The sequence below is a fragment of the Dactylosporangium sp. NPDC049140 genome (assembly GCF_040648435.1).
Window position 1 is genome coordinate 586,740 of record NZ_JBEZDS010000001.1, and the last position, 57,106, is coordinate 643,845.

Here is a 57,106-nt window from a genome sequence, read left to right on the forward strand (position 1 = left end):
AGGTCGGTGTCAGTCACCGTTCGCGCACCCCCATCATCATTCGCGGCCCCCCACCGCGAGTGGACGGTGCCCAGATCTTCCCGCCGCCCCGGGTCACCATTGTCCACAGGTTTTCCACAACCTGTGTATCAACGAGTCATGTCCCGTGGACGGATCGTCCTGATTCCCCTTCGTCCCGTGCTGACTGTGCGGTGATCAGCGCGTACACAGAGGTCATACAGGTCGGGCGCGTGTCTGACCCCCTCGCAGAGCGCCCGCCGATATTCAGGAAAGTCCAGTTGTACCCCGTCGCCGGAAGTCGCGGTGTCTACCGGCAACCGGGCACGTTAACAGCGTTGTCCACAACCACTCAACCGTTGTCCACAACTAACCTGTGGATTACGGCTCCCACCAGGGCTTTTACTGTGCACATCGCGGCCCGCGGGGTGATCGTTGACGGTCAGTGAGGTGGCGCGTACCCTGTTTCGGTTGGAGCACCGTTCCCTGGTAAACTCCAACCACCTAGACATCCAGTGGGCGCGGCTCTCGTTGAGTCGGGTCCCCGCCAAGTCACGAAGACGGAGCCCCGACGTGAGCAAGCGCACCTTCCAGCCGAACAACCGCCGGCGCGCGAAGACCCACGGCTTCCGGCTGCGCATGCGCACCCGCGCCGGCCGCGCGATCCTCTCGGCGCGCCGCGCCAAGGGTCGCGCCGAACTCTCGGCCTGAGCCGTCACTTCGACCGGGCCCTCCGGGAGGCAGCGTGCTGGCGGCCGCTCAGCGACTGCGGCGGCGGGAAGACTTCGCCGCCACCATTCGCAACGGCCGCCGGGCCGGCCGGGGGGCCGTGGTTGTGCATTTCCTGAACCCCGGGTCGTTGCGACCCGGGGTTTCCGGTGTTCCGGATCCTTCCGACTTGTCGGCCTTGCCGGCTTCCGGTCGGCCGGCCTCGTCCACTGCCGGCTTGCCGACCATGCCTCCGTCTGATCTGCCCGCCTCGCCCGACTCCGGGGTCGGCTCCGCCCGCGCCGGCTTCGTGGTTTCCAAGGCCGTCGGCAACGCCGTGGTGCGCAATGCCGTGAAGCGGCGCCTGCGGCATCTGGTCCGTCCGCTCCTCGCCGGCCTGCCCGCCGGCTCCGTGCTCGTCGTCCGAGCGCTGCCCGAGGCGGCGGCCCGGCCGTACGCCACCCTGCAACAAGATCTTGACGCGGCGCTGGACGCCGTGCGCCGACCGAAGAACCGAGGTGTCCGTCGATGAACGCCGGATCCCGGATCGTGGCAGCTCCCATCGTCGCGTACCGTCGTTGGATAAGCCCGGCGTTGCCGGCGCGTTGTCGGTTCTACCCGTCGTGCAGCGCTTATGCCCTGGAGGCGGTCGGCACGCACGGCGCGGTCAAGGGAATCGGCCTCGCGATCTGGCGGCTGCTGCGGTGCCACCCATTCCACCCCGGTGGGTTCGACCCGGTGCCTCCGCGCCGGGGACACTCGCCCGAGCCCGAGTCGACGTGACTGGAGCAGTGTCGTGATTAGCAAGCTGATGGGCGGGATCTACTGGCTGATCTCGAAGGTGATGCTGTTCTGGCACACCGTCTGGGACTCGATCATGCCGGATCACCGGGTGCTGGGCTCCAACTGGCAATGGGTCCTCGCGATCGTCTTCCTGGTGATCACGGTCCGGGTCGTGCTGTTCCCGATCTTCGTCAAGCAGATCAAGTCGCAGCGCGCGATGCAGGCGATCCAGCCGAAGATGAAGGAGCTGCAGGAGAAGCACAAGGGTGACCGGGAGACCCTCCAGAAGGAGGTCATGAAGCTCTACCAGGAGGAGAAGGTCAACCCGCTCATGGGCTGCCTTCCGATGTTCCTGCAGATCCCGGTGTTCATCGGCCTCCTGCACGTGCTGCGCCACCTCAAGCCCGGCACTTCGGACCACCAGATGGAGCTCTACGGCTGGACCAAGTCGGAGTTCCTCAGCGCCGTCGACGCCCGCCTCTTCGACGCCCCGATCGTCGCCAAGTTCAGCAGCAGCACGGCCGACCTGCTGCAGATCGAGGCGAACTCGACCACGGTCAAGATCGTCGCCGCCATCCTGGTCGCGCTGATGATCACCACGACCTACCTGACGCAGCGCCAGATGATCAAGAAGACCGGCTGGAACACCGACCCGCAGCAGCGCATGATCCAGAAGTTCATGCTCTACGGCATCCCGTTCTTCACGCTGACCTCCGGCTGGTACTTCCCGATCGGCGTCATCATCTACTGGGTCACGAACAACGCCATCACGCTGGGCCAGCAGTACTGGGTGCTGCACAAGTACCCGCCGCCGGCGAGCGCGTCGTCCAGCAACGTGCCGTACAAGAGCGGCGGCGCCAAGAAGGCCACCGACGCCAAGCAGCCCAGCGGGTTCGGCGCGCTGTTCAGCAAGGCCCGCGAAGAGGCCGCCGCGCAGCAGCGGACCAACGGCAAGGCCGCGAAGGCGACCGGCGCCAAGGCCAACGGCACGGCCCCCGAGGCGGCCGGGCCGTCCCGGGCCCCGAAGCCCGGCGCCAAGCCGATCAACCCGAAGAAGGGTGGCGCCGCGAAGCGGCAGTCGGGTTGATGCGACCCCGCCGGGCCACCCCTCAATCGGCCCGGCGCGGGGCGCTCCCTGTAGCAACCCACCCCTCACCGACGACCTGTGACGGCGCTTCGGCGCCCCAAACAAGCGGAGATGAGTTTCGTGACCGACACCACCAGTGATCTCGGCGCCGAGGACCTGGATCAGCACCAGCCAGCCTCGCCGTCGTCGACCAAGCCCGCGGACGCGGAGCTGGAGGACGACGATGAGGACGTCGACGAGGAGGAGTCCTCGGAGTCCGAGTCCGCGGAGGCCGACGGGGCCGCGGCCAACGGCTCGGGTCGCTCGAGTACGGACCTGTTCCGCGAGAGCGAGATCGCGGCCGACTATGTCGAGGGCCTGCTCGACATCCTCGACTACGACGGCGACATCGACGAGCTCGTCGTGAGCGGCCGTCCGGTCGTCGAGGTCGTGGAGGGCGGGGACGGCTCGGGCAAGCGGCTGCAGGCTCTCGTCGGGCAGCGGGGGGCGACCCTCGAGGCGCTGCAGGAGCTGAGCCGGCTGGCCGTGTTCCGGCAGACGGGTTCGCCGAGTCGCCTGCTGCTCGACGTGGGGGGCTACCGGGCGCTGCGGCGCAAGGAGCTCGGCGCGATCGCGAAGAACGCGGCGGAGAAGGTGAAGGAGTACGGCGAGTCCGTGCGCCTGGAGCCCATGAGCGCGTTCGAGCGCAAGTGCGTGCACGACGTCATCAACGCCCTTCCCGGCGTTGAGAGCGAGTCGGAGGGCGTGGAGCCGGCGCGCCGGATCGTGGTCCGCCCGACCGCCTAGTTCTGCCTTGCGTTCCTGAACCGCCCCGGTCCCGCGACCGGGGCGGTTTGCTTTTGTCTGCTGGGGCATACTTGAGGGACGCGACTGGCGGCATCAAGGATGGGCAACCATCGGGAAGCCTCGTCGTGGGAGTCGACCGCCTGGGCTCTCACGCAGACGAGGAGCAGCGTATGCCCAACTCGCCTTCTTCCCTCTCGTCCGATTCGGCGACCGTGACTCCGCCGGGTGCCTCCGCCGGTTCGCCGGTGACCGCGGCCGACACCCCCGCGTCGAGTGCATCGGCTTCTCCCGCGTCGAGTGCATCGGCTCCTCCTGTGTCGAGTGCGTCCGCCGATCCCGCTTCGAGCGCGTCGGCCGCTTCTTCCTCCTCGGCTGCGCCGGTCGGCTCCGGTGCGGGTGCCTCGGCTTCGAGCGCGGCGGCCGGGTCTGCGGCGGCTCGACCCGTCGGCCCGGCCCGTCTGCTGCCGGGCGCCCCGGTGGCCGAGAGCATCCTCGCCGACGTCGCCACCCGGGTCGCCTCCCTCCGCGCGCGGGGCATCACCCCGTCGCTCGCCACGCTCCTGGTCGGCGACGACGACGCCAGCGCCGGGTACATCCGGATCAAGCAGCGCCAGGCCGCCGAGCTCGGCTTCGACTCCCCCCACGAGCACCTCCCGGCCGACGCGACCCAGGCCGACCTCCACGCCGCGATCGACCGCTTCAACGCCGACCCCGCCGTGCATGCGCTCCTGATCCAGTACCCGACGCCGAAGCATCTCGACTACGACGCCGCCCTCATGCGCGTCGACCCGGACAAGGACGTCGACGGCATGCACCCCCTGAACCTGGGGCGCCTCGCCGCCGGCATCCCCGGCCCGCTCCCCTGCACGCCCGCCGGCATCGAGGCGCTCCTCGCCCACTACGAGATTCCGGTGAGCGGCCGCGAGGTCGTCATCCTGGGCCGGGGCGCCACACTCGGCCGGCCCCTGGCGATGCTGCTGGCCCAGAAGCGACCGACCGCCAACGCGGCAGTCACCGTCGTGCACACCGGCGTGCCGGACTGGCCCCGGTACACCCTCCGCGCCGACATCCTCATTGCCGCCGCCGGCGTGCCGGGGATCATTCAGCCGGAGCACGTGAAGCCGGGGGCGGTCGTGGTTGGCGGCGGCGTGCGGTACGAGGGGCGCCGCCTCCTCCCCGACGTCGACGAGTCCTGCGGCGCGGTGGCGGGCGCCATCACTCCGCGAGTGGGCGGCGTCGGCCCAACAACGGTGGCCATGCTCTTCCGCAACGCGATCGAAGCCGCAGAGCGCCGTTTCACGTGAAACCTGGGCCGGAGGGGTGGCCGCTGAGCCGCCCCTCCCGGCCCGTGCTCGAGAGTGGACCACGCCGCTTGGACCTCGCCCCGCTCACTGCCGCCCATGACGTTCACCAAGGGCCCTTGTCGCCGCCGCCCGTGGCCGCAACAGCCAAGGGTCCATCTGACCGCTGGGGGCTGCCCCTTGGATCGCTTCCGGGGCCGTGCCGCCGCTCGCGATCCGGATTCCGCCGGGCCGTCGTTCCACGCTGTTTCACGTGAAACGGCCCGCGTCCCAAGCCCCCGCCCCGTACGTGGTTTGCTTGAGGCATGGCCGGTGCAGTACCCAGCGAGATCCTCTCCGCCGCCGAGAAAGTCTTCGGCGATCGCCTCCCCGCCGCGATTCGCTTCGCGGAGTTGCTCGTCACCGACGGAGTTGTGCGCGGGCTCATCGGGCCGCGTGAGGCGCCCCGCATCTGGGAACGGCACCTCCTGAACTGCGCCGTGGTCGCAGATCTCATTCCGACGGGTGCCTCCGTCGTCGACGTCGGGTCTGGGGCCGGTCTGCCCGGTATGGTGCTGGCAGTGGCTCGTCCCGACCTTTCCGTCACCCTGGTCGAGCCGCTCGCACGACGTACCGCATTCCTTTCCGAAGCGGTGACGGCCCTCGGCCTCGAGCGGACCACCGTGGTCCGCGCCCGCGCCGAGGAGTGTGTCGGCAAGCTCCCGCTCGCCGACGTCGTCACCGCCCGAGCCGTCGCTCCGCTCGACCGGCTCGCCGGCTGGTGTCTCCCCCTCACCGCCATCGGTGGCCATCTGCTCGCGATGAAGGGCGCATCCGCGGCGGCCGAGATCGCCGAGCATGCGGAGTCCCTCACGCGGCTCGGTGCGGGTACCGCGTCGGTGCGCACGTGCGGGGAAGCCGTCCTCGCCGAGCCCACCACCGTGGTCGACGTCGTGCGAGAGCGGGAAGGCGAGCGTCCGCGGAAGTCGAGCGGCGCTCGCGAACGGAATGCCGCCGACTCCGGGAAGTCCGGAGACGCGCGGCGGCGGCGTGAGACCGCGGGTCCCCGGGAGACCGGAGAAGCGCGGCGGCGCCAGGCCGCAGATCCCCGGGAAGCCGGAGACTCACGGCGCCGCGAAGCCGCGAGCGCTCGGGAAGCCGGGGACGCGCGGCGCCGCGACACCGCGGGTCCCCGGGAGACCGGAGACGCGCGGCCGCAAGAAGGCGCGCGCCCTCGGAAGTCCGGAGGGCGCCGCGGCCGATGACCCGGGGGCCGGAACCGCGACCCCGGGCAAGGGGGAACGGGGAAGACTCATGGGGGACGGCAGGGCGGTCGGCATCGGTTGGCCGATGTCGCCGCTACAACGACTCGGCGGCCCGCTCCGGCGAGTTGACGGATTTCTGGTCTTTTGGCGCCCGAGTTGGGGTGAGAAGACCAACGACGCGCCGGTCAGTCATAGCTCCTCCCGGCGAAGCGCCGTAGGCTGGCTCCGCGCCAATCTTCTGTCCGACGGAACGGCACCCGAGGAAGCCGGCCTGGACGAAACGGAGCCGGATCATTCCGGAGCCGGTACCGCCGGGACGACCCCCCAGGGCGACGGACCCCGGCCCACCATCCCCCGCGGAAGCGGCCCCCGGTGACTCCTCCACCCCCGCCAGCTCGGGGGCGCCGGGTTCCTGTTCCCGGAGTGCGGGTCGGCGGACGAGGCGGCCGCGGGTGCTCATCTCTCCGAGCGGGACGGGACTGACATGGTGCGCGACAGCGACGATAGTCCGGGCTACGGCGATGCAGACAATCACGTTTCACGTGAAACGGGGATAGAGGGCTGGGGTGTACGTCCCGCCGGCCGGTCGGTGCCGCAGCCCCGTACAGAGAACGGGGAGCCGCGGCCGGGCGACTCTCCCCGACCCGTCGAGCCGGTGCGGTTCGGGGCTCCCGGATCCAGTCCGGCGCCGAACGCGCCGCATACGGTACAGCCGCGAAATCCCGTGTCCGTTCCACCGCAATCCGAGTCGACACGCGGGGGCACGGTGGAGTTTCAGGCCACCGGGCCGACCGAGCGCAGCACAACCGGTACCCTTTACGGCCGGGGAGCATCGCCAGCAGTCGACGCTTCTCCGGCCGAGGTGAGGCCCGAACGACGGAACCCACCGTCCCCCCGACCCGACCCGACCGTCGTCACCGCGGATACCGAGGGCGCCATGACCGACGCTTATGTTTCACGTGAAACCGAAGATCCCCCGCTGGCACAGGAGGCAAAGCGCGCCGTGGAGATTCTCAACCCGAGCGGGGAGATCACTATGCCCCGCCCACCACGGCGCCGCACGATGTGTGTAGCCAACCAGAAGGGCGGCGTCGGGAAGACGACCACCGCGGTGAACATCGCCGTCGCCCTGGCGCTCCATGGCAACCGCGTACTGGTGATCGACCTCGACCCCCAGGGCAACGCCTCGACCGGGCTCAACGTGCCCCACCACTCGGGCGTGCCGGACGTGTACGACTGCCTCATCGACGGCGCCCCGCTCGACGCGGTGACCCAGCAGGTCGAGGGCATCCCGAACCTGTGGGCGGTACCGGCGACGATCGACCTCGCCGGCGCGGAGATCGAGCTCGTCTCGGTCGTCGCCCGTGAGTCGCGGCTCAAGCGCGCGATCGAGGCCGGGGGCGACAATTACGACTACATCTTCATCGACTGCCCGCCCTCGCTGGGGCTGCTCACGGTCAACGCCCTCGTCGCCGCCGAAGAGGTCCTGATCCCGATCCAGTGCGAGTATTACGCGCTGGAGGGCGTGCAGGCGCTCACGAACAACATCGAGCTTGTCCGGTCGCACCTGAACCCGAAGCTCGACATCTCGACCGTGCTCCTGACGATGTACGACCGGCGCACGCGCCTGGCCGACCTCGTGGAGCAGGACGTGCGGAACCACTTCGGCGAGAAGTGCCTGAACGCGGTGATCCCCCGCAACGTGCGGGTGTCGGAGGCGCCGAGCTACAGCCAGTCGGTCATGACGTACGACCCCGGTTCGCGGGGTGCGGTGAGCTATTTCGAGGCGGCGCAGGAGATCGCGCTGCGCGGCGCGCAAGGCGCGCAGGTGGGAGGGGTCGCATGAAGTCCAACCGACGTGGGGGTCTCGGGCGAGGGCTCGGTGCTCTCATCCCAACCGCCGCCGCGCCGGCCGAGGGCTCGACCGGCACGGCGACCGCGCTCGCCACTCCCCCGAACGTGACGAACGGTGCGCCCGCGGAGCCCGCGGCGGCGGTGGCGCCCGTGGCGCCGGCGGCCGACGCACTGGCCCCGGTGCCGGGCGCGCGCTTCGCGGAGATCCCGGTCGGCTCCATCACGGCGAACCCGAAGCAGCCGCGGCAGGTGTTCGACGACGAGGCGATCGAGGAGCTGAAGACCTCGATCCAGGAGGTCGGCTTCCTGCAGCCCATCGTCGTGCGCGAGCTGCGCGAGGCAAATGGCGAGAAGCAGTACGAGCTCGTCATGGGCGAGCGCCGCTGGCGGGCCGCCCAGGCGCTGGGCAAGGACGCCATCCCGGCGATCGTCCGCGAGACGCGCGACGACGCGATGTTGCGCGACGCGCTGCTGGAGAACATCCACCGGGCGAACCTGAACCCGCTGGAGGAGGCGGCCGCGTACCAGCAGCTGCTCGAGGAGTTCGGCGCGACGCACGAGGAGCTCGCCCGGCGCATCGGCCGGAGCCGCCCGCAAATCTCGAACACGATTCGACTGCTGAATCTCCCCGCGCCGGTGCAGCGCCGCGTCGCGGCCGGCGTGCTTTCGGCCGGGCACGCCCGCGCGCTGCTGGGCCTCGAGGACTCGGACGAGCAGGAGTCGCTGGCGACGCGCATCGTCGCGGAGGGCCTGTCGGTGCGCGCCACCGAGGAGCTCGTCCAGCTGTCCGTGTTGGAGAACGCGCCGAAGAAGTCGGCCCCGGCCCAGCGGCGCGCCAAGCCGCACGCGCCGGCGCTGTCGGATCTGGCCGACCGCCTCTCGGACCGCTTCGACACGCGGGTCAAGGTCGACATCGGCCGGCGCAAGGGGCGCATCACGATCGAGTTCGCGACGGTCGACGACCTGGAGCGGATCGTGGGCATCATCGGCGTGCCGGAGGAGCAGTCGGCGACGCAGCGCGATCAGTAGAAGCAACGACGAACGACGGCCCGAGGGCCGATCCCTGATCGGGATCGGCCTTCGGGCTTTTTGGGCTTTGGCTCGGGCCCGCGTCACTTGCGGACCGTCGCTCCCGCCAGACAAATGGGCGGTGCCGAAGGCCTTCGGCCGGAGGGGAACCGCCCAGCCAGGTCCGTGGGGCCAAGAACGAAGAGCCGGGCGCCAAAAGCGCCCTTTGGAAGCCGCCGGGCGGGAAGATTGCGCCGCAAACGAATCTTGAGAGAACGGCTCTGGGCGAATCTTATCCACAGGGGTTATCCACAGGCCCAGCCGTTTCACGTGAAACCACGTGCTAGAGCGCGAGCACCCCTGTGGATGAACGCAACCGCGCCCCGCCGACCTGGACTACACCATCCACAGCGATTTCCACCGCCCCTGTGGATAACTCGCCCGCTATCCACAGGGTACGGACACCGGGCCTCCTGGTCGGCTAGGGTCGGCTTCGTGCCCGAGTCGCCGCAGCAACCGCAACAGTCGCACCAGCTCCCTGCCTTCACCTACTGGCCGACATTCCCGTTCGAGGGCGACATCCGCGTCAAGCGCCTCCTCGAACCCGTGCCGATCGAGCCCCCGCGCCATGGCGACAACCCCGCCGAGTGCCGGGCGTGTGCGGCGCCGGACGAGGCGTACATCTGGGTGAGCGACCGTTGGCGCGTCCGTGCGCTCGACCGCCCGACGGGCCTGCCCGCGGTGCTGATCCTCGAGTCCCGCTCGCACCTCGACCTGGGCGACCTGCCGAACATGCTCGCGGCCGAGCTCGGCGTGATGACGGTCCGCCTGGAGCGCGCGATCCGCTCGCTCGACGGCGTGGCCCGGGTTCACGTGAATCGGTGGGGCGACGGCGCGGCGCACCTGCACGTGTGGTTCCTCGCCCGGCCGTACGGCCGGCTCCAACTCCAAGGCACCTTCCTCGCGCTGTGGGACGACATCCTCCCGCCGATCCCCGAGGACCGCTGGCGCGAGAACCTGGCCATGGTCGCCGCGTGGCTGGCCGAGTTCGGCGGTCGCCCCCTGGCCGAGCCGCCGCGCATCAACTGGACCGCCCCGACGAGCCTGGCCGAGCGCGAGGCCGAGGCTCAGCCCGACGACGCCCTGGAGCCGGCCGCGACCGCCGTGGACAACGACGACGTGGTCGTACCCGAGCCGGCTGAAGGCAACGGCGACGCACCCGACGACGAGCCGAGTGCCGCCGGGCAGAAGGAGACCGAGCCCCCGACGCGCGCCAACTGAGGGGGCCAGGCTCGCGGCACAGGTCCGAGGCAGCACCGACACGGGACAGAACGACGGGCACCCGTGGCGGGCGGCACGGTCCGCTCGGGGCTCCGGTGACCGCCCGGGCGGCCGCCGAACTCGGCCACCCGGACGGTCAGCACAGTTGACTACCCCGGACGTCGGGTCGTCGAACCCAGCCCGCCCGTGAACCTGAGGTCATCGAACCCCGGGGCCCGGGGTAACCACCCGACCGGGTGTAATGAGGTCCGGCGCAGCGGGCCGGGCGAGGAACTGTCCTCGGATGGGTCCCGCGGCGTGTCGCGAGTGCGTACCATCATGACGAGCTAATCCCGGGTGCGTGGAGATGGGCCAATGTCGCGACGTCTCGTCAGTTTGACGCTGGACACCCTCGAGGATCTTCCTCGATCGTGCCGTGACTGCGTGTTCTGGGAACTCGATCCCGTGGCCGCCGATCGGGCCTGCGCCAACGGCGATCCGGGGCTCGAGAAGGAAGCCTGGGTCTCGCAGACGCTGCTCGAGTGGGGCTCCTGCGGGAAGCTGGTGTACGTCGACGGGATGCCGGCCGGGTTCGTGATGTTCGCGCCGCCCGCGTATGTGCCCCGGAGCATGGCGTTCCCGACCTCGCCGGTGTCGGCCGACGCGGTGCTGCTCATGACCGCACACGTCGTACAGCCGTTCGCCGACGGCGGGCTCGGGCGCATGCTCGTCCAGGGCGTCGCGCGCGATCTGACCAAGCGCGGCGTCAAGGCGATCGAGGCGTTCGGCGACGCGAAGTTCGGCGAGGTGGACGAGGCCGGGCGCAACGAGCGCGGCTGCCTGGCGCCGGCGGACTTCTTCCTGTCGATCGGCTTCAAGACGGTACGACCGCATCCGCGCTATCCCCGTCTGCGTCTCGAGCTGCGAACCGCGCTGTCCTGGAAGTCGGACGTCGAGTACGCGCTGGAGAAGCTCCTCGGGTCGATGAGCCCGGAGTCGCTACTACGTCCGGTGCTCCCGGTCCGCCCGGCGACCCGGGAGATGACCTCCGGCTGAGAATCCGGCCATAAAGTAGCCGATCCGGACAAAGGCCTACGCGGTCGGAGCGCTCGTGCCCGTCAGCGCGCGCAGCAGGCTCACGTCGATCGAGCCCGTCGGGACATCGGACTCGACGGGCAGGTACATGCGCTGAACCGCGGCCATGATGGCCTCCACGACGCGGTCGCGGAACGCCGGGTCGATGAGCTGCCGGCGGTCCCCCGGCGACGTCAGGTAGCCCACGTCGACCCGGACGGCGGGCATCTTGGTGAGCCGGAGCAGCTCCCACGTCTTCGGGTGGGTGTGGCAGTCGCGCAGGCCGGTGCGGACCACGATCTCGCGCTGGACGAGGCCGGCCAGCCGCTCCCCCACGACGGAGGTGGGGCCGGAGACCGAGCCGTAGTGGTAGGTGGCCACGCCGTCGGCGAGGGGCGTCGCGTGCCCGTCGAGGTGGATCGAGATTAGGAGGTCGGCGCCGAGCTCGTTGGCGAGGTGTACCCGGTCACGATCGCTCAGGACGCCCGTCGGCTGCGGACCCCTGGTGAGATTCACCCGCATGCCCGCGGCCGCCAGACGGCCCTCCAGGCGGGCCGCAAGGTCATACACGAGGTCCGCCTCCACCCACCGCAGCGGCCCGTCGGGCACCACGTGCCCCGTGTCGGCGCCGCCGTGGCCGGGGTCGATCACGATGCGCTTGCCGAGCAGCGTCGGGCCGGACTCGCGGAACGCCTCGGCCTCGCGCAGGAGCTGGGGCCGGCCGCCGATGACCTTACGGCCGAGGCGGCGCAGGGAGCCGACCGTGGCCGGGCCGCACTCGCCGTCGGGACGCAGGCCGACCTCGCGCTGGAACTGGGCGACGGCGTGGGCGGTGAGCCCGCCGTAGATGCCGTCGGCGCGGCCCGGGTTGTACCCCATCTCGAGCAGCCGCTCCTGCAGCTGGCGTACGTCGTCGCCGACATACGGGTCGCCGACGGTGTGGAACAGTGCGCGCTGGCCGAGCCGCCAGCGGGCCGCGTCCAGGGCGCGCCAGGTCTCGTCGCCGACCTCGCCGTCGACGGTCAGGCCGCGGCTCTGCTGGAACGCGCGCACGGCGTGCTCGACGTCGGCGTCGTACTCGGGATCGTCCCGCGACGGATCCGACGGCAGCAGGTCCTCCAGCAGCTCCAGCACGACCAGAATGCCGCGGATCTCGGCGACCGCCGCGCCCCGCGCCCCGTGCCGGATAGCCCGCATATATTCCTCCTGAAGTGCCTGTACCCCGCGTCGGAATCGTACGTGCCCACCAGAGCGCGCCGTTATGGGGCGATTTACCCGCGCAGTGCCGCATCCGCGAGGCAGCGTACTACCACCGCCCCGGTGCCGCGCTCTACCCGGCGCTGCATCACGAAGAAAGCACCCGGCCCCTAAGCGTCGCGGGACGGTGCGGTGTTACAGAGAGGCCCCGCCTCCGTGAGCACGGAGACGGGGCATCGGGATGCCGGGAGAGCCCGATCAGGCCGGGTCGAGCGCCGACTCGATCAGCCGGACCAGCGCACTCTTCGGGTTCGCGCCCACGACCGACCGGAACGGCTCGCCGTCCTTGAACACGGTCAGCGTCGGCACCGAGAGGACCTGATAGGCCCGCGCGGTCTCGGGGTTGCTGTCGATGTCGACCTTCACGATCTTGACCTTGTCGGCGAGCTCGCCCACGGCGATCTCGTTCAGCATGGTCTCGATCTTGCGGCACGGCTGGCACCATTCCGCCCAGAAGTCCACCAGAACCGGAATATCCGATTTGAGGACGTCGACCTCGAAGGTCTTGTCGCTGACGGGCTGGATGGCTCCCATGCGCTCTCCTTGTCTCAAAGCTCTTCTGGCTCTACAGGGCCGCGATGTACCGCTCGGCGTCGAGGGCCGCGGCGCAGCCGGTGCCGGAGGCGGTGATGGCCTGCCGGTAGGTGTGGTCGACGACGTCGCCGGCGGCGAACACGCCCTCGATGTTGGTGCGGGTGCTCGGCGCGGCCACCTTCACGTAGCCCTCGTCGTCGAGCTCGACCTGGCCGCGGAACAGGTCGCTGCGCGGGTCATGGCCGATCGCGACGAACACGCCGGCCACCGGCAGGTCCTGCGCCTCGCCGCTGGAGGTGTTCTTGATGCGCACGGCGCCGACGCGGCCGCCGCCGTCCAGGACCTCGGTCACGACGCTGTTCCAGAGGACCTCGATCTTCTCGTTGGCCAGGGCCCGCTCCGCCATGATCTTGCTGGCACGGAACGAGTCGCGGCGGTGGATGATCGTGACCTTGGTGGCGAAGCGGGTGAGGAAGGTCGCCTCCTCCATCGCGGAGTCACCGCCGCCCACGACGACGATGTTCTCGTTACGGAAGAAGAACCCGTCACAGGTGGCACAGGACGACACGCCGCGGCCGAGCAGCTCCTGCTCGCCCGGGACGTTCAGCGGGCGCCAGGCGGAGCCGGTGGCCAGGATGATCGCCTTGGCCTGGTACTCCGTCTCACCGACCCACACGCTCTTCACCGGGCCGTCCAGGGCCACCCGGGTGGCGTCGTCGGTGATGAACTCGGCCCCGAAGTGCTCGGCCTGCTTGCGCATGTTGTCCATGAGCTCGGGCCCGTTGATGCCGTCCGGGAAGCCCGGGAAGTTCTCCACCTCGGTGGTGGTCACCAGCGCGCCGCCGGACGTGACCCCCTCGATCACCAGCGGCTTGAGGTTGGCCCGGGCCGCATAGACGGCAGCCGTGTACCCGGCGGGACCGGACCCCACGATGATCAGGTTGCGGACCTCATCCACGGTCGACTCCTCGAATTCAGCCTGTGCCAGCAAAACGCCATCCTACGAACCGGCCATTCCCGGTGGAGGGTGACTCGTGTGCCACATCACCGCTACGGGGCGGTGGCACGGTACCGTTCGTCGGCGATCGCGCCGCCGATGCCGCAGGTGGGCCCGACGACGATCACGAGCCGCTTGCCCACCGCGGTCCGCGAACCCTCGACCACCACGACCAGCGCCGGCTGTCCCTCGAACGCGGCGTAGTCGACCAGCGCCACCTGACCACCGTATTCCCTCGTGATGGCGGCGAGGCACGCGGCCCGGGCGGCCGGCTCGGCGAGCCGCGCGAGGGGTCCGGGCACGCTCGCGGGGGCCTTGGCGCCGTTGTCGGCCGTGCTCGCCCCGCCGTCGCCCTGCAGGGCGTTGCGGGACTGCGTCTTGGTCACGGTGCCGGTGAGGTCGCCCAGCGTCCCCGGGGCGTAGTCGCGGCCGCTGGAGATGATCGGCGAGTCGCCGGACGCACCGGCGGCCGAGTCACCGGCGGCGGTGGCGGTGCTGCGCTCGGGGCCGCCCGCGGCGACGTTGGGCACGGCGGACGAGGAGCGGTCCTCCCGGTCGGCGCTGTTCTGCCGGAGGACCTGCGCGCCCACGCCGGCGCACACGATCATGGCGGCGGCCGCGGCGAGCCCGGCGGTCCAGCGCATCCGGCGCCGCTTGCGCGCCTCGCGCGCGCGGGCCAGGTCGACCACGGAGGCGTCCGCCGGGGGTGCGGCCACGGCCGACGCCAGTGCGGCATCCAGGCGTTGCTGCACATTCAGCGGTACCGGCAGAGCCTCCGCCCCCAGCGCATGCAGCTCGTCACGCATGGCGGCGTCGGCCGACACGAGCATCGTGTAGGCCTCGGCCCAGCTCGTCTCCGTCGTGACCAGGTGGCGCACGTCGTCCGCCTCCGGGGTGCCGTCCAGCGCCCCGCCGACGAAGTCGGCGAGCCGGTCGAGATCGGCTTCGGAGAAGGCCGTCACGCGCCACTCTCCTTTCCGGACGCGGATGGGACGTCTGATGCCACCTCAGATGGGACGCGGCCACCGTCGACGGGGTTCCGCAGGTGGCCGAGGAGCAGCGCGAGCCGGGCCCGGCCGCGCGCGCACCTGCTCTTGATGGTGCCCTCCGCGACGCCGAGGATCACGGCGGCCTCGGCGACGGGGTAGCCCTGCACGTCCACGAGCACGAGCGCGGCCCGCTGGTCGGCGGGCAGCTGCTGCAGCGCCTGGCGCACGTCCATGGCGGTGTCGCGGTCGCTGGCCGGGGCCGGTGTGACGTCCGTCTCGGGCAGCGGCACCGTCGGGCGGGCCTGGCGGCGGCGGACCCGGTCGAGGCAGGCGTTCACCACGATCCGGTGCAGCCAGGTGGTGACGGCCGAGTCGCCGCGGAAGTTGCCGGCCGCGCGGAACGCCGAGAGCAGCGCGTCCTGGAGCGCGTCGGCGGCCTCCTCGCGGTCGCCCAGGGTGCGCAGCGCGACCGCCCAGAGACGGTCGCGGTGGCGCCGGACGAGCTCGCTGAACGCATTGGGGTCGCCATCGGAGTGGGCGCGCAGCAGCGACGCATCGTCGCGCATCTCGCGCGCGCCCGGCTCCGCAGCGTCCACGGGTGGCACCCTATCGACCGCGGACGGTTCGTGGGGTCACTGCACCCGGACGGTTATCTCTCCGATAGCCACGCGGTACCCACTGTTGCTCTCCTTGGGCAGCTTCGTGATCCACACCATCAGGTAGCGGGTCTTCTGCTCGGGCCCGTTGAAGATCGTCGTGCTGCCCATGTTCTGGCGGGGCGTGCCGGCCACGGTGGCGTACTGCTGCATCGTCGCCTGGTCCTGCGCCTGGCCGCTGCCGAGGTCCTGGCTGCCGGCCCGCAGCTCGCCGTCGGCGCCGGGGGTCTGGAACACGACCTGCACGGAGGAGACCTGCTTCTCCTCGCCGAGGTCGATCCACACGCCCATGCCGGGCTTCTTGCCGCCGAACTCGGCCTTGTTGTACCGCTCGGTCTTCCACACCGTGTTGGGGTCGCCGTCGACGGTCTTGTCGGCGTCCTTGACCTCGGAGCGGGTGCCCGCCGGGTCGATGATGCGGACCTTCGAGGGGTCGATTTTGAACACGACCGGCTGCCCGGCCGGCTTGGCCTGCTGCGACGCGCTCGTGCCGGGCGGCGCGCTGCCGGGCGTGGCGTCGGGCGTGGCCGGGTCGCCGAGCACGCGGGCCGCGGCCAGCGTGCCGGCCAGGGCCAGCACCAGCAGACCGACGACGCCGACGGCGAGCTTGCGCCCGGCGGGCCGCGGCGGGGCGGTGGACTGTGCGGCGGAGTCGAACGCGGCGAAGTCGACGCGCCCGCCGTCCTCGGCCGCCAGGTCCTCCTCGTCGAGGCTGCCGAACGACGCGAGCTCGCCCGCGAGCGACTCGGCCGAGGGCAGCGGGAGGTCGGGGTTGAGCAGGTCGGCGACGAGCGAGTCGAGGGCGGCGGGGACGCCGGCACGCACCTGGCGCGGGGTCTGCAGCGCGCCGCTGGAGTCGCGAACGCCGTCGGGCACGGAGTAGGTGCCGGCCTCGGCGTGCGGCCAGTAGCCGGTCAGCGCGCAGTAGAGGATGGCGCCGATCGAGCGGATGTCCGTCTCGGGGGTGGCGCCGTCGTCGGCCCGCGCGTCCGTGAGCACCACGCGGCCGTCGTGGGCCACGAGGACGGTGCCGGGGTGCACGTTGCCGTGCGCCATCCCGGTGCCGTGCAGCGCCGCGACGGCGTCGGTGACGGCCCAGGCGATCGCGACCGAGCGGCCGGCGTCGAGCGGACCCTGCGCCACGATGTCGCGCAGCGCGATGCCGTCCACCCACTCGCGCACCACGTAGGCACGCTCGCCCTCGTCGATTGCGTCGTAGACGCCGACGAGGTGCGGGTGCACGATCCGGCTCATGGCCACGGCCGCGGCCAGCATCTCCTTCGCGCTGTCCCCGCCGGGGTAGCGCGTGACCACCGCGACCGGGCGGCGCAGGATGACGTCGATGCCGCGGTACAGCTGGCGGCCCAGCGAGTCGTTGCCGATGTGCTCTTCGAGCTGGTAGCGCTCGGCAAGGATTTCACCGACGGATGGGGTGCCGAAGGTCAGGACCTGGGGAACGCCCCCAGCCTCCAGCCCTTCGTCGAGCTCAGCCACCCGTCCTCCCTTCCGATCCGTGTGCCGACCTGTGGCGTCTGACGTAACCCGAGTCGCAGTCACTAAGCCTAAGCGCTTCGGCGGGGCGCCGGGGTTGACCTTACCTGTCGGCTCTTCGGTCGCCGACACGTCATCATCTCCGGACCACCCTGTGCGAGGCCAATTGATCACCCATGTCAGGACACGACCGTCATTTCCCCTTCACCCACTTTTCACCGAATCGTCCCAGGCGGTCACGTGGGCGGTGCGGGCCGCGGCCGGGACGGTCCGGACGGCATTCGACAAATGTCACAAATTGCCGCACCGCCCGCGTGTCGCGGCCGGGCCGGGGCACGCGTCACGCCCACCACATCGGTGTCACGTATTCGGACCCCGTTCGGGTTCAACCGCGCCGGCAAGTGAGACGCCGATCTCCGATCATTTGTCGGTGCGCAACCTGTCGAATCGCCATCAGGCACCCGCGACCGTCAACCTTCGCAGTCCGAGCGAATGGATCAGCGGCCGAGGCGGCGGCGGATCATCGACGCGAACTGGTTGACCTCGGGCACCTTCAGGAAGACGGCGCCGGCCGCGTACACGGCCAGCAGCACCGCGCTGCCGAAGATCAGCTGGACGACGCCCTGCAGCTTGCCCGGGTCGATGATCATGCCGATCAGCCAGGTCACGCCGAGGGCCAGCAGGCCGCCCGCGACCGCCGCGGCGGTCAGGCGGATGAGCGTGTCCAGCAGCTTGCGCAGGCCCAGGCGGCCCAGGCGCTTGCGCAGCAGCACGTAACCGACGACCAGGGCCACGATGTAGGAGAGCGCGGTGCCCACCATCAGCGAGGTCGTGACCACCGCGACCGGCAGGACGAGGTAGAAGCCCACGTCGAGGACCAGGCGCACGGCGACGCCGCCGATGTTGACCAGCGCCGGGGTCTTGGTGTCGCGCATGGCGTAGAAGACGCTCGTCTGCATCTGACTCAGCGCGAACGGGACGAGGCCGAGGCCGGCCGCGGCGACGACCGAGCCGGTGGCGAGGGACTGGTTGTAGTCGTAGCTGCCCCAGTTGAACAGCGTGACCGCGAGCGGGCGGCCGAGCACGAGGTAGACGGCCGCGGCCGGGATCAGGATCACCGAGGCCAGGCGGCTGCCCTGGGCGAGCTGCTCAGTCACGTCGGAGAAGCGGCCGTCGGCGGCGGCGGCCGAGATGCGCGGCATGATCGCCGTGATGACGGAGACGGCGACGATGCCGTGGGCCATCATGAAGATCAGGAAGGCGTTGTTGAACACGGCCGGCCCCTCGCCACCGCGGAGCTGGTTGTTCTTGGCCAGCGCCATGACGACGGTGATGCCCAGCTGGTACACGCCGACGTACAGCAGCATCCACGCGCCCAGCTTCGCCAGCTCGCGCAGGTGTAGCTTGCGGAAGTCGAAGCGCCACTTCCAGCGGAACCCGGTCTTGCGCATCGCGGGCCACAGCCCGGCCGCCTGCACGATGATGCCCAGCGTGGTGCCGATGCCGAGGACGAGCACCTGGGTGAGCGTGATCGTGTCGGGGGTCGGCAGCCCGCCGCCGCGGACCAGCATGAATACGCTGGCCGTGACGATGATGACGACGTTGTTGAGGATCGGCGTCCACATCGGCGCCGCGAAGTGCCCGCGCACGTTGAGGATCGCGGCCGAGATGCCGGCGAGGCCGTAGAAGAAGATCTCGGGCAACAGCAGGTACGCGAGCAGCGTGATCAGGTCGCGGTCGTGCTGGGTGACCTTGTCGTTGCCCAGCGTGTAGATGGCCGTGATGAGCGGCGCCGCGACGACCACGATCAGCGTGGCGATGCCGAGCGCGACTGCGGCCAGGGTCAGCAGGCGCTGGGCGTGCGCCTCGCCGCGGTCGGGCTCCTCCTTGCGGGCCCGCACCAGCGTGGGGATGAGCACGCTGGCCAGGACGCCGCCGAGCAGCAGCTCGTACACCTGGTTGGGCAGGTTGTTCGCCAGCGTGTAGTCGTCGCCGACCACGGCGCCGCCGATGGCCGCCGCGATGGCCGCGGCCCGGATGAAGCCGGTGGCCCGGCTGACCAGGCTCAGGATGGCCATCGTGCCGCTGTTGCGCACGACGGTGCCGGTGCTGTCGTCGTCGGCGGCGCTCGGCGGGGCGGACTCCTCCACGATCGGCGCGTCGGCCACGACCTGCGGCCGCGGGGTGATCAGGGGCAGGGCGACGGTCGGCGCGTTGGCGGGGTCGACGGGCATGCCATCGGGCCGCCGCCCGACGTGGAGCCGGACGGTCTGGCCGGGGTCGACCGGCCCCGGCGGCGGACGCAGCACCTGCGTCGGGCCGGAGAGGAACTCGTTGCCGCCGGCCGGCGGTGCCGGCGGCGGCACGATCTGGGTCGGCCCGGCGGGTGGCGTGGCGCTCCAGCCGGGCGGTGCCGGCGGCGGCACGATCTGGGTCGGCCCGGCGGGTGGCGTGGCGCTCCAGCCGGGCGGTGCCGGCGGCGGCACGATCTGTGTCGGCCCCGCGGGTGCGTTGCCCTCGCCCCAGGCCTGCGGGGACGGCGGCAGAACCTCGGTGGCCCCGGCCGGCGAGGCCTCGGACCAAGCCGGAGGAGCGGACGAAGGCGGCAAAGGCGGCAAAGGCGACACCGGTGGCGTCGGCGGCACGATCTGGGTCGGCTCCTCGGGCGCCCGGTGCGCGCCCCGGCGGCGAGGCGCCTCCGAGGCGGGGTCCGGCCAACCCTCGTCATCCGCGGACGGCGCGTCCGAGCCCGGCCGCATGGAAACGGTCGGGTCATTGCTCCAGCGCCCGCGCTGTGCCGGGTCCTGCCCCGGATCCATTCGCCACATCCCAACTCGGCCGTACGTTCACGCTCGCCGCACCGACCATAGTGGCACCCCCTGACACTTCCGAGGGGCCGCCGATTATCGGGCGACCGGACGCACACGCGGCGGCTACCCTCGGTGCCTGCTTTCCCCGTCGCGATAGGCTGACCGACCGATGCCCGAGACCACACGCGCCCTCAACGAGGCCCAGCGCCGCGCCGTGCACGAGCTGCTGCGCGTCTCCCCCGTCGCCGACGAGCTCGGCCACCGCTTCGCCCAGGCGGGTCGCGAGCTGCACCTGGTGGGCGGCTCCGTTCGCGACGCGTTGCTCGGGCGCCTCGGCGACGACCTCGACTTCACCACCGACGCGCGGCCGGAGGAGACGCTGCGGCTGATCGACGGCTGGGCGGAGGCCGTGTGGACCACCGGCCAGGAGTTCGGCACGATCGGCCTGGCCCGGCGCGGGCTGCGCATCGAGATCACCACGTTCCGCGCGGACGCGTACGACCGTGTGAGCCGCAACCCGATCGTCCGCTACGGCGACAACCTCGCCGACGACCTGCGCCGGCGCGACTTCACCGTCAACGCGATGGCGGTCTCGGTGCCCGGGCACGAGTTCATCGACCCGTACGGCGGCCTCAACGACCTGGCCGAGGGCGTCCTGCGCACCCCGGGCCGGCCGGAGGAGTCCTTCGCCGACGACCCGCTGCGCATGCTGCGGGCCGCGCGGTTCGTGAGCAAGCTCGGCTTCGCGGTCGCGCCCGAGGTGCTGGCCGCGGTGATCGCGATGGCGCCCGACCTGGCGCGCATCACGGCCGAGCGGATCCGCGACGAGTTCGTGAAGCTCATGTGCGGCGAAGACCCCATCGCCGGCCTGCGGCTGCTGGTCGACAGTGGCCTGGCCGAGCAGTTCCTGCCGGAGCTGTCCGGGCTCAAGCTGGAGATCGACGAGCACGCCCAGCACAAGGACGTCTACGAGCACACGCTGATCGTCGTGCGCAACGCGATCACCCACGAGCGCGAGGGCGCCGACTTCACGCTGCGCATGGCGGCGCTGATGCACGACATCGGCAAGCCGGCCACGAAGGCGGTCGGCCCCGACGGCGGGGTGAGCTTCCACCACCACGAGATCGTCGGGGCCCGGCTGACCAAGCAGCGGATGCGGGCGCTGAAGTTCCCGAAGGACGTGATCTCCGACGTCGCCGAGTTGGTGGCGCTGCACCTGCGCTTCTACGGGTACGGCCGCGGCGAGTGGACCGACTCGGCCGTGCGCCGCTACGTGACCGACGCGGGCCCGCTGCTGTCCCGGCTGCACGCGCTGACCCGCTCGGACGTGACCACCCGCAACAAGCGCAAGGCGGCGCAGCTCGCGGCCGACTACGACGCGCTGGAGGAGCGGATCACGCGCATCGCCGCCGAGGAGGACCTGGCCCGCGTCCGGCCCGACCTCGACGGCAACGCGATCATGGAGCTGCTCGGGGTGCCCCCGGGCCCGCTCGTGGGCCGTGCCTGGCGCTACCTCAAGGAGCTGCGCCTGGAGCGCGGGCCGCTCGAGCACGAAGAGGCGATCGCCGAGTTGCACAAGTGGGCCGAGGCTGAGGGCATCACGCCACCCGGATCTCGGTGATCCGAGCTTGGGCGCGCCGTCCGGCTGGCCCGTCGTGGTGTCCGCGGCGGCGATCCGGTCGGGACGAGCCGGCGCGCCCTCGACGCGGGCGGAGGCGGTGGCTCGGCCGGCGGCGCGGGCGGTAACACCGCCGAATCGGGCGACGGGCCGGGCGGCGTGGGAGTCGGGTCGAGCGGCGGCGGGAACTGCGGATCCTCGTGCGCACGCGGTGCGGCAGGCGGCAGCGGCTCGGCGAGCTCCGGCGGCCGCGGGTCGCCGGGCTCCGGTGGTGTTGACATGAAGTAATCGCACGACTACCTAAAGCAACGGCCCGTGAGCCGGTTGCCGGAGGTCGTCAGGTTGTCGGAACCCCGACCCCGTAAGCGTCGTGCATGTGGCGATTCGGCTGGTTCTGCGCGTAGACCCGGTGGGCTACCGTCGCTAGCACGCAAACCCCCGGAAAGTACTGAACCTGGAGGCAGACATGCAGCCGTGTCCAACCTGCGGCGGCATGGGCATTGATGCGAACGGCTACTGCACGCAGTGCCGCACCTATCGAGGCGTCCCGCAGGCGCCCCAGCAGCCGACGAGCGGCACGCCGTACACCGGCGCACCGTACGGCGGGCAGCAGCCCTATGCCGGATACCCCACCAGCTCCGGACCGCAATATTCGGCTCCACCCTCATATTCCGACCCCGTCTCGGCCCCTCCCACCGCTTACGGTGCGACGTACGGCGGCGCCGGCTCGTCGCCGTCGGTCGGCGGCCGCAACAAGTACCTGATGCCGATCCTCGCGCTGTCGGGTGTCCTGGTCATCCTGGTCGTCGCGATCGTGGTGGTCGCGGCGCTCAAGAGCGGCGACGACAAGAAGACCGACCCGCAGGCGAACAACCCGACCGGTGGACCGAGCGCGACCGGCAAGGCCGCCGAGAAGGCCGTGATCGACGAGTGCCTGGTCGGCACGTGGACCACGCAGACGTACACCGAGCAGGTCGCGATGGATGGCGTCGGCAACGTGCCGATCAACCTGACCAAGAACGGTTCGGTGTTCAAGTTCACGCCGGACGGCAAGATGACCGAGACGTACAAGGACAGCACCTTCACCGGCAACCCGACCATCTCGGGTCAGGCGGTCGCGATCACGCTGACGGTCAACGCCACGGTCACCTCGAACGTGTCGACGACGAGCGGCAGCATCGCGTACCAGAACGTGCAGGCGACGGGCACCATCAACACGAAGGCGCCGTCGATCAACTTCGACCAGACCGAGCCGTTCCAGACGGACGACAACCCGGCGAAGTACACCTGCAACGGCAACAACCTGACGATGAGCACCTCGCAGATCAACAGCACCGCGACGAAGACGTCGTCGAGCTACTGATCCGCCCGTCGTAGCGCCCCGCCGGGGCCGGCGATGTCGTCGCCGACCCGGCGGGCCCAGCGCCCGCCCAGGGCCGCGTATCCCGCCGCCGCCAGCACGTAGCCGGCGGCGACCACGCACAGCACGGCCGCCGAGCGCCCGGTGTCGGGCAGCGTGAGCGCGCCCACGTACATCCCGGCGACAAGCGTCAGATTGAACGCGGTGTCGTTGATGCTGAAAACCCGGCCTCGGTACTCGTCCGCGCACTCGTGCTGCAACGAGGTGTCGGTCACGATCTTGATGCCCTGCGCGGCCAGGTTCGTGATGAACACGGCACCGAGCAGCAGCACCGGGTCGAACGGCAGCCCGAAGCCCAGGATCCCCACCCCGGTGCCGGCCAGCACGATCGCCACCCAGCGCCAGCCGCCGATCCGGCGCGCGACCGGGGGCGTGACGAACGAGGCGAGCAGCATGCCGAGGCCGCCCGCGAGGAACGCGTTGGCGATGGTGCCGAACGAGCCGGTGACGTCGTTGCCGTGGTTGAAGCCGGTGCGGAACAGCAGCAGGCAGGCGAGCAGGACCACGCCGTACAGCAGCCGGAACGTTCCCTGCGCGAGCATCAGGTAGGCGGCACCGCGCTTGGCGGCCAGGTGGCGGACCCCGGCGACCGTGCCGCGGCTGGTCTCCACGAGCGCGGCGAGGATCGAGCCGCCCCGCCGGTCGGTGGCGTCCGGCCCCAGCTCGTCCGGGCTGAACGATGCCTGCCCGACGAGCGCCGAGGCGAGATAGAAGGCCGCGGCGAGGGCGGCGACGAGCGCGTACCCGTGGAACGACGTGGCCAGCACGGTCTTGATGAGCGTCGCGCCCGCCCCGATGCCCAGCGAGTAGCTCAGCGAGCCCAGCGTGCCGGCGACGGAGTTGGCGGTCACCAGCGTCGCGTCCGCCACCACGTGCGGGGTCGCCGCGGACAGCCCGGCCAGGAAGAACCGGTTGAGGCCGATGACCACGAGGGCGAGCAGGAACGGGATCGGCGACTTCTCACCGCCCCAGATGTACAGCGCGATCGGCAGCACCAGCAGCGCCCGCGCGATGTTGGCGACGCTGACGATCGAGCGGCGCCGCCAGCGGTCCAGGAACACGCCGACATACGGGCCGACCAGCGAGTACGGCAGCAGCAGGATCGCGAACCCGGCCGCGATGGCCATGCCGCCCGCTCGCTGCTGCGGGTTGAACAGCACGCTGCCGGCCAGCGCACCCTGGAACAGCCCATCGCCGATCTGCGCGATCACCCGCACCGAGACCAGCCGCCGGAAGCTTCGCTGGCGGAGCACGGCGCGGATGTAGTGCTTCTGCTGGCGGGGGGCGATGGTGCTGGCGGACACCGCCAAAGCCTACGGCGAACCTTGCCCGCACGACCCCGCACGAACACAGAAGGGCCCTCACCATTCGGTGAGGGCCCCACTCCGAAAGGTCACGGCTACGACTTGGGCGCCTCGACGGCGGGCCGGCCGTTGACCGGCTCGACGACGTCGTCCCCCGCGATGCTGCCGAGCTTGCTCAGCAGCTTCTGCAGGTCGATGCCGGTGAGGTCGGTACCGAGCTGGAGGCCCTGGGCGACGTTGTTCGCCACCGACCGGGTAAGCGACGAGGCCCCGTCGGTCGAGATCACCGTCATCTTGTCGATGTTGCCCATCGGGTCGCTGGCCGCCTTGACGACGTCGGGCATGACGCGGACCAGCAGGTCGAGGATCGCCGCCTCGCCGTACGTGGCGAACGCGTCGGCCTTGAGCTTCATCGCCTCGGCCTCGGCCTGGCCGCGGGCCAGGATCGCCGACGCCTCGGCCGCACCTTCGCGCTCCAGCGCCTCGGCGATGGCGACACGGCGACGCTGCTCCGCCTCACCTTCCTTGGCACCCTCGATGGCGTTGGCCTCGGCGAGCGCGGCGCGGCGGGACCGCTCGCCCTCACCGGTGAGGCGGGCCTGCTCGGCGGCGCCCTGCGCGGCCGCGATGACCGCCTGCCGCTGCGCCTCGGCCTTGAGGATCGCGGCGTTCTTGGCCGCCTCGGCCTCCTGCTCGACCTTGTACCGCTCCGCGTCCGCCGGCTTGCGCACCTCGGTGTCGAGCTGGCGCTGCTTGAGCTCGGCGTTGCGCTCGGCCACCTTCTGCTGCTCGGCCAGGATGACCTGCTCGCGCTCGGCCTGGGCCAGCGGGCCGGCCGCGGCCGACTTCGCCTTGGCCGCGTCGATCTCGGCCTGGATGCCGGCCTGCTTGAGCGAGAGGTTCCGGTTCGCCTCGGCGATCGCCTCCTCCGAGCGCAGGCGCTCGGACTCGGCGGCCTGCCGGGCCTGCGCCTCGGCGATCGCCGCGTCGCGCAGCACGCGGGCGGCCTCGGGCCGGCCCAGGTCGGCGAGGTAGGAGCCCTCGGCGAAGATGTCCTGCAGCTGGAAGGTGTCCAGCACCAGGCCCTGATTGGTCAGCGAGTGCTCGGCCTCCTCGGCGACCGCGCTGGCGAACGCGGTGCGGTCCCGGATGATCTCCTCGATGGTGAGCCGGCCGACGATCGAGCGCAGCGCGCCGGCCAGGACCTCGCTGGTGAACAGGTCGATGCCCTGCTGCTGGTTGAGGAAGCGCTGGGCGGCGGCGCGGATGGCGTCCTCGGTGCCGCCGACCTTGACGATCGCCACGCCCTGGAGGTTGGCGCGGATGCCCTGCTTGCTCACCGCGCCGGTGATCTCGACGTGGATACGGCGGCTGGACAGGTCGAGCACCTGGAGGCGCTGCACGATCGGCACCACGAAGACCGAGGCGCCCATGACGACCTTCTGGCCGGACAGGTCGGTCGAGCGGCTGCCGTCGACGCCCTGCACCGACTTGCCCTTGCGGCCGGTGATGATGAACGCCTCGTTGGGGCCGGCCACCTTGATGCGCGAAACGATGAAGAACACGATCAGCAAGATCAACAGCAGGCCGCCGCCGATGGCGACGAGCAGGACAGTGTCCATCCGCTCCTTCTTCCGGGGAATATCTAGAGGGGGGTTTCTTCCACGATCACGCTGGTGGGGCTCGTCGCCTCCACCACGAAGACCCGGGCGCCGAGCGCGATGGGCCGGTCGGCGCGGGCGCTGACCTTGAGGGGCTGGCCGGCCAGGGAGATGCGGACCTCGCCGAAGCCGCTGCCGGTGATGGGCGTGACGACAACGCCCGTCGTGCCGATCATGTCGCGCTGGGTCGGGGTGGCATCGGTGCGCATGTTGAGCGCGAGCCGGGCCAGGCGGGTGGCGAGCCAGGCAGTCGGTACCGCGGCGACGACGCCACCGGCGACGGGCAGCAGCAGCCCGTCGGCGCCGGTGATCGCCCCGATGGCGGCGCCGGCGAAGCCGAAGGCGCCGATGAACCCGGCGACGGCGGGCACCGAGAACGGGCCGGCTGCGTCGGGATGGCCGAAGTGGAAGAGGTCGCCGATGAGCACGGACAGGGCGAGGATCACCACACCCACGCCGCCGATCACCAGGAACGTCGTCTCCACCGTCCCCCTCCCTCCAGGACACCTGGAGGGTAACCCCACCGCGCCAGCGGAAGCGTCCGGCGAAAGGAGCACAATCGACGACGTGCGGTGGGTTGAGGTGCAGGCGCCGATCGATGCGCTGGGCGTGGCGGTGGACGAGTCGGGAATCTGCCGCGTGCGCTTCGGCGGGCTGCCGGCGAATGCGACGGCCGCGGAGCCCGACGAGGTGCTCGAGCGCGCGAGCGACGAACTCAAGCGCTATTTCGCCGGGGAGGAAGTCGCATTCGCGGTGCCCCTGTCGGTGCGCGGGGGCTCGGACTTCGAGCGCGCCGTCTGGCGGCAGCTCTACGCCATTCCGTACGGCGAGATGCGCACATACGGCCAGATCGCGGCCGCGGTCGGCGATCCGGACGCGGCCCGCGCCGTCGGCACCGCCTGCAACCGGAATCCGATTCCGGTCATCATTCCCTGCCATCGCGTCGTGGGCGCCGACGGCAAGATGGTCGGCTTCGGCGGCGGCGTGTGGCGCAAGAAGATCCTGCTCGAGCTCGAGGCGCGGGTGCGCATCGAACGCGAATTCGGACTGTAGACGACGAAAAAGGCCGGCCCGTGCGGGCCGGCCGTCTCCGTGGCGGGTCAGCGCTCGACTTCGCCCTTGATGAACTTCTCGACCGACTCGTGCGCGTCGTGGTCGTTGTACTGCACCGGCGGCGACTTCATGAAGTAGCTCGACGCCGACAGGATCGGGCCGCCGATACCGCGGTCCTTGGCGATCTTCGCGGCCCGCAGCGCGTCGATGATGACGCCGGCCGAGTTCGGCGAGTCCCACACCTCGAGCTTGAGCTCGGCGTTGAGCGGGGTGTCGCCGAAGGACTTGCCCTCGAGGCGGATGTACGCCCACTTGCGGTCGTCCAGCCACGGCACGTGGTCGGACGGGCCGATGTGCACGTCGGACTTCACCATCTCGTGCGGGATCTGGGACGTAACCGACTGGGTCTTCGAGATCTTCTTCGAGACCAGGCGGGTGCGCTCCAGCATGTTCATGAAGTCCATGTTGCCGCCGAAGTTGAGCTGGTAGGTGCGCAGCAGCTCGACCCCGCGGTCCTCGAACAGCTTGGCCAGCGCGCGGTGCACGATCGTGGCACCGACCTGGCTCTTGATGTCGTCGCCGACGATCGGCAGCCCGGCGTCCTCGAACTTCTTCGCCCAGACCGGGTCGGAGGCGATGAAGACCGGCAGGGCGTTGACGAAGGCGCAGCCCGCGTCGATCGCGGCCTGGGCGTAGAACTTGTCCGCGTCGTCGGAGCCGACCGGCAGGTACGAGACGACCACGTCGACCCGCGCCTCGCGCAGGGCGGCGGCCACGTCGACCGGCTGCTCGTCGGACTCCTCGATGATCTCGCGGTAGTACTGCCCCATACCGTCGAGCGTCGGGCCGCGCTGCACGGTCACGCCGGTCGGCGGTACGTCGCAGAACTGGATGGTGTTGTTCTCGCTCGCACCGATGGCGGCGGCCAGGTCCTGGCCGACCTTCTTCGCGTCGACGTCGAACGCCGCCACGAACTCCACGTCGCCGACGTGGTAGTCGCCGAACTTGACGTGCATAAGACCCGGTACTCGGTCATTCGGGTCGGCGTTGCGGTAGTACTCCACGCCCTGGATCAGGGACGAAGCACAGTTGCCGACACCGACGATGGCAACGCGGACGGAGCCCATCGCGGATGCCTCCTTCTTGTTGTTCACGATGACCGCTCCGGATCTTCTGCCGAAGGCGGCTGAGGGGTGGTGCCATTGCGCTCGTTCGCAATGAGCTCTTCTAGCCAGCGGACCTCGCGCTCGCACGCGTCCAAGCCGTGCCGCTGGAGCTCGAGCGTGTATGCGTCGAGCCGCTCGGCGGCCCGGCCGAGCACGTCGCGCATGCCTTCGCGGCGCTCCTCCACACGTCGGCGGCGGCCCTCGAGGATCCGCAGCCGGGTAGCAGGGTCGGTGCGCGCGAAGAACGCGAAGTGCACCCCGAAACCGGCCTCACTGTCATAGGTCTCGGGGCCGGCGGCGCTGAGCAGCTCCTGGAAGCGCTCCTTGCCCTCCGCGGTGATCGTGTAGACCACGCGGCCCCGCTTGCCGGTCAGCAGGGGTACGTCTTCAGGGTTGGCCGGGGCGTCGGCCGGAGGAGCACCCTCGGTGATCCAGCCGCCCGCCTGCAACCGGCGCAGCGTCGGGTACAGCGAGCCGTAGCTGATCGCGAACCGGAAGGCGCCCAGCTTGGTCGTCAGCTGCTTGCGCAGCTCGTACCCGTGCATCGGAGATTCGTGCAGAAGGCCCAGGATCGCCAATTCGAGCACTCCCGGCCTCCTTCCCGTAACCCGCCCGATGTATCGGGCCGATACATCGAACGGTAGATCGGGATTCGGGCGGGCGCAACAAATCCGACCAAGTGCGCTGGGACACACCGCTGGTCGTCGATCGGACGGTTACCGATGGTGACGGGAGTCGCAGTGCGGCGCGGGACCGCGTACCCTCGGGCCCATGCGTACCCAGCGTCAGGTTGTCGACTTCTCTCTGAGAAGACGCGCCCTGCTGCGTGAGGTGCAATCCGGGCGCGTCGGCACCTACGAGGTGTGCGACGCGTCGCCTTACCTGAAGAGTGCAGCGAAATTTCACGGCGAGCCGACCGACGAGCTGTGCCCGGTCTGCCGTCATGAGAACCTCACCCTCGTGCACTACATCTACGGGGATGAGTTGCGGCAGTCCTCCGGGCAGGCGCGCCGGCTCGCCGAGCTGCCGATCCTCGCGATGACGCTGAGTGAGTTCCACGTGTACGTGGTGGAGGTATGCCGCGCCTGCGGCTGGAACCACCTCGTCGAGCAGTACCTCCTGGGCCGGGACGGCCTCGCGGCCGACGGCGGCGAATCGCCCTCGCGGATGCGCGAAGGGGCGGTCGAGTGAACCTGTTGCACGTGGCGAAGCGTTGTCACGGGTGTGGGGTTGCGCCGCTCCGGTCGCACCAGCGAGTGGTGCACCTCACAGTCATGACGGCGGCGGAGCATGCGTCGACGATGCAACCGGCAAGGTGGGACGAATGAACTACGGTGACCCGAGCAACCCCCAATCGGGCCGCGCGCAGGTTCCTGGAAACCAGCCGGAACCACCCTCCCCCAACCCATCCGCCCCGCCACCCGGCCGGGCGCAGGTCGGGCGCGCGAGCGTCGGTGGCAGCCCCACCGGCTCGGCCCGTGTCGGCGGCTCCGCCGGCGTCGGCTCGGCCCGGGTCTCGCCCCCGACGGGTTCGGCGAGCGTCGGCTCCGCGCGGGTCGGTGGCTCCGCGAGCGTCGGCTCGGCCCGGGTCTCGCCGCCCGAGGGCCCGACCGGACGCGCCTCGGTGACGGGCGCGGCGTCCGTGCCGGGCGCCGCGGGCCGTGCCACCGTCGGGCGCGCCGTCGTCGGCTCGGCCTCGGTCGGCGCCCCGTTCGGCGGCGACGTCATGGACGGCCCCGGCGGTCCGGGCGGCCCGGGCGACCTTCCCCCGGGCAAGGGCGGCGCCGGCGGCAAGGACGGCCGCAGCACCACCGCCAAGGCCAAGAAGCGCCGCCGCCGCAACATCCTCATCGCCTCGATCGCCGCGTTCATCATGATCGCGGGCATCGGCATGGTCGCCGGCACGTACTACTTCGACCAGGTCGCGCTGCCCGACGACATCTCCCTGGACCAGTCGACGACGATCTACTACTCCGACGGCCAGACCCCGATGGGCCGCATCGGCGAGAACCGCACCGTGCTGGCGTTCAAGGACATCCCGGTCGACATGCAGCACGCGGTGGTCGCGGCCGAGGACAACAGCTTCTACACGAACGACGGCGTGGACTACAAGGGCGTCGTGCGGGCGGCGTGGAACAACGTCAGCGGCGGCGACCGGCAGGGCGCCTCGACGATCAGCCAGCAGTACGCGCGGCGCTGGGCCGACCTCGAGGGCGTCACCTACGCCCGTAAGGTCCGCGAGGCGGTCATCGCGCTGAAGCTCAACCAGCAGTACTCCAAGGACGAGATCATGACGATGTACCTCAACGTCGTCTACTTCGGCCGCGGCGCCTACGGCGTGGAGGCGGCCGCCCAGGCCTACTTCGCCAAGCCCGCCAAGGACCTGCAGACGAACGAGGCCATGCTGCTGGCCGGCCTGATCAAGAACCCCGAGGGCAGCGGCAAGGGTTCGCCCTTCGACCCGAATATCGACAAGGCCCAGGCGCAGGACCGGTTCAACTACATCAAGGGCCAGATGGTCAAGCTCAACTTCGTCAAGGCGGAAGAAGCCGACGCGAAGATGAAGTTCCCGGAGAACGTCATCACGCCGTCCGACTCCCGCAAGCGCTCGGTGGCGGCGCAGAACCTCGACAAGCCCGAGGGCCTGATCATCCACCACGTGCTCGGCGAGGTCTCGCAGCTCAAGGACCCGCGCACCGGGCAGCTGCTCTACGAGGACACCGACGCGGACGGCAAGAAGAACTTCGACAAGATCCGCAACGGCGGCATGAAGATCGTGACCACGATCGACAAGGACATCCAGCCGATCGCGGTGCGCGAAGCCAGCCGCAACAAAGACTCGAACATGAACAAGCAGCCCGACAACCTGCAGGCCGCGCTCGTCGCGGTCGAGCCGGGGACCGGGGCGGTGAAGGCCTACTACGGCGGCGACAGCGGCAACGGCAACGACTACGCCGGCTACTACAACGACCCGGTGCTCGGCACGGGCGAGGACAGCTGCTGCGGCGGGCACCCGCCGGGCTCGACGTTCAAGGTGTACACGCTCGCGACCGGGCTCATGGCCGGGTACCGCATCGACTCGATGTGGGACGGCAACTCCCCCGGCGACTTCCCGGAGAGCGGCCGAGGGATCAAGGGCGGCAACCCGGTCAAGAACGCCGGTGAGAACCCGGTCTCGCACCCGAAGTGCGCGTCGGGCTCCAGCAGCTGGTGCACCCTCGAAGAGGTCACCGTCATGTCGCTCAACGTACCGTTCTTCGCGCTCGCCGAGAAGGTCGGCCCGGACAAGGTCATCGACACCGCCCGCGCGGCCGGCATCACGGACATGTGGGCGACCCAGAACGGCAAGTCGGTCAAGATCGACCTGACCAACAAGACCGGCAAGGACGTCTTCAAGAACACCTTCAACACCGAGGTGGCGTTCGGGCAGTACCCGATCACGGTCCTCGAGCACGCCGGCGGCATCGCAACCATCGCCGCCCGCGGCTACGCGGCCAAGACGCACTTCCTCAAGGAGGTGTGGACCGACGGGAAGAAGACCTACAACGAGGTCATCAACCCGAAGCGGATCCCGGGCTTCACCGACGGCATGTCCGACGACATGAACACCGTGCTGCAGGGCGTGCCGAAGCACTACAACCTCAAGATGAAGGACGGCCGCCAGATCGCCGGCAAGACCGGCACCTGGCAGTACGGCCAGAACCAGAGCGGCAACGCGCACGCCTGGATGGTCGGCTACGCCGCCTACGATCCGGTGAAGAAGTCCCCCGACCTCGCGGTCGCGGTCTGGGTCGGCAACAAGAAGGAAGAGCAGCCGATCAAGGACTCGAAGGGCGCGTCGATCATCGGTGGTTCGCTGCCGGGCCCGATCTGGCGCGACTTCCTCAACGACGCGCTGACCCAGATCAAGGCACCCAAGGTCAACTTCCGTCCGCCGGCGAACACCGGCCGCCTGGACGTCGGCACGGGCATCTCGCCGCAGCCGAGCGCGCCGGTGATCGACCCGAACAACCCGGGCGGCAACGGCCAGGTGCCGGACCCGAACAACCCGGGTAACGGCCAGAGCCAGGGCCCCGGCGGCAACGGCGGCGGCACCGTGCCGACCACCGAGGCGACGCGAAGGCGCTGACATCTGCAGGGTCTGATGTGTGCGGCCACGGCACCGGCGGTATGTTCGCCGGGACCGTGGCCGCATTCTTTTGTGGGGGTATGCGTTGGACTCGGGCACGCGCAGGGTCGTTCGGTGGGTGCTGCTCGGGCTCTTCGCGGCGCTGGTCGTCTACGGCCACATCTGGTACCGCAACCGCCACGACTGGTTCGACCTCGGCATCTACCGCCAGGCCGTGAACTGGTGGCTCGACGGCCACCCGCTCTACGACTACGTCAAGCCCGACGACACCCAGGGGCAGCTCGGCTTCACCTATCCCCCGTTCGGCGCGCTCGTCCTGGTGCCGTTCGCGGTGCTGCCCTGGACCGGGGCCGTGGTGCTCTACAGCGTCATCACGATCGCGGCGACCCTGGTCACCACCTACTGGCTGGTCGCCCCCGAGGCCCGGCGCAAGGGCTGGGAGTTGGTGTTCGCGCTCGTCCTCGCGCTCGTCGTGATCAGCGCGCTCGAGCCGATCCGTGAGAATTACACGTTCGGCCAGATCAACATGGTGCTCGTCGTGCTGGTCCTGGCCGACCTGCTCGTGCTCGTGCCGCGCAACAGCCGCTGGGCCGGGGTGCTCATCGGGCTCGCCGCCGCGATCAAGCTGACGCCGGCCATCTTCATCGTGTACCTGCTGATCAGCCGCCGGTACCGGGCCGGGCTCACGGCGATCGCGAGCGCCGCGGCCGCGAGCCTGCTGGCGTTCGCCGTCATGCCCAGGGGCTCGATCGACTTCTGGACGGACGCGTTGTGGCAGGGCGAAGGGATCGGCAACGCGGCGTACACCTTCAACCAGTCCTTCTACGGGATGCTCGCCCGGCTCTCCGCGCCCCACGACGCCAACCGCCTGGTCTGGGCGGTCCTGGTGCTGGCGGCGCTCGGGTTCGGGCTGTGGCGGGCGCGCAAGGCGGCGCTGGCCGGCGACGAGGTGGTCGGCCTGACCATCACCGGCATCGTGGGCTGCCTGGTCAGCCCGATCACCTGGGTGCACCACATCTACTGGTTCGTGCCCGCGCTGATCGTGCTCGCCGCGGCCGGCCGGCGGGCCTGGCTCGCCGTGGTCATCGCGGTCACCGTCGGCCTCGGCCTGGTCTCGTGGTTCGAGCAGGGGCTGCCCCTGGACCCCTGGAGCCACGGCATCCAGGGATTCATCATCAAGAATTGGTACCTGCTGCTGATGGTCGCCCTCCTCTTTGCCCTGCCGATCCGGAAGGATGCCCGCGTCGAGCCGGGCCTTGCATCGACTTCCGAGCCGGCGACGGTACGGTGACACGATGCCGATGAGTACGGGCCAGCCAACCGCGCGCCCCGAGCATCCAGTCGACGAGCCCGCCAACTCCGACCGCTTCATCGGTGGCCTGTCCGAGTCGATCGGCGGCCCCATCGGCAACCACGCCGTGCGGTCTCGTAGCGGCGGCCGTTTTTGGACGCCCGCACGCGTGGTCCTGCTGCTGATCTGCGCCATGCTGAGCTTCCACTGGATGCAGAAGTCCCCCTGCCGCGACGCCGCGTGGGTGGACATGAAGCAGTACAAGTACTTCTGCTACACCGACGTCCTCGCGCTGTACTACGCCGAGGGCCTCAACGAGGGCCAGGTCCCCTACGCCGACCACCAGGTCGAGTACCCGGTGCTGACCGGCGCCTTCATGGGCGTCCTCGGCCTGCCGGTGCACGACCTGCACCAGCGCGGCATCGTGCAGAACGACGGCCAGACGTTCTACGACGTCAACGCGGTCGTGCTCGGCGCCTTCGGCATCGCGGCGGTCGTCGCGACCCTGGCGGTGCGCCGACGTCGACCCTGGGATGCGGCCCTGTTGGCCGCCGCCCCCGCGCTCTTCGTGTCCGCGACCGTCAACTGGGACCTGTTCACGGTCGGGCTGACCGCTGTCGCAATGGCCTACTGGGCCAAACGAAAACCGGTCCTCGCCGGGGTGTTCCTCGGCCTGGCGACCGCGGCGAAGCTCTATCCGGTGCTGATACTCGGCGCCCTACTGGTGCTGAGCATACGAACAGGCAAGTGGAGAGACTTCTTCATAGCCGTGGGCACCGGCGTGGCCACCTGGCTGGTGGTCAACCTGCCGGTGGCGATCTTCTTCTACGACGCCTGGTCCAAGTTCTGGCAGTTCAACCAGCTACGCGGGATCGACTGGGGCACGCTGTGGTACATCGGCGCGCACTTCCCGCGAGGCAACGGGCAGTACGGCTTCCCGTTCTTCCAGAACCTCGACCTGGACCCCGAGCACGCGACGCTCAACATCCTCTATCTCGGCCTGTTCCTGATCTGCTGCGCGGGCATCCTCATCCTCGGGCTCACGTCGGCCAAGGAGCCGCGCCTGGCCCAGCTGGCGTTCCTGATCGTGGCTGCGTTCCTGATCACGGGGAAGGTGTGGTCGCAGCAGTACGTGCTGTGGCTGGTCCCGCTCGCGGTGCTCGCCCGGCCTCGATGGGGCGCGTTCCTGGCCTGGCAGGCGGCGGAGGTCATCTACTTCGTCTCCTTCTACGGGGAGCTCATGGGGGCGTCCGGGCGCCAGGTGTTCCCTGAGGGCGTCTTCGTGCTGGCTTCGATCCTGCGCCTCGTGACGCTCGCGATCCTTTGCGGCTACGTCATCCACGACATCCGGAAGCCGGAGGAGGACGTGGTGCGCCAGACGTACGAGGGCGAGGACCCCGATGGCGGCAGCTACAACGAGGATCCGCTGGAGGAACACGCCCTGCTGGAGCCGCCACCGCCACCATCGCCGGCGCTGGCGAGGGGTTAGCGGCCCCACTGTCCGTTTCACGTGAATCCATGATCGGCCCGGTTCGATGCCTTTACCGGCTCGAGCCGGGCCGCTTCTTTTCGATAAGTCGGGCGCTCTGCATCGCGACTTATCGAATATTTCATGAGGTTGCGTGATCGAGCGACTTGATCGACTCGGGCTCGAGGTCTCGTTCAACCGGGTGCAGGCGGGCCACCACCAGCAGGGCCAGCAGGACGACCGCGCCGGCGACCGCGAAGACGACCTCGATGCCGGTCACGAAGCCGTCGAGGGCGCCCGGTTGTGCGGCGATGGCGGCCGTTGACATCTGCGTGCCGGTCCGGCCTTCGTACACCCGGCTGAGCACGGAGCCGAGGGCCGCGGCGCCGACCGCGGTCCCCAGGGACTGGAAGAACCGGATGCCCGTCGTGGCCACGCCGAGCTGGTGGGTGGGCGCGGCGTCCTGGACGACCGTGATCAGGCGCCCGATGAGCTGGCCGAAGCCGACGCCGAGCAGCACGAGCGCGCCGCGGATCGCCCATAGCGACGTGCCGAGGTGCACGAAGAGCACGATCGCGCCCAGGGCGGCGGCCGCGGAGCCCGTGCCGAGGAACAGGGCGGTGCGGACCGTGAGCCGGAGTCGGGCCGCCGCCATGCCGGAGGCGGTCAGGCCCAGGGCCATGAACGCGAGGTACAGGCCGGAGTCGGAGGCGCTGACACCGCGGGCGACCTGGAGGTACAGCATCAGGTGCACCATCGCCCCGATCATCGCCGCGCCGATGAGCAGCTGGATCGCGTAGCTGCCGCGGATCGTGCGGTCGCGCAGGAGCGATGGCGGGAGCACGGGGTGGGCCGCGACCGACTCCCGCCATCCGAAGAGCGCCAGGCTCACGAGGGTGCCCGCGATGAGCGCGAGGATGGTCGGGGACGTCCAGGGGTACCGCTGACCGCCCCACTCGCAGATCAGCAGCAGGCCGGCCGCGAACGCGCCCGCCAGCGTGGCGCCGGGCAGGTCGAGGTCCGTGCGGCGGGTGACGCGGGGGATGCGGATCGCGAACAGGCCGCCGGCGATGACGATCAGGCCGAGCGGGACGTTGATGTAGAAGATGCCGCGCCAGTTGCCGTGGTCGGCGAAGAGGCCGCCGATGAACGGTCCGATCGCCATGCCCACCCCGGCGAACAGGCCGCCGATGCCGGCGCTCTTGCCGCGGTCGGTGCCGGGCTCGGCCAGGTTGGCGAGCACCACCATGGTGACGCTCATCAGGCCGCCGGCGCCGATGCCCTGGACCGCGCGGAACGCGATGAGCTGGCCCATGCTCTGGGCCGCGCCGCAGAGGACCGAGCCGAGCAGGAAGACGCCGATCGCCGAGAGCCAGACGGGCTTGGCGCCGAAGGCGTCGGTGAGGCGGCCGTACAGCGGGAGGACGACGGTGGACGCCAGTGCGAAGGCCGCGACCAGCCAGGCGACGTGCTCGACGCCGTGCACCGGGTCGAGGTCGCGCACGATCGGCACGATCGCCGACGAAACGATGTTCTGGTCGAGGATCGCCAGCACGATCGTGAACATGCAGAGCAGGACGCCGACTAGCCGTTGGTACTTCGTCATGCTCAATAGACTAAGCACAACTTTAGACTCGGTACAAGTTTAATCCTGGTACAGTATTGGCATGGCTCTGAATCCCCGGGACGCCGACGGGCGGCGTGAGTTGCTGCGTGAGGTGCTCGCCGACCCGGCGCGGGCGGCCGCGATCGCGCCGATGCGGGAGACGCTGCGGGAGCGCAAGAAGGCGCAGACGCGGTCGGCGCTGTGGAACGCGGCGATCGAGCTGTTCGTCGAGCACGGGTTCGACAACGTGTCGGTGGCCCAGATCGCGGCGGCGGCCGACGTCTCGAAGATGACCTTCTTCAACTACTACCCGAGCAAGGAAGACCTGGTCGTGGGGCCGATGTCGGAGCACATCAGCGAGCCGGCCCTGATCGTGCGCACGCGGGCGCCGGGCGCCTCGCCGGTGGACGCGCTGCACCGGCACTTCCTGGAGGGCCTGGCGCGGCGTGACCCGAACACCGGCCTGTGCGACAAGCCAAACGTCCTGGCCGTACTGCAGCTGATCTTCTCGACGCCGAGCCTGACCCAGCGCGCGCTGGCGATGCTCGCCGAGTCGGCGAACGAACTGGCCGCCGAGCTGGGCCCGGACTTCCGCCACCGCGCCGCGGCGTCGATGATCGCGGGCGTGCGCAACGCCCTGGTCATGGAGAACACGAACCGCTTGCTGGCGGGGGAGAGCGCCGACGCCGTGTACCCGTCTGCGGTCGCCAACGCGGATGAGGCCTTCGCCCTGCTGCGCTCCGGCCTCTGAGGATCGATCCCGGCCCTGACCCTTCCCCTTCTCAGGGGCGCCGCCATCGGGCTGCCGGATCCGCATTCGGCCCGGGCGACCATCTCTCGCGCCCCGCCGCCATAGCGACCATCCGCAGACGCCTCGAGTCTCATCAGCACTGGGTCGCGTCCACCGGCGAAGGATCAGCCGCGATGCCGCGGCCGCATGCGGCCACGGCGGCCGGCCCGCGCCGGGCGGTGGTGCGGTCCCGGCCCGCGCCGGGCGGTGGTGCGGTCCCGGCCCGCGCCGGGCGGTGGTGCGGTCCCGGCCCGCGCCGGGACCTCGGTCAGCCGTCGATCTTGTACAGGATGACGTTGCCCTGCTCGGTGCGCGTTATGCCCAGGCCGTCGATGGGGGCGTCGATGGCCTTCGCGTACTCGGTGCCCTGGGCCCGGTCTCGCAGGACCACGATGGTGCGGATCTTCAGTTCGCGGAGCTGGTCGACCGTGGCCTGGTCCGGGAACTGCTGCATGTTGAGGCGCAGGATCTGCTGGTCGTCGGGGGTGAAGCCGGAGCCGCCGTTGACCATCTTCGGCAGGCCGTCGGTGCTCCAGAGCATGGTGTTCATGTCCTGCAGCTCGCCGGTCGGCAGCACCATCAGGGGCGCCTCGAGCGTGCTCATCGCGACCGGCGACGGCGGCACCTCGGGGTTGGGCTGCCACTTGTGTACGCCCTCAGCCAGCACGAGCACGAGCGGTATCAGCGTGATCAGGCGCCAGGCGCCCGCCCGGTTACCGATGTCGGACTGGGTCTGGTCGGCGAAGAGCTCGACCGCGCGGTCCGCGAACGCGCTCACCGCCCCCGCGGCGAGCAGCGCCAGGAACAGCGTCACCCAGACCATCAGCCGGCCCGACGTGCGGATGCCCTCGAAGCCGGGCAGCACGCGGTAGAGCGCCATGTAGCCGAAGTCGCCGTGCCCCGGGCCGTTGCTGCCCATCGCCAGCATGGCCGTGATCACCACGCCGACGCCGAGCAGGATGCGGTGCTGGAGCTTCCACACCGACACGAACAGGCCGGCGAACGCGAGCCCGTAGAGGAAGAAGCCCGGCAGCAGCGCCATCTCCGGCGCCCAGCCCAGCGTCGAGCGCGCGTTGGCGTAGGCGTCGCCCCACAGCCACGACTCCGGCGGCGAGATGAAGAAGCCCTTCAGCGGCGGCGAGAACAGGCTGATGATCTCCGCGCTGCGCTTGGCCTCCTTGTGCTGCTTCAGTACCTGCAGGTAGGGGTAGGCCATCATCGCGCTCACGCCGGCGAAGAGGAGCCCGCCGCCGAGGTTGGCCAGCAGCAGCTTCCAGCCGAACGGCCGGCGCTCCTTCCAGCGGAACGCCTGCCGGTAGCCCCACGTGATCGCGGCGGCCAGCACGACGAACAGCAGCGCATAGGCGAACGGGATGCCGATGCCGAAGCCGAGGCTGATCTGCCACGCGGCGACGGCCCAGCCGCCTACGACCCAGCCCCAGCGGCGCTTCTCCGGCTCGTACCCGTTGCGCAGCGAGAACCCGTGCCCGCGCGCCAGCATCGCCAGCGACAGCGCGATCCCGCCGATCGACAGCACGTGCAGGTGGCCGGCCTGGCCGAGCCGCCACGGCGCATAGGCGAACGCCGCGCCGGCGACCGCGGCCCCCGTCCGACCGGCCCCGAGCTGGCGGACGAGCGCGTAGGCCCCGAAGAACGCGAAGGCAAAGATGAAGATGAAGACGAAGTTGTACCGCACGATGGCGGCCTCGGGCCCCGTGCCGATCATGCCCGCCGGGGCGTAGCCGAGCAGGGTGTCGGAGAACGCGTAGCTGTACTGGTCCGGGTAGAACGCGTTGGCGTGCCACAGTTGCAGCGGGTCGGTCGTGAGGATGTGCCCGGCCCACGCCATCTGCCAGGCCTGCAGCGTCGGGTCCCAGATGTCCTGCGGGATCGTCGTGGCCGGGTGCCTGATCGCGGGCCAGGTCATGGCGATGGCGAGCAGGACCGACCCGATCGCGGCGAGCGTCCACTCGTGCGCGAAGAACCGCACGAGGGCCGAGCCGCTCGTCCGGGAGATCCGGCCCACGCGCCCGGGGACGAACTCGGGCTCGGGCGCGAACGCGGTGAACGGGTCGGAGGGCTCGTCGCTCTTCGCCTTCTCGCCGTCCTCGTCCGCCGTGGTGTCGGACTTCTCGACGGGTTCGGCGCTCGCGCTCGCGTCCACGGCGTCGAGCTCCTCCACCGGCGGGGTCCCGGTCGCGGACTCGTCGCCGTCGCCGGCCGAATTCGCCCTATCGGACGAATCGGATATATCCGTTCCGTCCGTGTCGGCGGTATCCGAAGTCGACGCGGTCTCGGCACCGGCGTCCGAAACTTTCCCGTCGGCGCCCTCGGACGCGCCCGAGTCGGTGGTGCCGGGTGGGTGGTGGCCGTCCGGCTCGCTCGGGTCTTGCTCCTCGGACACCGTCGGCTCCGACGAAACGTTGCTCACGCCAGCCGCTCCCGCAGGTAGTTGATGTCGGCGCCCTGGCCCTCGGCGCCACCCGGAGTTTCGACGAGAGCGGGGGCGCCGGCCGCGCGGATGACCGCGACGATCAGCTCCGGATCGATCTCGCCGGAGGTCATGTTGTCGTGCCGGTCTCGGCCGGAGTCGAAGCCGTCGCGCGAGTTGTTGGCGTGGATCAGGTCGATGCGGCCGGTGATCGCCTTGACCCGGTCGACGATGTCGAGCAGGTCCTCGCCGCCCGCGTGGGCGTGGCACGTGTCGAGGCAGAAGCCGACCTCGTAGTCGCCGATCGCGTCCCACAGCCGGGCGAGGTTGTCGAACCGGCGCGCGCAGGCGTTGTCGCCGCCGGCCGTGTTCTCGATCAGCACCGGCGTGGCGAACCCGCCCTGCTCCGCGGCGTAGGCGAAGGTCTTGCGCCAGTTGTCGAAGCCCGCGTCGAGCCCGTCGGCCTTCTCCACGTGACCGCCGTGGACGATGAGGCCCTTGGCGCCCACCTGGGCCGCGCCCGCCGCATGGCTGAACAGCAGCTTGCGGCTCGGAATCCGGATCCGGTTGTTGGACGAGGCCACATTGATCCGGTATGGCGCGTGGACATAGACGTCGATCTCGGCGGTGCGGATCGCCTCGGCGTCGGCGCGGTCCTTGGGATCCGTCCAGGCCTGCGGGTCGGTCAGGAAGAACTGGATGAGGTCGGCACCGCGGGCGGCGGCCTCGGCCAGCGGCTCAGCGGGGTCGACGTGAGCACCGATTCGCATGCCGCAGAGCCTACGACGTGGGTGTGACACTTCGCGCGACCCGGTTCGGCCGAGGGGGCCGAAGCGTCCGGTATGCCGGTCTTCCGTCACCGTGGCGCCGATCGCGGATCCCGTGGCCGCGAGCGGCCCGGCGAGCAACGGGCCGGTCGGCCTGCTCGCATTGGTCGCGACAGTGTGCGTGGTGGATGTGGGAATCGCCGCAATTCGGGCTATTATTGCGTAGCGGGCATCACGTGCTAGCTTCGCATAAGGTACTATTTCCATAGCTCCGCGGGGCGCCGTCATCCAACGCACCGGTGTGGTCGTTCCTCCCCAGGTCCCACCCAACGAAGCGGATGACGCGCCCCGCGGTCTTTTTCTGTCTGGACCCCCCAGCGTGTACTCTGGTTCGGTCCGTCGGCCTCAGGCCGATTGACGACGCACGACCTCCTGCCGCGGATGGACCGCGGCCGCTTAGCCCGTAGGAGGTGAGAAAGTCTTGCGTCATTACGAGATCATGGTGATCCTCGACGGAAGTCTCGAGGAGCGCACCGTCGCACCGTCGCTCGATCAGTATCTGAATGTGATCAGGACGTCGGGTGGCTCGGTGGAGAAGCTCGACGTGTGGGGCCGTCGGCGCCTTTCGTACGAGATCAACAAGAAGACCGAGGGTATCTACGCCGTCATCGACCTCCAGGCCTCGCCGGAGTCCGTTGCCGAGCTGGACCGTCAGCTGCGACTCAACGAGTCCGTGCTGCGCACCAAGGTCATCCGGCCCGAAGTCCGCTAAGCGGATTCGGGCGAGATCGATCTGCTTCGCCCGGCCCCAGACCACGAGGCGTGACGGGAAAACTGTCGTACCCCTGTGACATGGTGGCCATACACCAGCGCGCGAGGAGTTGACTCAAATATGGCAGCGGGAGACACCACGATCACGGTCATAGGCAATCTGACCGATGATCCTGAGTTGCGTTTCACTCCGTCGGGAGCGGCGGTCGCCAAGTTCCGGGTGGCAAGCACCCCCCGGTTCATGGACCGCACCACCAACGAGTGGAAGGACGGCGAGCCGCTGTTCCTGGCCTGCACGGTGTGGCGGCAGGCGGCGGAGAACGTCGCCGAGTCGCTGACCCGCGGGTCGCGGGTGATCGTCTCCGGCCGGCTCAAGCAGCGGTCGTACGAGACGCGCGAGGGCGAGAAGCGCACCGTCATCGAGCTGGAGGTCGACGAGATCGGCCCCTCGCTGCGCTACGCGACTGCCAAGGTGCAGAAGATGTCGCGCAGTTCCGGTGGTGGCGGTGGCGGCGGGTTCGGCTCCGGCGGCAACGGCGGGGGCGGTGGTGGCGGCGGCGGCTTCAACGAAGACCCGTGGGCCAGCGCGACCCCGGCCGGTGGCGGCGGAGGCGGCGGCAGGTCGAACTCTTCCTTCGACGACGAGCCCCCGTTCTAATGGCATCAGGAGCAAGAGCAATGGCGAAGGCTGCGGCCCTGCGCAAACCGAAGAAGAAGGTGAACCCTCTCGACAAGGAGGGCATCGCCTACATCGACTACAAGGACACCGCGCTGCTGCGGAAGTTCATCTCCGACCGCGGCAAGATCCGCGCTCGGCGGGTGACCGGCGTGACCGCCCAGCAGCAGCGTCAGATCGCGCGTGCCGTCAAGAACGCGCGCGAGATGGCGCTGCTCCCCTACACCGCGACCACGCGCTAAGGGGGCCGGTGACATGAAGATCATCCTCACCCAGGAAGTCTCGGGTCTCGGGACCCCCGGCGACATCGTCGAGGTCAAGGACGGATACGGGCGCAACTACCTGCTGCCGCAGGGGTTCGCGATTCCGTGGTCCAAGGGTGCCGAGAAGCAGATCGTGACGATCAAGCGGGCCCGCGGGGCCCGTGAGATCCGCGACCTCGGGCACGCCAACGAGGTCAAGGCCCAGCTCGAGAACCTCAAGGTGCAGCTGGCCGTTCGCGCCGGCCGCGAGGGGCGTCTCTACGGCTCGGTCACGCCGGCCGAGGTCGTCGAGGCCGTGCAGAAGGCGGGCGGGCCCGAGCTCGACCGCCGGCGGCTCGAGCTGCCGGGCCACGTGAAGTCGGTGGGCGACTACAAGGTGCAGATCAAGCTGCACCCCGAGGTCGCGGCCAGCTTCACGCTGAAGGTCACGGCGGCCAAGTAAAGCCAACGCAATGGGCCCCGGAGCGGTTTCGCTCCGGGGCCCTTTGGCTTTGGTCAGCTGTAGAGCGGAATCGCGTCACCGATCATGTTGGTCAGGTCCCGGACCTGGGTCGAGTCGCCGGCGCTCTGGGCGATCGTGCGAAGGTCGGGGAGGCGGACCTCCTCGGCGTACCGGCTGGCCCGCAGCACCTCGGCCAGGTAGGCGGCGACGTAGGAGATCCGCAGCGGGCGCGGGGACTCCGTGAAGTCCGCGGTCAGGGCGCTCGCCGTGATCGGCTGGGAGAGCTCGCTCGCCTCGCGGGTCTTCGGGTCCTGCCAGCGGACCCGCACGTCGGCGAGGTGGCCGGCGGCGCCGGGGCGCAGGTGCAGGGCATACAGGGCGGTCACCGCGTGGCCGGGGCCGACCTCGCCGCCGTCCACCCGGTCGTTGCGGAACTGCGAGGCCGAGAGCGCGCGGTTGTCGTAGCCGATCAGGCGGTACGACAAAACGGTCTTCGGATCGAACTCGACCTGGGCCTTGGCGTCCAGCGCGCGCAGAGCGACCGTCGCGGGGAGCTGCTGCACGAAGACGTGGTCGGCCTCAGCCTGGTCGCTGACGTACACGACATAGCCGTCGCCCTTGTCGGCGAGCTGCTCCATGAACTGGTCGCCGTAGTCGCTGCCCACACCGACGCCCAGCAGCGTGATCTGCTTGGCCGCGGCCTCCTGGATCTCGCGGACCAGCGGCGTCGCGTCCGTCGTGCCGACGTTGGGCAGGCCGTCGGAGAGCAGGATGACGCGGTTGGTGGCCGAGTTGCGGAAGCCCTTGCGGGCGGTGTCGTAGCCGAGGCGCAGGCCCGCCTCGAGGTTCGTGCTCCCGGCGACCTTGAGACGGTCGATCGCCCGGTTCAGGCCGTCACGGTCGCGCACCTGCGTCATCGGGCGCAGCACCTCGGCCTCGTCGGAGTACGAGACCAGGGCCACCGAGTCCGTCGGGCGCAGCTGATCGACAAGCGTGCGCAGGCCGTGCTGCACCAGGTCGAGCTTGCCCGGCTCCGACATCGAGCCCGACACGTCCACCACGAAGGTCAGAGCCGCGTCCGGGCGCTCGGCGTCGGACTCGCCGCGAGTCTGCAGGCCGACACGCAGCAGGCGGGCGTTGTCCTCGGCGCCCCGGTGTGTGGACGGTAGCCGGGTGCCGTCGGTGTTGATCGAGAAGCCGTTGCCCTGCGGCTCGCGGTACTGCTGATCGAAGGAGTTCACGAACTCCTCCGGGCGGATCGCACTCGCCGCGGGGCGCCGGCCCGACTCGAGGGTGCGCTTCGCGAAGCCGTACGAGGCCGTGTCGACGTCCACCGCAAACGTCGACACGGGCTCGTCGGACGCGGACACCTCGCCGGCCGCGGCGCGATCGGCCGCGGCCTCGCCGGTCGTCTCGGGCGTCGCGAGTCCCTGAGGTTTGTCCGGCGCCCCGCCGGTGAGGCCCGGGGCCGCCTTGTTGCCGCTGCCGCTGTCGTTCCTGGGGGAGTCTGCCGCACCGCAGGCCGCCAGCAGCGTGGCGGCGATTGCCACCAGCGCGGCGACCTGCAGGCGTCGTACCGAGTGCCGACCGGCCATCGAAGCCTCCTCGAGAGGTGTTTGGCCGGTCAGACGGCGGCGATCGGCGATCGGCTCCCGGCGTGACCCGACGGTGACCGAACGGTGATCGACGAGTTGTCAAAAAGGAAGGTGCTGCGTCGCCAGTACCGCGAACCCGACCGTCGCAATGCCCGCGCCCAGCACCGCGCTCGCGAAGCCGATCGCGAACGGCCGCCAGCCCGTCGTCACCTTGCCGAGCAGCATGGCGACCACGATGCTGATCGCCATCGAAACCGCGAGCTGGGGTACCAGATGGCCGATGTTCGCCATTGCCTCGTCGTGCTGCGACGGGCAGGGCAGGCCGAAGGCGTTGGTGCAGCCCGGACGCGGGTCGTCCGACAGGGTCATCGACCAGCCGGCGTATGCGGCGAAGGGAATCAGGTACCAGCAGGCCGTCGAGATGAACGACCCGATGTAGACGCTGCGCTGGTCCGGCTCCTCCTCGTCGTCCTCGTCCTCGTCGTCGACATCCTCCCGGTCCTCCGGCGGGGGCGTCGGCGGCAGGGGCAGACGCCGGCGGGGACGCCGCGTGGCCCACTCGTCGTGGTCGAGCACGCGGCCCTGGCCGGGGCGGCGGTACGGATCCGAGCGCGCCGGGAACGGCTCGATGCCGTAGTCGTCGCCCTCGGGCGCACGCTGCTGCGGAATCCAGCGCTCCTGGCGCGGATCCCAGCGGCCCGTCTCCGGCGCCTGCCGCTCTCGACCACGCGGCCGATCCCAATCCGGGTACCCCACCGCCGGAGCGTCACGCTTTCGTGACCTTTCCGCAATCGGTCGTCCAGACGAAAATCCGCGACCCTCTTTTTACCGCACACAGGCTGTGGACGCCGTACGTGCAGCTCAGAGCCCGGTTGAGCAGCCTGTTCACCAGGTTTTCCACAGGGCTGTACACAGGCTTTCCCAAGGTCTGGGGCCTCGGTCCACAGGTTGTCCGCAGGCTTGTCCACCGGCTAACTTTCATCGAACGCCAGTCGCCCCATACGGTTGCGCGGGCGCATCGCGCGCCGGCGGTTTTTTGTCATACCCCCGAGGTCTAATGACCTGGCGGATGTGGCGTTGAGGGGCGGATATGTCGATCACCGAAGACAAGCGCGGCGGCGACCACAACTGGGACGAGGAGCCGCCGCCGGAGCCCGGTGAGCGCAAGTCCTCCCGGCCCGGCCCCGCCGAGACCTTCGAGCGCACGCCGCCCCAGGACGTCGCCGCCGAGCAGAGCGTCCTCGGCGGCATGCTCCTGAGCAAGGACGCGGTCGCCGACGTCGTCGAGATCCTCAAGACCACCGACTTCTACAAGCCGGCGCACAGCGTCATCTTCGACGCGATCCTGGATCTGTACGGCCGCGGCGAGCCCGCCGACGCCGTCACCGTCGCCGCGACGCTCGCCGACACCGGCAACATCGCGAAGATCGGCGGCGCGCCATATCTGCACACGCTGATGACCACGGTCCCGACCGCCGCGAACGCGAGCTACTACGCCCGCATCGTCGCCGAGCGCGCCGTCCTGCGCCGCGTGATCGAGGCCGGCACGCGGATCGTCCAGCTCGGGTACGGCTCGGGCGGCCCGGGCGGCCGCGACGTCGACGACGTCGTGGACCTCGCGCAGCAGGCCATCTACGACGTGACCGAGAAGCGCGTCAGCGAGGACTTCGCCATCCTCGCCGAAATGCTGCAGCCGACCCTTGACGAAATCGAGGCGGTCGGCGCCACGGGCGGCATGATGACCGGCGTACCGACGGGCTTCAGTGACCTGGACCGCCTGCTGAACGGCCTGCATGCGGGCCAGTTGATCATCGTTGCCGGCCGACCCGGGTTGGGCAAGTCGACTGCCGCCATGGACTTCAGCCGGGCGGCCTCGGTCAAGCACAACATGGCCTCGGCGATCTTCAGCCTGGAAATGTCCAAGGTCGAGATCGTCATGCGACTGCTCTCGGCCGAGGCTCGGGTGCCGCTGCACGTGCTGCGGTCCGGGCAGCTGTCCGACGACGACTGGACCAAGCTCGCGCGGCGCATGGGCGAGATCAGCGAGGCGCCGCTGTTCGTGGACGACACGCCCAGCATGAACCTCATGGAGATCCGGGCCAAGGCGCGGCGGCTCAAGCAGCGCCACGATCTCAAGCTCATCATCGTCGACTACCTGCAGCTCATGACCAGCCCGAAGCGCACCGAGAGCCGGCAGCAGGAGGTCGCCGACCTGTCGCGTGGCCTGAAGCTGCTGGCCAAGGAGGTCGAGTGCCCGGTGGTCGCGGTGAGCCAGCTGAACCGTGGCCCCGAGCAGCGCACCGACAAGCGCCCACAGCTGTCCGATCTGCGAGAGAGTGGGTCAATTGAGCAGGATGCCGACGTTGTGATCCTGCTCCACCGCGACGACTACTACGACAAAGAGTCGCCGCGCGCCGGCGAGGCCGACTTCATCGTGGCCAAGCACCGTAACGGGCCGACCGACACGATCACGGTGGCGGCGCAGCTGCACCTGTCGCGGTTCGTGGACATGGCGATCTAGGACGGCGGTCGGGTCAGCAGGGCGGTCACGTCGGCGTCGGTCAGCTGGTGGAAGTCGTCGTAGTAGCGGCTCACGGCGCCGAAGTAGGGTTCGGCCAGCGGGCAGATGACCTCGTCGGCGGCGCGCCGCAGGCGGGCCACCGCGGCCGTTGCGCCGACCGGAACGGCGAGGACGACGCGGCTCGCGGACAGGTGGCGAGCGACCGTGACGGCGGCGTCGGCCGTTGCGCCCGTGGCGAGGCCGTCGTCGATGACCAGGGCGACGCGGCCGGTGAGGTCCAGTGGGCGGCGCGAGCGACGGAAGAGGCGTTCGCGGCGGTGGAGCTCGGCGGACTCGTGGCGTACGACGGCCGCGATCTCCTCGTCGTCCAGGCGCAGGGCGATCTCGTCGTTGAGGACCTGGACGCCGCCCGGGCCGACCGCGCCGAAGGCCACCTCGGGGGCCCAGGGCACGCCGAGCTTGCGTACCACCAGGACTTCCAGCGGGATGCGCAGGCGGCGGGAGACCTCGGCGGCCACCGGTACGCCGCCGCGGACCAGGCCCAGGGCCACGGCGTCCTCGCGGTCGGCGTAGTCGCGGAGCAGTTCGGCGAGGGCGGCGCCGGCCTCCTCGCGGTTGCGGAAGCCCATGCCTCCTGTCTACGCCGGGTCGAGGTCGGGCGTCTTGCGCAGGGACCACCAGAAGGCCAGTAAGGCGACCGGGTACAGCAGGTAGCCGAAGCGGGTCGCCGGCGTGAGCATGATGGCGGCGGTGAGGCCGGCGGCGATGTACGCGGCGGCGACGCCCGCGGTCCTGGGCGGCCGGCGGAACAGCATCAGGGCGATGACCGCGCCGGCCAGGAGCAGCAGGGCCAGGGCGATCGTGCGGCCGGCCGGGAGTGCGGTGGCGATCAGGTGGCCGGGCAGGGGTGACTGGGCGGGGCTGGTCACGAGGCCGTGGCCGCTGGGGAAGCGGATGGCGTTCTCGATGTAGGCGTCGGCGTTGACCAGCACGGCGGGGAGCAGGGCGAGGAGAGGGATGCCCAGGGCGGTCGCGGCGAAGCCGATGGCGCGCCGGGAGGCGGTGGCGAGGATCAGGACCAGCAGGACCAGGGCCACCGGGAGGGCGAAGAGCTTCAGGGCGCCGGCCAGGCCGACCGCCACGCCGGCCGCGGTGTAGCGGTTCCGCGCGGCCAGGGCGAGCGCCAGCAGGCAGAGAGTCAGGACCGGGAGGTCGTCGCCGCCGGTGGCGAGGGTCAGGGTGCACAGCGGCAGGACCGCCACCGCCTGGGCCAGGCGGAGGGGGTCGGCGTGAGGACGGAGCAGGTTCAGGCAGTACACCAGGCAGAACGTCGTCACGACCGCGAACCACACGCGGGCGTCCGTCCACCAGGCATCGCCGAACCCGGCGCGCGGCAGGCCGAAGACCGACATCCCGGGCTGATAGGGGGCGTACCCGAGGAGGCGGTCGGGCTCGGGGAGGGCGGCGATTGCCTCGCGCGCGAGGTACGGGGTGCCGGTGTGGGCCAGGCGGCCGCCCATCTGCTCGACGACCAGGACCTCTTCCTGCGCCCGGTCGGTGCGGCCGGATGCGCGCTGGATCGCCTCCACCAGGAGCGGGAGCAGGGCGGTGGTGGCGAAGAGGAGGGGTACCACGCGGTGCCGGCCGATGAGGAGGACCAGCGCCGCGCCCGTCGCGTAGGCGATCCAGGCGATCGTGCCCCAGGCCCGGTGCGGCAGCAGGGTCGAGGTCAGGGCGGTCACCGCGGCGAAGGCGGCGCAGAGGGCGTAGAAGGCGGCGTCCAGGAGGCGGGCGCGCAGGTCGGTAGCGATGCCGACCATTGTGCCGATGTCTAGGTGGACTTCTCGCGGCCGGGGGGTTCGGCGGAGCCGAGGCTCATGCGGCGGGCCCGCCGGCTTCTCGACATCCGGATCACCGCGCCGGTGTCGTGCAGCGGGTCGGCCAGGTGGCCCTCGCCGCGGTGGAGGTGGGCGAGCAGGCGGTCGGCCGGCATGGCGCGGGCGAAGAGGTGGCCCTGGCCCGCGGGGCAGCCGAGCTCCCACAGCTGTTGGCGCTGGTCCTCGCGCTCCACGCCCTCGGCGACCACGAGGAGGTCGAGGCTGCGGCCGAGGTCGATGGTGGAGCGCACGACGGCGCCGGGGGCGGAGGCGTTCATGGCCGAGACGAAGCTGCGGTCGATCTTCAGCTCGTCGACGGGTACGCGGGCGAGGGTGGCCAGGGACGAGAAGCCGGTGCCGAAGTCGTCCAGGGCCAGGCGGATGCCCTGGTCGCGCAGGGCGGCGAGGACCTCGTCGACGACCTCGAGCTTGCTCAGCGTCACGGACTCGGTGAGCTCGATGACGAGGGAGGAGGAGGGGACGCCGCGGGCGCCGAGGCGGCGGGCGACCGCGTCCGGGAAGGAGGGGTCCAGGAGGCTGCGCGGGGAGACGTTGACGGCGACGGGGATGGGGTAGCCGGCGTCGGCCCAGTCCGTCACGGCGATCAGGGCCTGGTCCAGTACGGCGTCGGCGAAGGCGGCGAGCTGGCCGGAGCGTTCGATGGCGCCGAGGAAGCGGTCGGGCGAGAGGGGGCCGCGGTCGGGGTGGTGCCAGCGGGTCAGGGCCTCGGCGGCGATCACGCGGCCGCTGGCGAGGTCGACGATGGGCTGGAAGTGCACGGTGAACTGGTGCTCGGCCACGGCGCGGGCGAGGTCGCCGCCAAGGGTGAGGCTGCCGACGTCGGCGGTGTCGCGGGCCTGGGCGTAGACGACTACTCGCTGGCCTTCCTGTTTGGCCTGGTAGAGCGCGATGTCGGCGCGGCGCAGGAGTTCTCCGACGCTGCCGGCGGTGCCGGTGGTCACACCGCAGCTGGCCTCGACGCTGATGCGCATGTCGTCGAGCTCGATGGGCGGGGCGAGCGCGTCGAGCATGGCGTGGGCGCGCAGCTCGGCAATGGCCGGCGCGCTGAGGCCGGACAGGAGGATCGCGAACTCGTCGCCGCCGAAGCGGGCGACCAGGTCGCCGGGGCGGGCCGCGGCGGTGAGGCGGTCGGCGACGGCGACGAGCACCCGGTCGCCCTCGGCGTGGCCGAGGGTGTCGTTTACCTCTTTGAAGTGGTTGAGGTCGATCAGCAGGACGCCCACCACGCCCGCCTGGCCGGCGAGGATCTCGTTGCCGTACTGCTGCAGCCGCCTCCGGTTCGCCAGCCGGGTGAGCGGGTCCTGCGCCGCGGCGCGGGCGTGGCTGTCGGCGAGGCGCTGGGTCTCGGCGAAGGTCGCGGCGTTGCGGATCGCGGTGCACAGGGCGGCGGTAAAGGTGCGCAGGGTGTACTGCTCCCGCTCGGTGAACTTGACCGGCCCGCTGCCGCGGAAGCGCAGCCGCAGCTGGCCGAGGTCGCCGTCGCCGCGGTAACTCTCGAGGGCGACGGGGATCAGGTAGCCCTCGGCGGCCGGGGCGTCGGCGGGTGGCCCGTCGTAGAGGATCTCCTGGCCGTTGCTGCGGACCAGGCGCGAGTCGCCGCCCGGCGAGCGGATCTCGACCTCGGCCTGGTCGGTGGAGAAGATGTCGGTGGCCCGGCGCACGGCGGCGTAGAGCACGTCGGTCTGGTCGACCGAGTTGAATTCGTCGGTGGCCTCGGCGAGGCGTTGCCAGGCCTCGTTGCCGGCGCGGGTGCGGGTCTTGTTGGCGAACGCGAGATGGATCGCCACGGCGAGCGGTGGAAGAACCAGCAGGAGCCATTGGCTGATGTGGTACGCCACGACAGTGAGCAGCGCGACGCCGAGGAGCCCGAGCCGGGTCATGATCCGGACGTCGACGTGTGCGAACAGCAGCTGGCGGAAGGGCTTGTGCGTGATTATCGAGAACAGTGCGTGGGCCACGAGTTCGTCGATCAGCATGTAGGCCAGAAATGCGGCGAAAAGCCCGGGTATCGCAGCGAATGGGTTGGATGCCGGATTTTGCAGGATCGGATGAGTCCCGGCAAGAGTGGCGGCGCCGACGGCGGCGGCCGCGCCAATTGTGTCTTTTCCGACATTGAACCCGATCTTCGTCGGATCGGTCGCCCGCCGGGCCAGATGGGACAGGAATGTGCCGCACGCTGTGCCGAGGATCATCTCCGGCGCCGGCAGGAAAACCGCGGCGAGCGTGATCACGGCGGTGGTCGGTGTGATCACGTCCGACACGGACCGGATGCGGATCTCCATCGTCACGAAGCCCCGGCCGACCAGCACCAATGTCAGCACGGCCAGGCCGGCGAACTCGGCCGGACGGCTGGCGACGCCCCAGAGACCCCAGAGCGCGGCGAGCGCCCCGCCGACGACGACGGGACCAACGAGACGCCACAGGCGCCGGTTGGTCGCGTCGTCGACTCGCGGTGTTTTCTGCATCGGCCACCTCATCGTGACCGATATCGCTACGTGCTTGTCAACCCGGGATCGGGTCAGCCCCAGTCGTGGTCTCTCAACATTTTTCGCCCCTAAAGGTCGCGTCGCGGATACGACCCCCGTTCAGCACCAGATATCGATGTTCATCGACGTCTGAAGTGCTGAACGCAGCCTAGGGTGCAAAACGCAAGATGCCCTAAGCGAATTGTCCGTCGAATCATAGTTTGCGAACTATAACGGCCTTTGTCACGATTCAGCGACCCGAAAGTGACGCTCCGTATAGCGAAATCGACGCGGCTAGCCCTAGCGTGCACGACTACCCCCACCGTGCGCCTCCGATGCATAAGCTCTTTTGCGTGCCAAATGAGCTGACACACGTGGACGACTCTGGTGCCGCCCGGATGGTCGATGTGGCCGCCAAGGAGGTCACCGTCCGGCGGGCCGTCGCCGCGGGATTCGTACGCACCACAAGCGAAGTCGTCGCGCTGCTGCGTGACGGATCGCTGCCGAAGGGTGACGCTCTGGCGGTCGCGCGCATCGCCGGGATCATGGGCGCCAAGCGGACGCCCGACCTGGTGCCGCTGTGCCATCCGATCGCCCTGCACGGTGTGACCGTTGAGTTGACGCTGCGTGACGAGACGATCGAGATCGAGGTGGCGGCCAAGACGGCCGACCGGACCGGGGTCGAGATGGAGGCGCTGACCGCGGTGGCGACCGCGGGGCTGGCGCTCATCGACATGGTCAAGGCGGTCGACCCGGCGGCGTCCATCGAGAACGTGCGGGTGCTGCGCAAAGAGGGCGGGAAGACCGGGCTGTGGGAGCGGGACCGATGAGGGCCGTCGTGGTCGTGGCGTCCAACCGGGCCGCGGCGGGGATCTACGCGGACACCAGCGGGCCGTTCCTCGTCGAAGGGCTGCGCTCGCTCGGCTTCGAGGTGGACGAGCCCGTCGTGGTGCCCGACGGGGAGCCGGTCGAGGCCGCCCTGCGGGACGCGGTCGCCGGGAACGCCGATGTCGTACTCACCAGTGGCGGGACCGGGATCACGCCGACCGACCGCACGCCGGAGATGACCCGCCGGGTCCTCGACTACGAGGTGCCGGGGATCGCCGAGGCGGTTCGGGCGGCCGGGCTGGGGAAGGTACCGACCGCGATGCTGTCGCGGGGCCTCGCCGGGGTCGCGGGGCGGACGCTCGTGGTCAACCTTCCGGGGTCACGGGGTGGGGCCAAGGATGGCCTGGCCGTGCTCGGCCCGGTGCTGCGCCACGCGGTGGAGCAGCTCCGGGGCGGGGATCACTGATTGGAAGCGACGGTCTGCAAGCGACGCGGACCTGAGCATTAGGCTTCGAACGTGACGTTACCGATCGCGTGGACGGCCGCCCGCGAGGCGGTCCGCGCCGCTGGTTCGGCGCTTGCGCCGGAACCCGTGGCGGTGCCCCTCGCCGACTCCGACGGCCTCACGCTCGCCGCCGACCTGGTGACCCTGACCGACCTGCCGGCCTTCGCCACCTCCAGCGTCGACGGCTGGGCCGCGCGCGGGCCGGCGCCGTGGCGGATCGTCGGGCGGGTGCTCGCCGGGGACACCGCCGGGCCGCTCACCGCCGACGGCACCTGCGTCGAGATCGCCACCGGTGGCATGGTCCCCGAGGGCACGACCGCCGTGGTCCGCGTCGAGGAGTCCCGGACCGACGACGGGCTGGTCACCGGCCAGGCGCGCACGCTGCCCGACTGGCGCCGGCAGGGCGAGGAGGCCGCGGCCGGCGAGGTGCTGCTGCCCGCGGGTACCCCGATCACGCCGGGGGTCATCGGGCTGGCGGCGTCGTGCGGGTACGACACGCTGCCCTGCCGCCCCGCCCCGAAGACGGCGGTGCTGGTCTTCGGCGACGAGCTGCTCACCGCCGGCGCCCCCGGGCACGGGCGGGTCCGCGACGCGCTCGGCCCGGCCCTGCCCTCCTGGCTGCGCCGTGCCGGCACCGACGTCGTGCACGTGCGCGGGCCGGTCGCCGACACGCTCGAGGACCACGTGGCCGCGCTGCGCGGCGCGGTCGACGCCGGCGCGCAGGTCATCTGCACCACCGGCGGCACCATGCACGGGCCGGTCGACCACCTGCACCCCGCGCTGGCCGAGCTCGGCGCCCGCTACGTCGTCAACACCGTGGCCGTGCGCCCCGGTTTCCCGATGCTCGTTGCGCAGCTGCCCGGCGGGCAGTTCGTCGCGGGTCTGCCGGGCAACCCGCAGTCCACGTTTGTTGCGTTGGTTTCGCTGGTACTTCCCCTGCTCACCGGCCTCACCGGCCGATCGGCTCCCGAGCCGGCCACCGTCACCCTCGGCGCCGACGTCCCCGGCCGCGGCGACTTCACGCACCTCGCCCTGGTGACCCTCGCCGACGGTCGCGCGCACCCGGTCGCGCACGTCGGCTCGTCGATGCTGCGCGGTCTGGCCAACTCGGTCGGCTTCGCGGTCATCCCGCCCGGCACCGAGGGCCACGCGGGCACGGTCGCGCAGCTCGTGCCGCTGCTGGACGGGGACCGCGCATGATCCGCACCCAGGTCACCACCGAGCCCCTCGACGTGCAGGCGCACGAGCGGGCGGTCGCCGACCCGGCGGCGGGTGCGGTCGTGTCGTTCGCCGGCGTCGTGCGCGACCACGACGGCGGGCGGGGCGTGGTGGAACTCGAGTACGAGGGCCACCCCAGCGCGGCCGACGTGCTCGCCGAGGTCGCGGCCGAGATCGCCGCCGACCCCGCGGTGCGCGGGCTCGCCGTCTCGCACCGGGTCGGCCGGCTCGAGATCGGCGACGTCGCGCTGGCCGCGGCCGTGTCGACCGCGCACCGGGCGGAGGCGTTCGCGCTCTGCGCCCGGCTCGTCGACGAGGTCAAGGCCCGGCTGCCGGTCTGGAAGCGTCAGGTGTTCACCGATGGTGAAGAGGAATGGGTGAACTGTCCCTGAGGTGGCGCCGCGCCCGCTTCAGGGTCTTGGCCGCGTGACCCGCGCGCCAGCGCAGGTCGGGGCGGCCCTCCCGGTCGAGCGCGGCCAGCAGCAGGCCGCCCATCAGGCCGATGTTCTTCAGGAACAGGATCCGCTGCAGCTGGCGCTGCTGCGGGTCGTCGATCTCCCAGAACGCATGCCCGGCCAGCGTGGTGGGCACCAGCGAGCCGGCCAGCAGCAGCGCGGCCGGCCGGGTGACGTGCCCGGTGGCCAGCAGCACGCCGCCCGCGACCTGGGCGGCGGCGTTGACCCGCACGAGCGTCTCGGCGTCGGTCGGCAGGCTCGGGTGCAGCGCCTTGATCGTCGGTTCGAGCTTGTCGGTGACGCCGCGGGCCTTGCCGGCCAGCCGGCCCGGGTTCGTGAACGCGGCCCAGCCCTGGACCACGAAGATCGCCGCGAGCATCGAACGGGCTGCGGTACGTACGGGTCTCATGACGGGAAACATACCCACCCGCGAAATGTCGTACCCCCTCACTACGGTAAGCAGCATGGCGGAAACAACGACGGTCACCACGGTCTGGACGACCGACCAGGTGATGGCGCTGGCCCCCGACTCGTCCGCGCAGCGGGCGGCGCGCGGGCTCGCGGCCGACCGCGCCTGGCTGGAGACCGGGCTGAGCGCCGCCGACGACATCGACCCGACCCTGTGGGGGCTGTGCCAGGGCAGCGGGAGCACGCCGTATCAGACCGCCGTCGACCTCACCGAGCCCGCGTTCAAGTGCACCTGCCCGAGCCGCAAGTTCCCCTGCAAGCACGCGCTCGCCCTGCTGCTGCGGTGGTCGTCGGGGGCGGTACCGGAGGCAGTCGCGCCGTCGTGGGCCAGCGCCTGGCAGGCCGCCCGGGCCGCGCGGGCCAACCGGTCCGTCGCGGGGCCGGCCTCCCCCGTCGGCGAGAAGCCCGGCGGGGGCAGCTCGGGCCGGGCCCCCGTCAGCGAGAAGGCCCAGGCGCGCCGGGCCGACCGCATCGCCGCCGGGCTCGACGAGCTCGACCGCTGGCTCGCCGACCAGGTGCGCTCCGGCCTCGCGGGCTCGGGCAAGGGCGGCCCGGCCTGGGACACGATGATCGCCCGGCTCGTCGACGCCCAGGCGGCCAGCGCCGCCGGCATCCTGCGCCGCACCACCGCCGTGCTGGGCTCCCCCGAGCGGCTGCTCGGCGAGCTGGCCCGGCTGCACCTGCTCGTCGGGGGCTACCGGCGGCTGGAGGAACTGCCCGAGGAGCTCGCGGCCAGCGTCCGCATGCGCGTCGGGGTGCCCATCGCGACCGAGACGGTGCTCGCCGGCCCGGCGGTGCGCGACCGCTGGCAGGTGCACGGGGTGCGCGACGAGATCGAAGACCAGCTGACCGTGCGCCGGGCCTGGCTGCGCGGGGCCGGGTCCGCGGCGCCGCTCATCGTGCTGTCGTTCGCGGTGGCGGGCCAGTCGCTACCGATCGACCTGCTGCCCGGCACCGAGTTCGACGCGGACGTGTGCCTCTACCCGGGCGGGCAGCCGGCGCGGGCGCTCATCGCCAAGCGGCACGCGCCGCCGGAGCGCATGCACTTCGTCGCCGGGGGCGCCGGGGTCGAGGACAACCTGCAGGCACACGCGGTCGCGTTGGCCGCAGACCCGTGGCTCGACTACTGGCCGATGGTGCTCGACGGGGTCTCGCCGGTGCGCGACGGGGGCGGATGGGCGCTGGTGGACGCCGGCGGCGACGGGCTGCCGCTCGACCCGGCCGCGGGTGAGCCGTGGCGGCTGGTCGCGGTGACCGCGGGACGGCCGGCGACGGTCACGGGGGAGTGGTCGGCGGGCGGGCTGCGGCCGCTGGGCGTCTGGGCCGACGAGCGGCTGGTGCGGCTGTGAACCCCGAGGCGAAGCCGGACTGGGGCGATGTGCTCGCCACGGCGCTCGTGGGGACGCAGCGGCGGACGCTGCCGGCCGGGGTCGGGCGGGTCGGGGAGGACCCGGCCGAGGCGCTGCTCGACGCGGCCGGGTCGCTGGCGCTGTATCGGCGCGCGGGGTTCCGGGCGCGCCGGGGGCTCGCGGTTCCGGAGGCCGCGCCCGACGACTCCGGAATCCCGCTGGTGTCGTGGGCGGCGGCCGCGCGGGCGGCGGACCTGCTCGCGGTCGACGCGGCCGGTTACGGGACGAGCAACGCCGTGCCGGTGCGCGACGCCGACGGGCGGCTGGAGTTGCTGGCCGAGTGGCTGGGGGGCATGGGGCCGCGGCGGGTCCCGGGCGACCTGCTGCCGGCGCTGCTGGAGGTGGCCCGGCGGCACCGGGCGCTGCGGCCGCTCGTCGCCGCGGCGGGCGGGCCGCGGGCCGGCTGGCTCGCGCGGCAGCGGCCCGAATGGGGCTTCCTCGGCGCGACCGCGGTGGAGGCGCCGGCCGACGATCCGCAGGGGTGGGAGCTGGGCTCGATCGGCAAGCGGGTCGGCATCCTCACCGCGGTGCGGCGGGGCGGCGCCGCGGGGGAGCAGCGCGGGCGGGACATGCTCGCCGACGTCTGGCCGACCGAGACACCCGACGACCGGGCCGCGCTGCTCGGGGCGTTCGCGACCGGGCTCTCCGCCGCCGACGAGCCGGTGCTGGAGGGCGCGCTCGACGACCGGCGCAAGGAGGTGCGGATCGTCGCCCTCGACCTGCTGGCGATGCTGCCCGGGAGCGGCTTCGCGCGGCGGATGACCGAGCGGAGCACGGCGTGCGTGCGGGTCGTGGGCGGCCGCATCCAGGTCGCGCCGCCGGCCGCGTGCGACCGGGCCATGCGCCGCGACGGGATCGTGCCCCGGCCGCCCGCCGGCGTCGGGGAGCGGGCGTGGTGGCTGGAGGAGCTGCTGACCCGCACGCCGCTGTCGGTCTGGGGCGAGCCGGAGGAGTTCCTGGCGCTGCCGGTGACCGACGAGTGGGCCGCCGTGCTGCGCCGCGGGCTGGCGCGGGCCGCGGCCGGGCAGCGGGACTCGCGCTGGGCCACGGCG

52 protein-coding genes, 1 pseudogene and 1 riboswitch (2 of these 54 only partly in view) are annotated in these 57,106 nt (G+C 70.9%); of the genes and pseudogenes, 30 read left to right on the plus strand and 23 right to left on the minus strand.

Features of this window, described 5'->3' with window-relative positions:
• Positions 1-17 carry the 5' end (the start) of a chromosomal replication initiator protein DnaA gene (gene dnaA, locus AB0B76_RS02610; protein ID WP_360368095.1) on the minus strand. Its footprint begins 1,681 nt before the window's first position, so 17 of the gene's 1,698 nt are visible here — the first part of the coding sequence; its start codon is at positions 15-17; its stop codon lies beyond the left edge, outside the window.
• A gap of 553 nt (positions 18-570) precedes the next feature.
• On the opposite strand from dnaA, the gene rpmH reads away from it, so the two are divergent.
• The 5 genes and pseudogenes from rpmH to AB0B76_RS02635 all read left to right on the plus strand — a co-directional run bounded on the left by rpmH (position 571) and on the right by AB0B76_RS02635 (position 3,361).
• Positions 571-708: a 50S ribosomal protein L34 gene (gene rpmH / locus AB0B76_RS02615; protein ID WP_104433422.1), complete on the plus strand. Its 138-nt coding sequence runs from the start codon at positions 571-573 to the stop codon at positions 706-708.
• Positions 709-742: 34 nt separating this feature from the next.
• The gene (gene rnpA / locus AB0B76_RS02620) at positions 743-1,237 is read left to right on the plus strand and encodes a ribonuclease P protein component (protein ID WP_360368099.1); all 495 of its coding nucleotides are present in this window, start codon (positions 743-745) and stop codon (positions 1,235-1,237) included.
• Positions 1,234-1,505 (plus strand): annotated as a pseudogene (yidD, locus tag AB0B76_RS02625) (membrane protein insertion efficiency factor YidD). The gene rnpA and the pseudogene yidD overlap by 4 nt, the downstream one beginning before the upstream one ends.
• Positions 1,506-1,516: 11 nt before the next feature.
• On the plus strand, positions 1,517-2,575 hold the full coding sequence (gene yidC, locus AB0B76_RS02630) for a membrane protein insertase YidC (protein WP_360368723.1): 1,059 nt from the start codon (positions 1,517-1,519) through the stop codon (positions 2,573-2,575).
• A 120-nt stretch (positions 2,576-2,695) separates the two neighbouring features.
• Entirely contained in the window at positions 2,696-3,361 is a 666-nt protein-coding gene (locus AB0B76_RS02635) for a R3H domain-containing nucleic acid-binding protein (RefSeq protein WP_360368726.1), read from the plus strand.
• Between the two features lie 70 nt (positions 3,362-3,431).
• Positions 3,432-3,514: riboswitch (ZMP/ZTP riboswitch) on the plus strand.
• On the opposite strand, the gene AB0B76_RS02640 is transcribed toward AB0B76_RS02635, so the two are convergent.
• Entirely contained in the window at positions 3,510-3,851 is a 342-nt protein-coding gene (locus tag AB0B76_RS02640) for a hypothetical protein (protein ID WP_360368102.1), read from the minus strand. Its footprint overlaps the riboswitch before it by 5 nt.
• Here AB0B76_RS02640 and AB0B76_RS02645 point away from each other — a divergent pair.
• From AB0B76_RS02645 to AB0B76_RS02670, 6 genes are all read left to right on the plus strand, one after another.
• Positions 3,838-4,665 carry a tetrahydrofolate dehydrogenase/cyclohydrolase catalytic domain-containing protein gene (locus AB0B76_RS02645; protein ID WP_360368104.1) on the plus strand — a complete coding sequence of 276 codons (828 nt, stop codon included), beginning with the start codon at positions 3,838-3,840 and terminating at the stop codon, positions 4,663-4,665. The genes AB0B76_RS02640 and AB0B76_RS02645 overlap by 14 nt on opposite strands.
• 302 nt (positions 4,666-4,967) lie before the next feature.
• A complete protein-coding gene (gene rsmG, locus AB0B76_RS02650) occupies positions 4,968-5,906 on the plus strand; it encodes a 16S rRNA (guanine(527)-N(7))-methyltransferase RsmG (protein ID WP_360368107.1) in 939 nt (312 codons plus the stop codon).
• Positions 5,907-6,672: 766 nt separating this feature from the next.
• On the plus strand, positions 6,673-7,752 hold the full coding sequence (locus AB0B76_RS02655) for a ParA family protein (protein WP_360368729.1): 1,080 nt from the start codon (positions 6,673-6,675) through the stop codon (positions 7,750-7,752).
• Positions 7,749-8,789 carry a ParB/RepB/Spo0J family partition protein gene (locus tag AB0B76_RS02660; protein WP_360368110.1) on the plus strand — a complete coding sequence of 347 codons (1,041 nt, stop codon included), beginning with the start codon at positions 7,749-7,751 and terminating at the stop codon, positions 8,787-8,789. The genes AB0B76_RS02655 and AB0B76_RS02660 overlap by 4 nt, the downstream gene beginning before the upstream one ends.
• Positions 8,790-9,263: 474 nt before the next feature.
• Entirely contained in the window at positions 9,264-10,049 is a 786-nt protein-coding gene (locus AB0B76_RS02665; protein ID WP_360368112.1) for a hypothetical protein, read from the plus strand.
• 354 nt (positions 10,050-10,403) lie between these two features.
• A complete protein-coding gene (locus AB0B76_RS02670) occupies positions 10,404-11,084 on the plus strand; it encodes a GNAT family N-acetyltransferase (RefSeq protein WP_360368115.1) in 681 nt (226 codons plus the stop codon).
• 36 nt (positions 11,085-11,120) lie between these two features.
• Here the strand turns inward: AB0B76_RS02670 and AB0B76_RS02675 are convergent, their stop codons facing one another.
• The 7 genes from AB0B76_RS02675 to murJ all read right to left on the minus strand — a co-directional run bounded on the left by AB0B76_RS02675 (position 11,121) and on the right by murJ (position 19,512).
• A complete protein-coding gene (locus tag AB0B76_RS02675; protein WP_360368118.1) occupies positions 11,121-12,299 on the minus strand; it encodes an N-acetylmuramoyl-L-alanine amidase in 1,179 nt (392 codons plus the stop codon).
• Positions 12,300-12,557: 258 nt separating this feature from the next.
• Positions 12,558-12,893 carry a thioredoxin gene (gene trxA / locus AB0B76_RS02680; RefSeq protein ID WP_360368121.1) on the minus strand — a complete coding sequence of 112 codons (336 nt, stop codon included), beginning with the start codon at positions 12,891-12,893 and terminating at the stop codon, positions 12,558-12,560.
• A gap of 31 nt (positions 12,894-12,924) precedes the next feature.
• Entirely contained in the window at positions 12,925-13,851 is a 927-nt protein-coding gene (gene trxB, locus AB0B76_RS02685) for a thioredoxin-disulfide reductase (RefSeq protein ID WP_360368123.1), read from the minus strand.
• Between the two features lie 92 nt (positions 13,852-13,943).
• The gene (locus AB0B76_RS02690) at positions 13,944-14,852 is read right to left on the minus strand and encodes a hypothetical protein (RefSeq protein WP_360368126.1); all 909 of its coding nucleotides are present in this window, start codon (positions 14,850-14,852) and stop codon (positions 13,944-13,946) included.
• Positions 14,849-15,445 carry an RNA polymerase sigma factor SigM gene (sigM, locus tag AB0B76_RS02695; protein WP_360368732.1) on the minus strand — a complete coding sequence of 199 codons (597 nt, stop codon included), beginning with the start codon at positions 15,443-15,445 and terminating at the stop codon, positions 14,849-14,851. The genes AB0B76_RS02690 and sigM overlap by 4 nt, the downstream gene beginning before the upstream one ends.
• A gap of 66 nt (positions 15,446-15,511) precedes the next feature.
• Positions 15,512-17,029, minus strand: a complete 1,518-nt coding sequence (locus AB0B76_RS02700; protein WP_360368129.1) for a protein kinase family protein — start codon at positions 17,027-17,029, stop codon at positions 15,512-15,514.
• 494 nt (positions 17,030-17,523) lie between these two features.
• Complete coding sequence (murJ, locus tag AB0B76_RS02705; RefSeq protein ID WP_360368132.1) at positions 17,524-19,512, minus strand: murein biosynthesis integral membrane protein MurJ; 1,989 nt, start codon at positions 19,510-19,512, stop codon at positions 17,524-17,526.
• A 493-nt stretch (positions 19,513-20,005) separates the two neighbouring features.
• Here murJ and AB0B76_RS02710 point away from each other — a divergent pair, with 493 nt between their 5' ends.
• The gene (locus tag AB0B76_RS02710) at positions 20,006-21,457 is read left to right on the plus strand and encodes a CCA tRNA nucleotidyltransferase (RefSeq protein ID WP_360368135.1); all 1,452 of its coding nucleotides are present in this window, start codon (positions 20,006-20,008) and stop codon (positions 21,455-21,457) included.
• A gap of 490 nt (positions 21,458-21,947) precedes the next feature.
• Positions 21,948-22,817, plus strand: coding sequence for a hypothetical protein (locus tag AB0B76_RS02715; RefSeq protein ID WP_360368138.1), 870 nt, complete (start codon positions 21,948-21,950; stop codon positions 22,815-22,817).
• On the opposite strand, the gene AB0B76_RS02720 is transcribed toward AB0B76_RS02715, so the two are convergent.
• The 3 genes from AB0B76_RS02720 to AB0B76_RS02730 all read right to left on the minus strand — a co-directional run bounded on the left by AB0B76_RS02720 (position 22,811) and on the right by AB0B76_RS02730 (position 26,324).
• Positions 22,811-24,178, minus strand: coding sequence for an MFS transporter (locus AB0B76_RS02720; protein ID WP_360368140.1), 1,368 nt, complete (start codon positions 24,176-24,178; stop codon positions 22,811-22,813). The genes AB0B76_RS02715 and AB0B76_RS02720 overlap by 7 nt on opposite strands.
• 95 nt (positions 24,179-24,273) lie before the next feature.
• Positions 24,274-25,800, minus strand: a complete 1,527-nt coding sequence (locus tag AB0B76_RS02725; protein WP_360368143.1) for an SPFH domain-containing protein — start codon at positions 25,798-25,800, stop codon at positions 24,274-24,276.
• 23 nt (positions 25,801-25,823) lie between these two features.
• Positions 25,824-26,324, minus strand: a complete 501-nt coding sequence (locus AB0B76_RS02730) for an NfeD family protein (protein ID WP_360368146.1) — start codon at positions 26,322-26,324, stop codon at positions 25,824-25,826.
• Between the two features lie 82 nt (positions 26,325-26,406).
• Here AB0B76_RS02730 and AB0B76_RS02735 point away from each other — a divergent pair, with 82 nt between their 5' ends.
• Positions 26,407-26,892, plus strand: a complete 486-nt coding sequence (locus AB0B76_RS02735; RefSeq protein WP_360368149.1) for a methylated-DNA--[protein]-cysteine S-methyltransferase — start codon at positions 26,407-26,409, stop codon at positions 26,890-26,892.
• 47 nt (positions 26,893-26,939) lie between these two features.
• Here AB0B76_RS02735 and AB0B76_RS02740 read toward each other — a convergent pair whose 3' ends face one another.
• A complete protein-coding gene (locus tag AB0B76_RS02740) occupies positions 26,940-28,019 on the minus strand; it encodes an inositol-3-phosphate synthase (RefSeq protein ID WP_360368735.1) in 1,080 nt (359 codons plus the stop codon).
• A gap of 23 nt (positions 28,020-28,042) precedes the next feature.
• The gene (locus AB0B76_RS02745) at positions 28,043-28,645 is read right to left on the minus strand and encodes a PadR family transcriptional regulator (protein WP_360368152.1); all 603 of its coding nucleotides are present in this window, start codon (positions 28,643-28,645) and stop codon (positions 28,043-28,045) included.
• 184 nt (positions 28,646-28,829) lie between these two features.
• On the opposite strand from AB0B76_RS02745, the gene AB0B76_RS02750 reads away from it, so the two are divergent.
• The 4 genes from AB0B76_RS02750 to AB0B76_RS02765 all read left to right on the plus strand — a co-directional run bounded on the left by AB0B76_RS02750 (position 28,830) and on the right by AB0B76_RS02765 (position 34,967).
• Positions 28,830-29,249 (plus strand): DUF5318 domain-containing protein, encoded by a 420-nt coding sequence (locus tag AB0B76_RS02750; RefSeq protein WP_360368155.1) that lies wholly within the window; start codon positions 28,830-28,832, stop codon positions 29,247-29,249.
• A gap of 133 nt (positions 29,250-29,382) precedes the next feature.
• Positions 29,383-32,187: a transglycosylase domain-containing protein gene (locus AB0B76_RS02755; protein WP_360368158.1), complete on the plus strand. Its 2,805-nt coding sequence runs from the start codon at positions 29,383-29,385 to the stop codon at positions 32,185-32,187.
• A 118-nt stretch (positions 32,188-32,305) separates the two neighbouring features.
• The gene (locus tag AB0B76_RS02760) at positions 32,306-33,478 is read left to right on the plus strand and encodes a glycosyltransferase 87 family protein (protein ID WP_360368161.1); all 1,173 of its coding nucleotides are present in this window, start codon (positions 32,306-32,308) and stop codon (positions 33,476-33,478) included.
• 4 nt (positions 33,479-33,482) lie between these two features.
• Positions 33,483-34,967, plus strand: coding sequence for a glycosyltransferase 87 family protein (locus AB0B76_RS02765; protein ID WP_360368164.1), 1,485 nt, complete (start codon positions 33,483-33,485; stop codon positions 34,965-34,967).
• 121 nt (positions 34,968-35,088) lie between these two features.
• Here the strand turns inward: AB0B76_RS02765 and AB0B76_RS02770 are convergent, their stop codons facing one another.
• Entirely contained in the window at positions 35,089-36,552 is a 1,464-nt protein-coding gene (locus AB0B76_RS02770; protein WP_360368166.1) for an MFS transporter, read from the minus strand.
• A 61-nt stretch (positions 36,553-36,613) separates the two neighbouring features.
• On the opposite strand from AB0B76_RS02770, the gene AB0B76_RS02775 reads away from it, so the two are divergent.
• Positions 36,614-37,303: a TetR family transcriptional regulator gene (locus AB0B76_RS02775; RefSeq protein ID WP_360368169.1), complete on the plus strand. Its 690-nt coding sequence runs from the start codon at positions 36,614-36,616 to the stop codon at positions 37,301-37,303.
• A 307-nt stretch (positions 37,304-37,610) separates the two neighbouring features.
• Here AB0B76_RS02775 and AB0B76_RS02780 read toward each other — a convergent pair whose 3' ends face one another.
• Both AB0B76_RS02780 and AB0B76_RS02785 read right to left on the minus strand, forming a co-directional pair.
• On the minus strand, positions 37,611-39,746 hold the full coding sequence (locus tag AB0B76_RS02780) for a hypothetical protein (RefSeq protein WP_360368172.1): 2,136 nt from the start codon (positions 39,744-39,746) through the stop codon (positions 37,611-37,613).
• A 23-nt stretch (positions 39,747-39,769) separates the two neighbouring features.
• Positions 39,770-40,543: a deoxyribonuclease IV gene (locus tag AB0B76_RS02785; RefSeq protein ID WP_360368175.1), complete on the minus strand. Its 774-nt coding sequence runs from the start codon at positions 40,541-40,543 to the stop codon at positions 39,770-39,772.
• A gap of 478 nt (positions 40,544-41,021) precedes the next feature.
• Here AB0B76_RS02785 and rpsF point away from each other — a divergent pair, with 478 nt between their 5' ends.
• The 4 genes from rpsF (at position 41,022) to rplI (ending at position 42,692) form a co-directional block, all read left to right on the plus strand.
• The gene (gene rpsF, locus AB0B76_RS02790; RefSeq protein ID WP_223100250.1) at positions 41,022-41,312 is read left to right on the plus strand and encodes a 30S ribosomal protein S6; all 291 of its coding nucleotides are present in this window, start codon (positions 41,022-41,024) and stop codon (positions 41,310-41,312) included.
• 120 nt (positions 41,313-41,432) lie between these two features.
• On the plus strand, positions 41,433-41,969 hold the full coding sequence (locus tag AB0B76_RS02795) for a single-stranded DNA-binding protein (protein WP_360368180.1): 537 nt from the start codon (positions 41,433-41,435) through the stop codon (positions 41,967-41,969).
• 20 nt (positions 41,970-41,989) lie between these two features.
• Complete coding sequence (gene rpsR / locus AB0B76_RS02800; RefSeq protein WP_223100246.1) at positions 41,990-42,229, plus strand: 30S ribosomal protein S18; 240 nt, start codon at positions 41,990-41,992, stop codon at positions 42,227-42,229.
• A gap of 13 nt (positions 42,230-42,242) precedes the next feature.
• Entirely contained in the window at positions 42,243-42,692 is a 450-nt protein-coding gene (gene rplI / locus AB0B76_RS02805; RefSeq protein WP_360368183.1) for a 50S ribosomal protein L9, read from the plus strand.
• A gap of 53 nt (positions 42,693-42,745) precedes the next feature.
• Here rplI and AB0B76_RS02810 read toward each other — a convergent pair whose 3' ends face one another.
• Together AB0B76_RS02810 and AB0B76_RS02815 are read right to left on the minus strand one after the other, a co-directional pair.
• Positions 42,746-44,287, minus strand: coding sequence for a von Willebrand factor type A domain-containing protein (locus AB0B76_RS02810; RefSeq protein WP_360368186.1), 1,542 nt, complete (start codon positions 44,285-44,287; stop codon positions 42,746-42,748).
• A gap of 99 nt (positions 44,288-44,386) precedes the next feature.
• Entirely contained in the window at positions 44,387-45,043 is a 657-nt protein-coding gene (locus AB0B76_RS02815; RefSeq protein ID WP_360368189.1) for a hypothetical protein, read from the minus strand.
• A 334-nt stretch (positions 45,044-45,377) separates the two neighbouring features.
• On the opposite strand from AB0B76_RS02815, the gene dnaB reads away from it, so the two are divergent.
• A complete protein-coding gene (gene dnaB, locus AB0B76_RS02820; protein WP_360368191.1) occupies positions 45,378-46,808 on the plus strand; it encodes a replicative DNA helicase in 1,431 nt (476 codons plus the stop codon).
• Here dnaB and AB0B76_RS02825 read toward each other — a convergent pair.
• The 3 genes from AB0B76_RS02825 to AB0B76_RS02835 are packed head-to-tail and all read right to left on the minus strand — an operon-like array spanning position 46,805 to position 51,171.
• Complete coding sequence (locus AB0B76_RS02825) at positions 46,805-47,437, minus strand: phosphoribosyltransferase family protein (protein ID WP_360368194.1); 633 nt, start codon at positions 47,435-47,437, stop codon at positions 46,805-46,807. The genes dnaB and AB0B76_RS02825 overlap by 4 nt on opposite strands.
• A 9-nt stretch (positions 47,438-47,446) precedes the next feature.
• Positions 47,447-48,628, minus strand: a complete 1,182-nt coding sequence (locus AB0B76_RS02830; RefSeq protein ID WP_360368196.1) for a glycosyltransferase 87 family protein — start codon at positions 48,626-48,628, stop codon at positions 47,447-47,449.
• A gap of 11 nt (positions 48,629-48,639) precedes the next feature.
• Positions 48,640-51,171, minus strand: a complete 2,532-nt coding sequence (locus tag AB0B76_RS02835; protein ID WP_360368199.1) for a bifunctional diguanylate cyclase/phosphodiesterase — start codon at positions 51,169-51,171, stop codon at positions 48,640-48,642.
• A gap of 335 nt (positions 51,172-51,506) precedes the next feature.
• Here AB0B76_RS02835 and moaC point away from each other — a divergent pair, with 335 nt between their 5' ends.
• Genes moaC through AB0B76_RS02855 form a run of 4 tightly spaced genes read left to right on the plus strand, consistent with a single transcriptional unit; the run spans position 51,507 to position 54,114 of the window.
• On the plus strand, positions 51,507-52,001 hold the full coding sequence (gene moaC, locus AB0B76_RS02840) for a cyclic pyranopterin monophosphate synthase MoaC (protein ID WP_360368738.1): 495 nt from the start codon (positions 51,507-51,509) through the stop codon (positions 51,999-52,001).
• Positions 51,998-52,465, plus strand: a complete 468-nt coding sequence (locus AB0B76_RS02845; protein WP_360368202.1) for a MogA/MoaB family molybdenum cofactor biosynthesis protein — start codon at positions 51,998-52,000, stop codon at positions 52,463-52,465. Before moaC ends, AB0B76_RS02845 begins: the two co-directional genes overlap by 4 nt.
• Before the next feature lie 51 nt (positions 52,466-52,516).
• Entirely contained in the window at positions 52,517-53,704 is a 1,188-nt protein-coding gene (locus AB0B76_RS02850) for a molybdopterin molybdotransferase MoeA (protein ID WP_360368205.1), read from the plus strand.
• On the plus strand, positions 53,701-54,114 hold the full coding sequence (locus tag AB0B76_RS02855; protein ID WP_360368208.1) for a molybdenum cofactor biosynthesis protein MoaE: 414 nt from the start codon (positions 53,701-53,703) through the stop codon (positions 54,112-54,114). Before AB0B76_RS02850 ends, AB0B76_RS02855 begins: the two co-directional genes overlap by 4 nt.
• On the opposite strand, the gene AB0B76_RS02860 is transcribed toward AB0B76_RS02855, so the two are convergent.
• The gene (locus tag AB0B76_RS02860; protein ID WP_360368211.1) at positions 54,077-54,586 is read right to left on the minus strand and encodes a DoxX family protein; all 510 of its coding nucleotides are present in this window, start codon (positions 54,584-54,586) and stop codon (positions 54,077-54,079) included. The genes AB0B76_RS02855 and AB0B76_RS02860 overlap by 38 nt on opposite strands.
• 55 nt (positions 54,587-54,641) lie before the next feature.
• Between AB0B76_RS02860 and AB0B76_RS02865 the strand changes: the two genes are divergently transcribed.
• Positions 54,642-55,994 carry an SWIM zinc finger family protein gene (locus AB0B76_RS02865; RefSeq protein WP_360368214.1) on the plus strand — a complete coding sequence of 451 codons (1,353 nt, stop codon included), beginning with the start codon at positions 54,642-54,644 and terminating at the stop codon, positions 55,992-55,994.
• A protein-coding gene (locus AB0B76_RS02870; protein ID WP_360368217.1) for a DUF5691 domain-containing protein crosses the window boundary here: on the plus strand, positions 55,991-57,106 show its 5' portion. 432 nt of this gene lie beyond the right edge of the window; the window shows 1,116 of its 1,548 coding nt (coding positions 1-1,116); its start codon is at positions 55,991-55,993; the stop codon falls past the right edge of the window. Before AB0B76_RS02865 ends, AB0B76_RS02870 begins: the two co-directional genes overlap by 4 nt.

Coding starts and splice junctions, on each gene's coding strand:
- AB0B76_RS02755 (WP_360368158.1), top strand. CDS start 29,383: ATGAACTACGGTGACCCGAGCAACCCCCAATCGGGCCGCGCGCAGGTT.
- moaC (WP_360368738.1), top strand. CDS start 51,507: ATGCATAAGCTCTTTTGCGTGCCAAATGAGCTGACACACGTGGACGAC.
- AB0B76_RS02710 (WP_360368135.1), top strand. CDS start 20,006: ATGCCCGAGACCACACGCGCCCTCAACGAGGCCCAGCGCCGCGCCGTG.
- AB0B76_RS02670 (WP_360368115.1), top strand. CDS start 10,404: ATGTCGCGACGTCTCGTCAGTTTGACGCTGGACACCCTCGAGGATCTT.
- AB0B76_RS02725 (WP_360368143.1), bottom strand. CDS start 25,800: ATGGACACTGTCCTGCTCGTCGCCATCGGCGGCGGCCTGCTGTTGATC.
- AB0B76_RS02775 (WP_360368169.1), top strand. CDS start 36,614: ATGGCTCTGAATCCCCGGGACGCCGACGGGCGGCGTGAGTTGCTGCGT.
- AB0B76_RS02660 (WP_360368110.1), top strand. CDS start 7,749: ATGAAGTCCAACCGACGTGGGGGTCTCGGGCGAGGGCTCGGTGCTCTC.
- AB0B76_RS02860 (WP_360368211.1), bottom strand. CDS start 54,586: ATGAGACCCGTACGTACCGCAGCCCGTTCGATGCTCGCGGCGATCTTC.
- AB0B76_RS02865 (WP_360368214.1), top strand. CDS start 54,642: ATGGCGGAAACAACGACGGTCACCACGGTCTGGACGACCGACCAGGTG.
- AB0B76_RS02765 (WP_360368164.1), top strand. CDS start 33,483: ATGCCGATGAGTACGGGCCAGCCAACCGCGCGCCCCGAGCATCCAGTC.
- AB0B76_RS02640 (WP_360368102.1), bottom strand. CDS start 3,851: ATGCTCTCGGCCACCGGGGCGCCCGGCAGCAGACGGGCCGGGCCGACG.
- AB0B76_RS02675 (WP_360368118.1), bottom strand. CDS start 12,299: ATGCGGGCTATCCGGCACGGGGCGCGGGGCGCGGCGGTCGCCGAGATC.
- AB0B76_RS02810 (WP_360368186.1), bottom strand. CDS start 44,287: ATGGCCGGTCGGCACTCGGTACGACGCCTGCAGGTCGCCGCGCTGGTG.
- sigM (WP_360368732.1), bottom strand. CDS start 15,445: ATGCGCGACGATGCGTCGCTGCTGCGCGCCCACTCCGATGGCGACCCC.
- AB0B76_RS02835 (WP_360368199.1), bottom strand. CDS start 51,171: ATGCAGAAAACACCGCGAGTCGACGACGCGACCAACCGGCGCCTGTGG.
- AB0B76_RS02785 (WP_360368175.1), bottom strand. CDS start 40,543: ATGCGAATCGGTGCTCACGTCGACCCCGCTGAGCCGCTGGCCGAGGCC.
- AB0B76_RS02795 (WP_360368180.1), top strand. CDS start 41,433: ATGGCAGCGGGAGACACCACGATCACGGTCATAGGCAATCTGACCGAT.
- yidC (WP_360368723.1), top strand. CDS start 1,517: ATGGGCGGGATCTACTGGCTGATCTCGAAGGTGATGCTGTTCTGGCAC.
- AB0B76_RS02715 (WP_360368138.1), top strand. CDS start 21,948: ATGGGCATTGATGCGAACGGCTACTGCACGCAGTGCCGCACCTATCGA.
- AB0B76_RS02740 (WP_360368735.1), bottom strand. CDS start 28,019: ATGGGCTCCGTCCGCGTTGCCATCGTCGGTGTCGGCAACTGTGCTTCG.
- AB0B76_RS02845 (WP_360368202.1), top strand. CDS start 51,998: ATGAGGGCCGTCGTGGTCGTGGCGTCCAACCGGGCCGCGGCGGGGATC.
- AB0B76_RS02855 (WP_360368208.1), top strand. CDS start 53,701: ATGATCCGCACCCAGGTCACCACCGAGCCCCTCGACGTGCAGGCGCAC.
- rplI (WP_360368183.1), top strand. CDS start 42,243: ATGAAGATCATCCTCACCCAGGAAGTCTCGGGTCTCGGGACCCCCGGC.
- AB0B76_RS02830 (WP_360368196.1), bottom strand. CDS start 48,628: ATGGTCGGCATCGCTACCGACCTGCGCGCCCGCCTCCTGGACGCCGCC.
- trxA (WP_360368121.1), bottom strand. CDS start 12,893: ATGGGAGCCATCCAGCCCGTCAGCGACAAGACCTTCGAGGTCGACGTC.
- dnaB (WP_360368191.1), top strand. CDS start 45,378: ATGTCGATCACCGAAGACAAGCGCGGCGGCGACCACAACTGGGACGAG.
- rpsR (WP_223100246.1), top strand. CDS start 41,990: ATGGCGAAGGCTGCGGCCCTGCGCAAACCGAAGAAGAAGGTGAACCCT.
- rsmG (WP_360368107.1), top strand. CDS start 4,968: ATGGCCGGTGCAGTACCCAGCGAGATCCTCTCCGCCGCCGAGAAAGTC.
- AB0B76_RS02825 (WP_360368194.1), bottom strand. CDS start 47,437: ATGGGCTTCCGCAACCGCGAGGAGGCCGGCGCCGCCCTCGCCGAACTG.
- AB0B76_RS02770 (WP_360368166.1), bottom strand. CDS start 36,552: ATGACGAAGTACCAACGGCTAGTCGGCGTCCTGCTCTGCATGTTCACG.
- AB0B76_RS02750 (WP_360368155.1), top strand. CDS start 28,830: ATGCGTACCCAGCGTCAGGTTGTCGACTTCTCTCTGAGAAGACGCGCC.